The 57,671-nt window shown below is 36.2% G+C and carries 52 protein-coding genes (1 of these 52 running past the window's edge); 32 read left to right on the forward strand and 20 right to left on the reverse strand.

Annotated features, from left to right (window positions below; translation table 11 throughout):
• Positions 1-111: 111 nt before the first annotated feature.
• Entirely contained in the window at positions 112-879 is a 768-nt protein-coding gene (locus EKM68_RS09240; protein ID WP_125590030.1) for a TerC family protein, read from the reverse strand.
• Between the two features lie 340 nt (positions 880-1,219).
• On the opposite strand from EKM68_RS09240, the gene EKM68_RS09245 reads away from it, so the two are divergent.
• The 3 genes from EKM68_RS09245 to EKM68_RS09255 all read left to right on the forward strand — a co-directional run bounded on the left by EKM68_RS09245 (position 1,220) and on the right by EKM68_RS09255 (position 5,767).
• Positions 1,220-2,269, forward strand: a complete 1,050-nt coding sequence (locus EKM68_RS09245) for an ornithine cyclodeaminase family protein (protein ID WP_125590032.1) — start codon at positions 1,220-1,222, stop codon at positions 2,267-2,269.
• An 11-nt stretch (positions 2,270-2,280) separates the two neighbouring features.
• Positions 2,281-3,405 (forward strand): aminotransferase, encoded by a 1,125-nt coding sequence (locus EKM68_RS09250; protein WP_125590034.1) that lies wholly within the window; start codon positions 2,281-2,283, stop codon positions 3,403-3,405.
• A gap of 160 nt (positions 3,406-3,565) precedes the next feature.
• On the forward strand, positions 3,566-5,767 hold the full coding sequence (locus tag EKM68_RS09255) for a Tex family protein (protein ID WP_125590036.1): 2,202 nt from the start codon (positions 3,566-3,568) through the stop codon (positions 5,765-5,767).
• Positions 5,768-5,838: 71 nt separating this feature from the next.
• Here the strand turns inward: EKM68_RS09255 and EKM68_RS09260 are convergent, their stop codons facing one another.
• Positions 5,839-7,203, reverse strand: coding sequence for an Nramp family divalent metal transporter (locus EKM68_RS09260; protein WP_125590038.1), 1,365 nt, complete (start codon positions 7,201-7,203; stop codon positions 5,839-5,841).
• A 187-nt stretch (positions 7,204-7,390) separates the two neighbouring features.
• Here EKM68_RS09260 and EKM68_RS09265 point away from each other — a divergent pair, with 187 nt between their 5' ends.
• Entirely contained in the window at positions 7,391-7,858 is a 468-nt protein-coding gene (locus EKM68_RS09265) for a hypothetical protein (protein WP_125590040.1), read from the forward strand.
• Positions 7,859-7,904: 46 nt separating this feature from the next.
• Here the strand turns inward: EKM68_RS09265 and EKM68_RS09270 are convergent, their stop codons facing one another.
• On the reverse strand, positions 7,905-9,527 hold the full coding sequence (locus tag EKM68_RS09270; protein WP_125590042.1) for an ABC transporter permease: 1,623 nt from the start codon (positions 9,525-9,527) through the stop codon (positions 7,905-7,907).
• 5 nt (positions 9,528-9,532) lie between these two features.
• Complete coding sequence (locus EKM68_RS09275; protein ID WP_225422989.1) at positions 9,533-10,444, reverse strand: ABC transporter ATP-binding protein; 912 nt, start codon at positions 10,442-10,444, stop codon at positions 9,533-9,535.
• A gap of 234 nt (positions 10,445-10,678) precedes the next feature.
• Between EKM68_RS09275 and EKM68_RS09280 the strand changes: the two genes are divergently transcribed.
• Positions 10,679-11,281: a TetR/AcrR family transcriptional regulator gene (locus tag EKM68_RS09280; RefSeq protein WP_125590044.1), complete on the forward strand. Its 603-nt coding sequence runs from the start codon at positions 10,679-10,681 to the stop codon at positions 11,279-11,281.
• Here the strand turns inward: EKM68_RS09280 and EKM68_RS09285 are convergent.
• Both EKM68_RS09285 and EKM68_RS09290 read right to left on the reverse strand, forming a co-directional pair.
• Positions 11,243-11,902 (reverse strand): endonuclease III domain-containing protein, encoded by a 660-nt coding sequence (locus EKM68_RS09285; RefSeq protein ID WP_125590047.1) that lies wholly within the window; start codon positions 11,900-11,902, stop codon positions 11,243-11,245. The two genes, EKM68_RS09280 and EKM68_RS09285, sit on opposite strands and share 39 nt — an antisense overlap.
• Before the next feature lie 72 nt (positions 11,903-11,974).
• A complete protein-coding gene (locus tag EKM68_RS09290; RefSeq protein ID WP_125590049.1) occupies positions 11,975-12,547 on the reverse strand; it encodes a helix-turn-helix transcriptional regulator in 573 nt (190 codons plus the stop codon).
• Between the two features lie 125 nt (positions 12,548-12,672).
• Here EKM68_RS09290 and EKM68_RS09295 point away from each other — a divergent pair, with 125 nt between their 5' ends.
• Positions 12,673-13,008, forward strand: a complete 336-nt coding sequence (locus EKM68_RS09295) for a DUF6483 family protein (RefSeq protein WP_125590051.1) — start codon at positions 12,673-12,675, stop codon at positions 13,006-13,008.
• Positions 13,009-13,059: 51 nt separating this feature from the next.
• Here the strand turns inward: EKM68_RS09295 and EKM68_RS09300 are convergent, their stop codons facing one another.
• Entirely contained in the window at positions 13,060-15,396 is a 2,337-nt protein-coding gene (locus EKM68_RS09300) for an ABC transporter ATP-binding protein/permease (RefSeq protein ID WP_125590053.1), read from the reverse strand.
• A 191-nt stretch (positions 15,397-15,587) separates the two neighbouring features.
• Here EKM68_RS09300 and EKM68_RS09305 point away from each other — a divergent pair, with 191 nt between their 5' ends.
• The 3 genes from EKM68_RS09305 (at position 15,588) to EKM68_RS09315 (ending at position 17,189) form a co-directional block, all read left to right on the forward strand.
• Positions 15,588-16,136 (forward strand): TetR/AcrR family transcriptional regulator, encoded by a 549-nt coding sequence (locus EKM68_RS09305; RefSeq protein WP_125590154.1) that lies wholly within the window; start codon positions 15,588-15,590, stop codon positions 16,134-16,136.
• A 107-nt stretch (positions 16,137-16,243) separates the two neighbouring features.
• A complete protein-coding gene (locus EKM68_RS09310; RefSeq protein ID WP_125590055.1) occupies positions 16,244-16,549 on the forward strand; it encodes a hypothetical protein in 306 nt (101 codons plus the stop codon).
• A 259-nt stretch (positions 16,550-16,808) separates the two neighbouring features.
• On the forward strand, positions 16,809-17,189 hold the full coding sequence (locus EKM68_RS09315; RefSeq protein WP_125590057.1) for a VOC family protein: 381 nt from the start codon (positions 16,809-16,811) through the stop codon (positions 17,187-17,189).
• 189 nt (positions 17,190-17,378) lie between these two features.
• Here EKM68_RS09315 and yaaA read toward each other — a convergent pair whose 3' ends face one another.
• The 6 genes from yaaA to EKM68_RS09345 form a co-directional block, all read right to left on the reverse strand.
• Positions 17,379-18,125 (reverse strand): peroxide stress protein YaaA, encoded by a 747-nt coding sequence (gene yaaA, locus EKM68_RS09320; RefSeq protein WP_125590059.1) that lies wholly within the window; start codon positions 18,123-18,125, stop codon positions 17,379-17,381.
• Positions 18,126-18,183: 58 nt separating this feature from the next.
• A complete protein-coding gene (cls, locus tag EKM68_RS09325; protein ID WP_125590060.1) occupies positions 18,184-19,680 on the reverse strand; it encodes a cardiolipin synthase in 1,497 nt (498 codons plus the stop codon).
• Between the two features lie 162 nt (positions 19,681-19,842).
• On the reverse strand, positions 19,843-20,544 hold the full coding sequence (locus tag EKM68_RS09330; protein ID WP_125590062.1) for a zinc metallopeptidase: 702 nt from the start codon (positions 20,542-20,544) through the stop codon (positions 19,843-19,845).
• A 6-nt stretch (positions 20,545-20,550) separates the two neighbouring features.
• Complete coding sequence (locus tag EKM68_RS09335) at positions 20,551-20,988, reverse strand: hypothetical protein (RefSeq protein WP_164509410.1); 438 nt, start codon at positions 20,986-20,988, stop codon at positions 20,551-20,553.
• Positions 20,988-23,735: a YhgE/Pip domain-containing protein gene (locus tag EKM68_RS09340; protein ID WP_318530728.1), complete on the reverse strand. Its 2,748-nt coding sequence runs from the start codon at positions 23,733-23,735 to the stop codon at positions 20,988-20,990. The genes EKM68_RS09335 and EKM68_RS09340 overlap by 1 nt, the downstream gene beginning before the upstream one ends.
• A 66-nt stretch (positions 23,736-23,801) precedes the next feature.
• The gene (locus tag EKM68_RS09345; protein ID WP_125590068.1) at positions 23,802-24,551 is read right to left on the reverse strand and encodes an alpha/beta hydrolase; all 750 of its coding nucleotides are present in this window, start codon (positions 24,549-24,551) and stop codon (positions 23,802-23,804) included.
• Positions 24,552-24,619: 68 nt separating this feature from the next.
• Between EKM68_RS09345 and EKM68_RS09350 the strand changes: the two genes are divergently transcribed.
• The gene (locus EKM68_RS09350; protein ID WP_125590070.1) at positions 24,620-25,300 is read left to right on the forward strand and encodes a ribonuclease H family protein; all 681 of its coding nucleotides are present in this window, start codon (positions 24,620-24,622) and stop codon (positions 25,298-25,300) included.
• A gap of 69 nt (positions 25,301-25,369) precedes the next feature.
• Here the strand turns inward: EKM68_RS09350 and EKM68_RS09355 are convergent, their stop codons facing one another.
• The gene (locus EKM68_RS09355; protein WP_125590072.1) at positions 25,370-26,320 is read right to left on the reverse strand and encodes a DUF1002 domain-containing protein; all 951 of its coding nucleotides are present in this window, start codon (positions 26,318-26,320) and stop codon (positions 25,370-25,372) included.
• A gap of 175 nt (positions 26,321-26,495) precedes the next feature.
• On the opposite strand from EKM68_RS09355, the gene EKM68_RS09360 reads away from it, so the two are divergent.
• The gene (locus EKM68_RS09360) at positions 26,496-27,545 is read left to right on the forward strand and encodes a D-alanine--D-alanine ligase (protein ID WP_125590074.1); all 1,050 of its coding nucleotides are present in this window, start codon (positions 26,496-26,498) and stop codon (positions 27,543-27,545) included.
• Positions 27,546-27,643: 98 nt separating this feature from the next.
• Here the strand turns inward: EKM68_RS09360 and EKM68_RS09365 are convergent, their stop codons facing one another.
• The gene (locus EKM68_RS09365) at positions 27,644-28,429 is read right to left on the reverse strand and encodes a DeoR/GlpR family DNA-binding transcription regulator (RefSeq protein ID WP_125590076.1); all 786 of its coding nucleotides are present in this window, start codon (positions 28,427-28,429) and stop codon (positions 27,644-27,646) included.
• A 135-nt stretch (positions 28,430-28,564) separates the two neighbouring features.
• Between EKM68_RS09365 and EKM68_RS09370 the strand changes: the two genes are divergently transcribed.
• The 15 genes from EKM68_RS09370 to EKM68_RS09440 all read left to right on the forward strand — a co-directional run bounded on the left by EKM68_RS09370 (position 28,565) and on the right by EKM68_RS09440 (position 43,954).
• Positions 28,565-29,971 carry a sugar porter family MFS transporter gene (locus EKM68_RS09370; protein WP_164509411.1) on the forward strand — a complete coding sequence of 469 codons (1,407 nt, stop codon included), beginning with the start codon at positions 28,565-28,567 and terminating at the stop codon, positions 29,969-29,971.
• Complete coding sequence (gene iolG, locus EKM68_RS09375; RefSeq protein WP_125590080.1) at positions 29,968-30,975, forward strand: inositol 2-dehydrogenase; 1,008 nt, start codon at positions 29,968-29,970, stop codon at positions 30,973-30,975. Before EKM68_RS09370 ends, iolG begins: the two co-directional genes overlap by 4 nt.
• Before the next feature lie 15 nt (positions 30,976-30,990).
• A complete protein-coding gene (locus EKM68_RS09380; RefSeq protein ID WP_125590082.1) occupies positions 30,991-32,442 on the forward strand; it encodes a CoA-acylating methylmalonate-semialdehyde dehydrogenase in 1,452 nt (483 codons plus the stop codon).
• Between the two features lie 9 nt (positions 32,443-32,451).
• The gene (gene iolB, locus EKM68_RS09385) at positions 32,452-33,270 is read left to right on the forward strand and encodes a 5-deoxy-glucuronate isomerase (protein WP_125590084.1); all 819 of its coding nucleotides are present in this window, start codon (positions 32,452-32,454) and stop codon (positions 33,268-33,270) included.
• Positions 33,271-34,251: a 5-dehydro-2-deoxygluconokinase gene (gene iolC / locus EKM68_RS09390; RefSeq protein ID WP_125590086.1), complete on the forward strand. Its 981-nt coding sequence runs from the start codon at positions 33,271-33,273 to the stop codon at positions 34,249-34,251.
• Positions 34,244-36,151: a 3D-(3,5/4)-trihydroxycyclohexane-1,2-dione acylhydrolase (decyclizing) gene (gene iolD, locus EKM68_RS09395; protein ID WP_125590088.1), complete on the forward strand. Its 1,908-nt coding sequence runs from the start codon at positions 34,244-34,246 to the stop codon at positions 36,149-36,151. The genes iolC and iolD overlap by 8 nt, the downstream gene beginning before the upstream one ends.
• 25 nt (positions 36,152-36,176) lie before the next feature.
• Positions 36,177-37,211 carry a Gfo/Idh/MocA family oxidoreductase gene (locus tag EKM68_RS09400; protein ID WP_125590091.1) on the forward strand — a complete coding sequence of 345 codons (1,035 nt, stop codon included), beginning with the start codon at positions 36,177-36,179 and terminating at the stop codon, positions 37,209-37,211.
• A gap of 1 nt (position 37,212) precedes the next feature.
• Positions 37,213-38,097, forward strand: a complete 885-nt coding sequence (iolE, locus tag EKM68_RS09405; protein WP_125590092.1) for a myo-inosose-2 dehydratase — start codon at positions 37,213-37,215, stop codon at positions 38,095-38,097.
• 8 nt (positions 38,098-38,105) lie between these two features.
• Positions 38,106-38,495: a tautomerase family protein gene (locus tag EKM68_RS09410; protein ID WP_125590094.1), complete on the forward strand. Its 390-nt coding sequence runs from the start codon at positions 38,106-38,108 to the stop codon at positions 38,493-38,495.
• 172 nt (positions 38,496-38,667) lie between these two features.
• Positions 38,668-39,672 carry a LacI family DNA-binding transcriptional regulator gene (locus EKM68_RS09415; RefSeq protein WP_125590096.1) on the forward strand — a complete coding sequence of 335 codons (1,005 nt, stop codon included), beginning with the start codon at positions 38,668-38,670 and terminating at the stop codon, positions 39,670-39,672.
• A 75-nt stretch (positions 39,673-39,747) separates the two neighbouring features.
• On the forward strand, positions 39,748-40,215 hold the full coding sequence (locus tag EKM68_RS09420; RefSeq protein WP_125590098.1) for a PTS sugar transporter subunit IIB: 468 nt from the start codon (positions 39,748-39,750) through the stop codon (positions 40,213-40,215).
• Between the two features lie 12 nt (positions 40,216-40,227).
• Entirely contained in the window at positions 40,228-41,034 is an 807-nt protein-coding gene (locus EKM68_RS09425) for a PTS mannose/fructose/sorbose/N-acetylgalactosamine transporter subunit IIC (protein ID WP_125590100.1), read from the forward strand.
• Entirely contained in the window at positions 41,027-41,839 is an 813-nt protein-coding gene (locus tag EKM68_RS09430; RefSeq protein WP_125590156.1) for a PTS system mannose/fructose/sorbose family transporter subunit IID, read from the forward strand. The genes EKM68_RS09425 and EKM68_RS09430 overlap by 8 nt, the downstream gene beginning before the upstream one ends.
• Before the next feature lie 11 nt (positions 41,840-41,850).
• Positions 41,851-42,264, forward strand: coding sequence for a PTS sugar transporter subunit IIA (locus EKM68_RS09435; protein WP_125590102.1), 414 nt, complete (start codon positions 41,851-41,853; stop codon positions 42,262-42,264).
• Positions 42,257-43,954 (forward strand): glycoside hydrolase family 13 protein, encoded by a 1,698-nt coding sequence (locus EKM68_RS09440; protein WP_164509412.1) that lies wholly within the window; start codon positions 42,257-42,259, stop codon positions 43,952-43,954. Before EKM68_RS09435 ends, EKM68_RS09440 begins: the two co-directional genes overlap by 8 nt.
• 39 nt (positions 43,955-43,993) lie before the next feature.
• Here EKM68_RS09440 and EKM68_RS09445 read toward each other — a convergent pair whose 3' ends face one another.
• Entirely contained in the window at positions 43,994-44,836 is an 843-nt protein-coding gene (locus tag EKM68_RS09445) for an AraC family transcriptional regulator (protein WP_191987381.1), read from the reverse strand.
• A 136-nt stretch (positions 44,837-44,972) separates the two neighbouring features.
• Here EKM68_RS09445 and EKM68_RS09450 point away from each other — a divergent pair, with 136 nt between their 5' ends.
• Together EKM68_RS09450 and ebgA are read left to right on the forward strand one after the other, a co-directional pair.
• On the forward strand, positions 44,973-46,475 hold the full coding sequence (locus EKM68_RS09450; RefSeq protein WP_125590160.1) for an amino acid permease: 1,503 nt from the start codon (positions 44,973-44,975) through the stop codon (positions 46,473-46,475).
• 2 nt (positions 46,476-46,477) lie between these two features.
• Complete coding sequence (gene ebgA / locus EKM68_RS09455) at positions 46,478-49,543, forward strand: beta-galactosidase subunit alpha (RefSeq protein WP_125590106.1); 3,066 nt, start codon at positions 46,478-46,480, stop codon at positions 49,541-49,543.
• A gap of 158 nt (positions 49,544-49,701) precedes the next feature.
• Here the strand turns inward: ebgA and EKM68_RS09460 are convergent, their stop codons facing one another.
• The 4 genes from EKM68_RS09460 to EKM68_RS09475 all read right to left on the reverse strand — a co-directional run bounded on the left by EKM68_RS09460 (position 49,702) and on the right by EKM68_RS09475 (position 53,159).
• A complete protein-coding gene (locus EKM68_RS09460; protein ID WP_125590108.1) occupies positions 49,702-51,399 on the reverse strand; it encodes an SLAP domain-containing protein in 1,698 nt (565 codons plus the stop codon).
• A gap of 192 nt (positions 51,400-51,591) precedes the next feature.
• A complete protein-coding gene (locus EKM68_RS09465; protein ID WP_125590110.1) occupies positions 51,592-52,248 on the reverse strand; it encodes a TetR/AcrR family transcriptional regulator in 657 nt (218 codons plus the stop codon).
• A 113-nt stretch (positions 52,249-52,361) separates the two neighbouring features.
• Positions 52,362-52,631 carry a hypothetical protein gene (locus tag EKM68_RS09470; protein WP_125590112.1) on the reverse strand — a complete coding sequence of 90 codons (270 nt, stop codon included), beginning with the start codon at positions 52,629-52,631 and terminating at the stop codon, positions 52,362-52,364.
• Positions 52,632-52,799: 168 nt separating this feature from the next.
• A complete protein-coding gene (locus EKM68_RS09475) occupies positions 52,800-53,159 on the reverse strand; it encodes an ArsR/SmtB family transcription factor (protein ID WP_125590114.1) in 360 nt (119 codons plus the stop codon).
• Positions 53,160-53,406: 247 nt separating this feature from the next.
• Between EKM68_RS09475 and EKM68_RS09480 the strand changes: the two genes are divergently transcribed.
• The 4 genes from EKM68_RS09480 to EKM68_RS09495 all read left to right on the forward strand — a co-directional run.
• Entirely contained in the window at positions 53,407-55,191 is a 1,785-nt protein-coding gene (locus EKM68_RS09480) for a heavy metal translocating P-type ATPase (RefSeq protein WP_404810802.1), read from the forward strand.
• A 161-nt stretch (positions 55,192-55,352) separates the two neighbouring features.
• Positions 55,353-56,045 carry a GntR family transcriptional regulator gene (locus EKM68_RS09485; RefSeq protein WP_125590118.1) on the forward strand — a complete coding sequence of 231 codons (693 nt, stop codon included), beginning with the start codon at positions 55,353-55,355 and terminating at the stop codon, positions 56,043-56,045.
• Positions 56,046-56,300: 255 nt separating this feature from the next.
• Positions 56,301-57,392 (forward strand): DUF871 domain-containing protein, encoded by a 1,092-nt coding sequence (locus EKM68_RS09490; protein ID WP_125590120.1) that lies wholly within the window; start codon positions 56,301-56,303, stop codon positions 57,390-57,392.
• Positions 57,393-57,671 carry the 5' portion of an amidohydrolase/deacetylase family metallohydrolase gene (locus EKM68_RS09495; RefSeq protein ID WP_125590122.1) on the forward strand. It continues 840 nt past the right edge of the window, so only the first 279 of its 1,119 coding nucleotides appear in the window; it begins with the start codon at positions 57,393-57,395; its stop codon lies off the right edge, out of view. It abuts the gene before it with no gap.

A 57,671-nucleotide genomic window follows, 5' to 3' on the forward strand; every position in this document is an offset into this window, starting at 1 on the left:
TGTGCATAAAAATAGGCATCCTCAACGAGGATGCCCAAGGCTCAAAATCATTCATCAATACTATTTGACAAAGAACCAAAAAATTCCTGATCGTTATCGATCAGGAATTTTTTAATTGATACCTTTTTTCTTATTGTTAATTTGATGAATTATTAGTGTAACGATAATTGAAACAACTAGTACCGCTACGAATAGCAGGTTTGGTACTTCGATATCGATAGCAGGAATTGACAAGAACAGCTTAACTGAGATGAACAAAATCAAGAAGTAGGCCATCCCTTGCAATTCGGGAACACGATTCATTAGCCCCATGATCATCTCTGCAATACCACGCATAGCTAGAATACCAATCATACCACCGATTAAGACGATTACTGGATTGCTGGAGATAGCCAACGAAGCAAGGACCGAATCGATTGAGAAGACGATGTCCATCAGCTCAATCGAAATAACAACTTGCCAGAATTGGGAAATATGAATATGTTTTTTCCAACCTCTAGGTTCAGGCTTTTCAGTTGGAACTTCAACTTTGCCTTTTTTCCGTCTATCGATGAAGAAGTACTTCAAGAATAGATAGAATAAGTAGCCGGCACCAAGTACCTTGATCCACCAGAAGTTGATCAAGTAGACACCGATACCAATAACTAGGAATCGGAAGATGTAAGCTCCGAATAGTCCGTAGAATAATGATTTTTCTTGTTCTACTTTGTTAGGTAGTGATTGGGTTTGAGCAGCTAAAACCACTGCGTTGTCGACTGACAAGATACATTCCATAACTACCAAAGATAAAATTACTAACCAATCTTCACCAGATTCAATAACTGTTGCCCAGTTATGAAGGTCGAAGAATGGGCCGTACATGTTCACAAGTGCATTCAATCAGAATATGCTCCCTCAAATTATTTATTTCCCAAATGATACTGGATTTTGTACTTTTTGTATATCTTTATTTACTTTTTATTCTACTAGATATTTCAAAAAATGACTGGTTTTAGATGATTAAATTTAATAATATTTTTGAAAACGATTTCTAAATTAATGTTGACAAAGGTAAAATAATTGATTACTATAAACTCAATTATTCGAATATGTTTTGGAATTTTGTCACCGGATCGAATTCCAATGAAGGTATTTTCCAACAAACCGTAGGTACGACGCGCAAGCGTTATAAGGTTTGTCAGGGAAATACCTTTTTTATTTTTTCTAGGAGGTATTTTTGATGAGTAAACTGAAGGTATTGAATGCAGAGAGTATTAATAAATTATTGGATATGGGTAGTGTGATCGATGTCGTTGCACATGGCTATGGTTCTAAGGAAGATGGCTCAGGTGTTATTTGGCCCATGATCTATTATGAATTTGAAACTGACAAGGCTGATATGGATATTAGGTCAGGTTATTTGAAGAATCAAGGAGTCTATGGAGCGAAGTTGTTGTCATGGTTCTCAGGTAATAGTAATAATGGTCTGCCGGAATTATCAGGTACAACTATGATCTATGATGCCAAAACAGGTTCACCAAAGGGGCTAGTCAACGCGGCAGCCTTAACTGGTTTAAGAACAGGTGCTGCTGGAGCTGTTGGTAGCAAGTATTTGGCAAACCCTAAGTCGCACAAGTTATTGATCGTTGGCGCTGGTAATCAAGCCGCCTTTCAAGTTTTAGGTCAAATTAATGTATTACCGGAATTAACCGATGTAAGTATTTATGATCCTATCGACAGTGATAATGCTGTCAAATTTGCAGGCAACTTACCGGATATTTTGAATCAAAAAATAATGAATTCAGAAAAAGTAAGTAAAAATGTTGCTGAAATTAAAAATAGAATTTCAAAGATAAACTTTTCAGCTGTAAGTAATATTGAAGAGGCAACTAAAGGTGCCGATGTTATTGTTACAGTCACTCCATCGACCAAACCGATGCTAAAACTTGCTTGGATCACACCAGGTACACACTTGAATACAATTGGTGCTGATATGGAAGGTAAGCAAGAAGTGGATGAAAACATTTTTCCTCAAGCCAAAGTATTCGTTGATGATGTAACCCAAGCAACATCAGTTGGTGAAACACAGACTGCTATTAAAAAGAATCTCATTACCAAGTCTGATGTGACTGAGATTGGAAAATTGGTCAAAGCAAATAAGAAAAATACTGATTTTAGTGGAATTACTATTTTTGACAGTACTGGTATTGCACTGCAAGATATTTCAGCTGCTGGTCTAGCAGTTCAAAGAGCTGATCAATTAAATTTAGGTGAAAGTGTTGATCTATAAGGGGGAAAATCATGAAAATTAAAACTTTTGGCGTTGAACAATGGATGAATGAGTATGAGACTAGAGCTAAGTATAATTTAGGTGAAACTTGTGTTTCGCCAATGTCTATCAATGATCTTTTGAAGTTAGTTAATTCAAACGAAGCTGACAAGATCATGAATCAAATCCTAAATCTTCGCTTAACTTATGGTGATATTGTCGGAAACGATGATTTAAGAAAGAACATTTCCAAGTTATACAAAGAAATTGATTTTGAAAATATTGTAACAACGCATGGTGCAATTGGTGCAAATAGTTTGGTATTAACTTCAATTGTGGAACCTGAAGATGAAGTCGTTGTAGTTAAACCAACATATCAACAGCTTCAGTCAATTCCGGAAACTATTGGTGCAACCGTTAGAACTTTGGATTTGAAACTAGAAAATAATTATTTACCTGATATTAAACAATTGAAGTCATTAGTTAATAATAAGACCAAATTAATTATCTTGAATAACCCTGATAATCCTAGTGGTGCTTTGATCCCTAATGAATTATTGAAGGAGATCGTTGGTATTGCAAAAAGTGTCGATGCTTATGTCTTGTGTGATGAAGTATATCGTCACCTGAATCAGGTTGATGGATACTCAGATTCAATCGTAGATCTGTATGACAAAGGTATCTCAACAAGCAGTATGTCCAAAGTATTTTCAATGGCAGGATTACGACTGGGATGGATTGCTACGAGGGATGCTGAACTCATGAAGGTTATCTTAAATCAAAGAGATTACAACACTATCAGTAACGGTGTTATCAACGAATTAATCGCTAAATTAACTTTGGAAAATTCAAAATTGGTTATTGCTCGTAATCGTAAAATTGTTCAACAGAATTTACAAATTTTGGATGATTGGGTAAATTCTCAAGAACATATTTCCTGGGTCAAACCGCAGGCTGGTACGACCGCCTTGTTACATTATGATTTGGACGTTCCGAGTGAAGAATTTTGTGATAAGTTGATGAATGAAAAAGAGGTTTTGCTTGTTCCCGGTAAGTGTTTTGATATTGAACACTCATTGCGAATCGGCTATGCCTTCGAAAGTGAAGAATTACAACGTGGATTAGATCAAGTTAGTGAATTTATTAAGAGTCTATAAAAAGTTTGTAGTGATACCGTGATATAATTAATGACGTTATTTCAAAGAAAGACTTGGAGGTTTAAATCTAAGTCTTTTTTGATGCTATGTTAAGAACAAAATGATACTGGTCATTTTGCCCAACCATAAATAAGCAACTTGATTAAAACTGGAGGTCCACATGGTAATAAGTAAATCAGAAGATAATTTGGTTGACTTGACTCAATCAGTTCATAAACAAATGAGTAATTACAAAGTTCAACAAATCAAAGCAGTTTTAGAGTTGTTGGATGAAGGTAATACTGTGCCGTTTATTGCTCGTTATCGCAAGGAACGCACTGGTACTTTAGATGAAGTTGCCATTCGTGATATTGAAGATGAAGCACGTCGATTGATGAAGTTAAATCAACGTCGTAATGACGTCATTAATTTGATTCAAGAACAGGGCAAGTTAACGCCTGCGTTAAAAAAACAACTTGAAGAAGCAATGGTATTACAAAAGGTGGAAGATTTGTATCTTCCATATAAACAAAAAAAGCAGACTAAAGCTAGTATTGCTCGCGAAGCTGGATTAGAACCGTTAGCAAATTGGTTATTAAGTTTTCCATCTGATGGTTTAAATACCAAAGCAAGCTCTTTTATTAATGTCAGTAAAAACTTATCAGATTTAGAGTCGGTCTGGGCTGGAGTTAATGAAATTTTAGCCGAACTTTTCAGTGAAAAAGCTAGTTTCCGTGAATGGATAAGAGGATATACTTACCAAAATGGTGAATTGACCAGCAAGGTAAAACGAGGTGCTAAAGAAAAGGATGAGGGACAAACTTATGAAACATATTACGATTTTCAGCAATCGTTGAAACAAATCCCTCCATATCGAATCTTAGCTATTAACCGTGGAGAACGTGAAAAAATATTGACCGTTGGTATTTCCATCGATACTGATAAAATTTTAAATTTTGGATATTCTCGAATAATTGGTCGTCATCAAGGTCCAGCCGTAGAAAAAGTGAAGATTGCCTTTGTTGATGCTTACAAACGATTTTTGGGACCGGCTATTGCAAGAGAAATTCGTCGTAAGTTATCTGATCAAGCAAATGAACATGCAATTAAAATTTTTGGAAATAACTTGTATCATCTTTTGATGGCATCACCATTAAAGGGCAAAGTTGTTATGGGATTTGACCCAGCCTATCGGACCGGCTGTAAGTTAGCAATTGTTGACGCTAATGGACGATTTTTGACCAAACAAGTGATCTATCCCCACAAACCGGCAAATAAAGAAAAACAAGCTGCAGCTAGTACAGAATTTAAGAAGTTACTTGAAGATTATCAGGTTGAAATGATTGCTATTGGGAACGGAACCGCCAGTCGAGAATCAGAAGAGTTTGTTAGTGGAATCTTAAAAACTTTAAAACGTCCGATTTATTATGTGATTGTTAATGAAGCTGGTGCTTCAGTTTATTCAGCAAGCGCCAATGCTCGCTCAGAGTTTGGAAATCTTCATGTTGAAGAACGTTCAGCAATTAGTATTGGTCGTCGATTGCAGGATCCGTTGGCTGAACTGATAAAGGTTGACCCTAAAGCAATTGGTGTGGGGCAATATCAACATGATGTTCCTGAAAAAGATCTAGATGAGCAATTAGACCGAGTTGTAGAAACGGCCGTGAATCAAGTAGGAGTTAATGTTAATACAGCAAGCTCAGAATTGTTAACTCATATTTCTGGATTAACCTCAACAACTGCAAAAAATATCGTAAAGTTTCGAAATGAAAAGGGTGCTTTCGATAATCGTGAATCTTTAAAACAGGTTCCCCGATTAGGTCCTAAGGCTTACCAACAATCAGTTGGATTTTTAAGAATTATTTCTGGAGATGATCCGCTGGACAATACCGACATTCATCCGGAAAGTTATACGGCCACACGAAAATTATTAAAGGGAATTGAAATGTCTACCGATTTAATTGGTACTACTGAACTTCATCAAAGATTAGCAAAGTTAGATAAACATGAGTGGACTCAAAAGTTGAATATTGGAGAGGAAACTCTAACTGATATTATTGAAGGATTGAGTAAACCAGGGCGAGACCTTCGTGATAATATGCCGGCGCCATTGCTCCGACAAGACGTCTTAAGTATGGCTGATCTTAAGCCAGGAATGGAACTTCAAGGTACGGTTAGAAATGTGATTGATTTTGGTGTATTTGTTGATATTGGAGTTAAACAAGACGGATTAGTCCATATTTCACAGTTAGCTGACCGATATGTTAGTGATCCCAGTACAATAGTCACAATTGGCGACATTGTGACTGTTTGGGTACTGAGTGTCGATGAGACCCGTAATCGTATTCAATTGACGATGCGTGGAAATAGGGTTAATAATTAAATTTAGTCATAAGAAGAGAAAAAAGAGTTACTGTCGACTTGAATGATCAAGTGACAGTAACTCTTTTTGATTTAAATAGCTGGTACAAATGTAGTATAGATCAACCAAATGTTTAAAATAGTTAGGATTACAGCAATACCATAACCAATATACTTAACGTAGTTCTTATTGGCGAAATCACCCATAAGTTCTTTACTACTTGAAAAAGCAATCAATGGAAAAATCGAGAATGGTAATGCGACACTCAAGAACACTTGTGAGAATGTCAGTAATGATTCTATCTTGGCCTCATTGCCGTGATAAATAATAGCAAAGGCGATAACTGGAAGAATTGATAACAAACGTGTGATAACACGTCTGACCCAAAGCTTCATCTTCATGTGGACGAAACCTTCCATAACGATCTGACCAGATAGTGTACCAGTGATAGTTGAGTTTTGTCCTGATGCCAATAGGGCAACCGCAAAGAGTATACTCAAGACCGGACTAGCAACGGCACCGGCGATCTTTGGATCTTGCAAAGCGTTGTATAAGTCAACAAAACGACCAAGATCACTCTTTGTACCATAGAATAATGCCGCACCAAGAAGTAATAGCAAGGTGTTAACTACGAATGCTAAGGTCAATTGAATGTTTGAATCCCAAGTTGAAAAACGAACAGCTTGTTTAACACTCTTTTGGTCTTTACGATCGTATTTTCTAGCTTGCGCAATACTCGAATGCAGATATAAGTTATGCGGCATAACAGTCGCACCAACGATACCTAAGGAAATATAAAGCATACTTTGGTTTTGTAGAATAACTGGATCAGGTACAAAACCAATCACCATTTGACCCATATTAGGTTGAGCCAAGATAACTTCATACATAAATACTGCCAAAATAACTAAGATCAGTGCAGCAACAATGGCTTCGATCTTTCTGAATCCAAGCTTCATCAGAATCAATAATAACAGAACATCGAAGGCGGTAATTAGAACACCCCAGAGTATTGGTATATTGAAGAGAAGTTTTAAGGCGATGGCGGAACCAATGATTTCCGCAATATCCGTCGCCATGATAGCTAATTCCGTAACTATCCAGAGCATAAAGCCGACTTTTTTAGTCGTTCTATCTCTTGTTAATTGTGCCAAATCCCGACCAGTTACAATCCCTAGTTTAGCGGCCATATATTGTAATAACATGGCAATTAAACTAGATATCAAAATGACGGTCAAAAGTTTGTATTTGAACTGAGCACCACCAGCGATGGAAGTAACCCAGTTACCAGGATCCATATATCCAACGGCAACCAGTGCACCAGGACCACTATAAGCTAGTAAGGTCTTGAAGAATCCGGCATCCTTTGGAATTTCAACGGTATCATTAATTTCTTCTAGCGAAGGACCGTTTGCATAATGGATCAGGCTATCGTGTTTTTGTTTATTTTCACTCAAGCTTGTATCCCCCTTTTTAATCTCTCAACATAGTATCATGTTATGTCCTACTTTTAAACCCTAATAAAAAATAAATTTAGGCTAACTTAACTTATATCTATTTATGCAATACTTGATATAAATCAAAGTAAAAATTTGTAAAAACGGCTACACTAACCTACAATTACTTAAAAAGGAATGAGGCTATATGGACTTAATAATAATCATAGTAGACGTAGTATTTTTAGCCGGAGCTGTCTTCAACATCTACTGGCAATCACAAATCGAGATTCGTTCGGTTTATAAGATATCATCTTTAATCTTCGCTGCATTCATGGGCGGATGGTTAATGGTATCATCTTCAAGTGACTTGCCATATATCATAATGGTAGCTGCTTTTGTTACATTAACTATTATGAACGGTGTTGGTGGTATTGGTGAGAAGAAGGTTGTAATGAATGGATTCTATTCGGGCGTCTTAGATTACTCCCAAATCGTTCATGTAACGCTGATTCCCATTGAGATTCCACAACGTAAACCAAAGGTTGCCGTAATCTTTAATACAAAACGTACACAACAAATACAAATGAGTTTTAATACTTCATATAAGACAGTTCAAGATTATTTGAGCAATAAGTTGTCTTCTGGAGTACAAGTTGAAGTTGGTCAAATTTAATAGGTAAGAAAAAATGAACCTGGATTTTAAAATCCAGGTTCATTTTTTAATTAGCGCTCTTTAAATCACGAATGTGATAACCAATGTAGCCAACAATTATCAAAGCTAGTGCGATTCCCAGCTGCCACCACATTGTTCCCAGATCGATTTTACTTACAGGAACATTGGGTACATATCCAAATGGTGTAAATTTGGCGATCCATTTTGGTAGGTCGATCAATTTACCAAAGTAGCCGACGAATAATGCAAATCCGGTGTATAAGTAGCCGAAGACTGCAAATTTTGGCAACCAACCAACGGTACAGGCTGATAAAGCTAGGATAACTAGTACTGGTGAAATATAAGCGTAGAATCCATGCAAGAAGACTGATAAGGCAATGGGATGCTTCATAACGGAAGCTCCACCTAATTGCAGTCCTAACATACCAGCGAATAGTGCCGCTAGACTAGTTAGAATACCCAGTACCAGAACGCTGGTAAATAAATACTCACGACTCACAGGTTTGGAATGGATCAATTCTAAGTAACCTTTACTTTCACCAGATTTCAAGTAGTTGATGATCTGAATACCAGGGAACAACGCTAATACTCCGAAAACAATCATTAAGATAGCAACGAAATGCTTGATGATCAGTATATTAGCTTTGTGGACAGCAGTGGCACCAATCAATTTTTCCATAGCAGGATTGGTCTTTAGAATATCTCCAATAGTATTAAAGATTGATCCGTAAGTGAAGCCTAGAATTAATAGGCCGATCACCCAGACAATGATGGTTGTGCGATGTAATCTCCAGAAGAGACTGAGTGGACCACGTAGGAAGGCAGATGCCTTGGCACGGCCAGGTCTAGTAGCGATAATACCAGAACCAATATCACGGTGGTCATTGATCCATAACGCCGCCACACTCAGAATCAGTGACAGTGACATCATCAATAAGACTGGTAACCAATTATTTTTTTGATAGGTTGAAAATTTTTCTACCCAGCCAAAGGGGATGAACCATGTGGCCTTAGGGTTAGAAACATCGGTCGACATTCTGGCGATGTACATGATTCCAAAAACTATGTACGAAAGAATTGTTGCGGAACGTGAATTATCTACTAATTGTGCTAAGAAGGCCGCAATGGCCGCAAACATGAAGCCGGCAGCACCTAAGCCTAATCCTAATAGGAAATTACCATTAGTATCAGTTCCAGTTAAATTAGCAAATTGTAGTCCTAAGGCATAAAACAAACCAATCAATAGATTGATAACGAACAATTCAATCAGCGAGGATGCTAGATTGGACAGTTTACCAACGGAGTGTGATTGAATTATTTCTAATAATCCAGAATCTTCTTCGCCGCGGGTGTTCTTAATGATGATTGAAAAATTCATAATGGCCGCAATCATCGCCATAAAGACGGTCATTTCACCAGCAAAGACATCGGCAGTCGTATATGGTGTACTACCGGATAATTTACCGAAGAGTGAAATCATTGATGGTGATTTTAATGTTTTGACGATTTCGTCAATTGATGCCTGTGTATCATAAATAGTTGTGAATTTTGCCGCAACGGCTGCGAATAAAACGATTAGCGTAACTGACCAGAGAGTTAATTTCAACCAATCACGTTTTAAACTAAAGCGAGTCAAAAACCAAGTTTGATGAAAATTACGATTTTCCATAATTGTTATCTCCCTTCGTTTGAATTGTAGTATCTCATGAACAGATCTTCTAAGGTTGGAGGAGTCGATTGAAGTGAAACTATTTGTTTGGAAGCTAAATAACTCATAACATAGCTCATTTGGTCTGAATCAACCGAGAAGGTCGTTAGTCCATTAGTTCCTACGGTGACATTGTGTACTCCTTGGAGTGTCTGTAACTCGGGAGTTAGTTGCATAGTTTGGAACTCGATCACAGTTCTAGTTAAGTGGCGCATATCGGATAATGAACCTGTTTCAACTATTTCACCGCTACGAATAATTCCTATGCGGTCACACATTTTTTCTACCTCAGATAAAATGTGACTTGATAGTAGAACTGCTTTGCCCTCTTTTTTTAGTTCCATAACTGATTGTTGGAAGATTTCTTCGTTCAACGGATCGAGTCCGGAAGTTGGCTCGTCAAAAATATAAAAGTCAGCATCAGTGGAGAAGGCCGCAATCAAAGCGACCTTTTGGCGATTACCTTTAGAATATGTACGAGCCTTTTTGGTTGGGTCGAGTTTGAATCGATCTATCATCATATCAGTTTTACGATTATGTTTAGTATTACCAAGTTTTAAGAATAGATCGATGATCTCACCACCAGTTAGATTTGGCCAAAGGTAGACGTCACCAGGAACATAGGCTAGATGTTTGTGAATCGAAACGGAATCCTTATAGACATCTTTGCCAAAGAGTGTGGCGGTCCCACCACTTGCACGTAGAATACCTAGTAAGGTACGAATGGTGGTTGATTTACCAGCACCGTTAGGTCCAATGAATCCAAAAACTTCCCCAGGATAGACATCGAAAGTAACGTTCTTTAGTGCTTGAAGTTTGCCAAAGTTTTTTTGTAGATGATCGACATGTAAAATTGCACTATTATTTTGATTCATCATATTATCCCCTTTGTATGAATCCCAGTTTTGTGAGCAATAAACTTGAATTCTTGATAAGAAAATGAAATATTTTTGTTGAATAGTTCACTTATCAAAGAGTATATTAGTTGTGTAGACAGCTAGTGTCAACCTTAAAATATTGCAATATGAACTATTTGAAATTTCTAAAATAGCTACATTGATATAGCGCTACAAAAAGTGAAATATCGTTCAGAAGTATTTTTGGAGGGAATCATGGCAACTAATAAAAAACGTAAAGAACAAAAGAAAACAGACATTTTAAATGCGGCAACAAAAGCATTTGTTACCAATGGATACAAAAATACCTCTGTCGCAGATATTGCGAAAGAGGCACATTCGTCACAGGTTACAATGTATAAATATTTTCCAAGCAAAATTGAACTGGCACGAGAAGTTACCATTAAAATGATTGTGGACGGTTACGCTGGATATGATCAAAGGTTAAATCAACTTAATATGAGTTTTAAACAAAAGATAGAGAATATTCTAGACTTTGGCACTAATGAAGCTGAATCTCTGAATCAGGATTTTATGAACTTTATGATTGATGAGTTTCAAGCAGCTAACGGTGATGATCGAGTTATGATTGTTTATAACCAAGGTAAAGAGAGATTCTGGAGTAAAATTCTCAAGCAAGGTCGTGCAGAGGGGATGATCAGCGATGATATTCAGGATGAGGTTGTAATGTTATATGTTGATATGCTCATTACTTATTTTATGAATCCTTCAACTGCTCAGATGACTAAAAGTCTTGTTAAGAAGAAATATTCCAATGGTCTAGCGCGTATGTTTTTTTACGGAATTATGGGCAAGTGAGGATGGTAATCTTAGCTGATAGCCGTCAAAAAAATCACTTTTAAGTTTTCCAAATTCATCTATTAATGCATGGAATTCGCTAGCTTCGTCAGGTGTGAAATCAAAATCGGCCTCAACAGAGTTTTTTAGTTGCATATATGTTGGCTTCTCAGTGAAGGCGTGCAAGTTCATAAATAGACGCATACAGTAATTATCCGCTACAAAAGTCGACCGGTGAAAATAATATAATAGAAGAACATCCGCAGTTTCATTACCGATACCTTTGAGGCTTAGCAATTTTTTACGCAGAACGGGTGTAGAGTAACGTTCCCAGTCATCAAAGTCATCGCGATAGGCAGTTAATAAGGAGCGGACGTAAATAGATTTGTTCTTATAGAACCCACTAGGTTGAATCAAACCACGTAATTCATCTAATGGAAGAGCTAGTAATTTTGTTAAATTGAATCCTGTGGATTCCTGCAGATTTTTTAATGAACGGTCAACATTTTTCCAATTAGTATTTTGAATTAAGACCATTCCAATCAGCATTTCTTCAGTACTATGAGTAGGCCACCAATTTTGGCGACCAAGTTGTTTATTTAATAATTCAAATAGTTCTCTGATAGTTATTTCTTTGTACAAGATATTTCCCCCTTGGGATATCCATTATCTAACAAAACCGAGCAAATGTCCCAAATTGTTTCACGGGAAACGTTATAACGACCAGCCAAGAATTTTAACAGCGATAAGATATGTCAAAATAGTACCGAGAATTATGCCTACTACTGCTGAAATGATCAGAATATAACGGCGCTTTTTAGCATCGTAGTTTATTTCTTCAACTGTTTTGCCATTTAAAAAGGCAACAGTCTGCTTGAAAGTTTGAAGATGCAATCTGTTGTTGAGTTTGATTAGAGTTGCGGCAATCATTATACCTAGTGTGCTAAAAGTAGCCACTAACATCGCGGCAATTGGTAATGGGAGCCAATGGATACTGATGAATGATATGTATGTCGCTATCAGAGTTGTTAGTAGTCCGACTGATAATTCACGTAATTTGAATTTTGATAAGTTATTTTGCATAAGATCGATGTCATCTTTGACCAATTGATCAACGGTGGTCTGATAAATATCAGCCATGAGTATCAGGCTTTGAATGTCAGGATAAGTTTTTCCAGTTTCCCAATTGGAGATTGTTTGCCGTGACACATACATTTTCTTCGCGAGCGCTGTTTGAGATAAGTTATTTTGATTCCGGTAATAAATCAATTTTTCATTGATCTTCATTTGATTATCCTTTCAACGAATAGTCGTTATAACGATGTCAAAATACTTTTACATCAGGTATTTGTCGTACTTGAACTGCTATCTACATAGTACAATAGATTCAAGCAGAGATGGAGGTATTCGTCATGGATGATAATGATTTTGTAATGCACCAAGTTAAGTCATTCGCCGAAGGATTTGGGATTGTAATAAACAACAGAGATGGTAGCAAATCACAAGTCATCTTTGAACAGGAACAAGGGCAGTCGGGTACCATTAAGGATGAACTTAACAAGTTATTGTCTAAGAAAAAATATGATAGTGCAGTTAGGCTGGTTTTTGAACAAAAGTTTATTTTGGAACACGATGATTATTTGAAATTAGCTTATTGGTTACTGAGTGAACTAAATTCGCATGATGATGTGGATGAAAAATTGAAAAATGAATTGGCTCATTCAATTTATAAAGTTGCTAAGATGTGAAAATAACCCAGGGAAAATATTAATATTTTCCCTGGGTTATTCGTTTACTTTTTATTCAGAACGCAATGCCGTTGCAGCATCTTTCTTCGCAGCCATTCGAGCTGGAATATGTCCACCGATTACGGTTAGGACCGTACTTACAATTATTAGAATAATTGCATGGATCGGATTCAATTGTGCAACGTTAGATAGATCGGTCATGCTCTTCAAGATTGAATTGATGGGGAATGTTGCTAGATAGGCGATGACAACACCGAGAACACCGGAGGCCACACCTAAGATAGTTGTTTCCGCATCGAATACACGGGTAATATCTTTCTTTCTAGCACCGAGGGCTTTCAAGATACCAATTTCCTTAGTACGTTCAAGTACTGATGTGTAGGTAATGATTGAGATCATGATCATACTTGTTACTAATGAGATTCCGGCAAAGGCGACTAGGACATAAGTAATGGCGTCCATCAGTCCGCCGGTCAAGTTAGAGACTGAACCGGCCATATCTGTATATACGACTTTGTCAGATTTTTTCTTGCCACTATTGTACTTATCTAAGTACTTGAGAATCTTATCTTTGTTTTTGAAGTTATTAGGATAAATCATAATACTTGAAGGCGTAGTTGATCCACCAAGATAGCTGATCAAAGTAGCTTTGGTCGTAGCGTCATCAACACTGGCACCTGTTAGAACATTAGTTTTACTGTTCTTTTGAGCTGTCACAATATCAGAAGTCTTATTATTGTTGATGATATTCTTAGTTAGTTGATCACTATAGGCAATACCAGAAGCCAAGATGTTTTCAGATGACTTAGATTTAACACGCAAGATACCTGAAATCTTCAAAGTAGTGTTGGAGCTATTGTTATAGAGATCTTCGCTGGCAGAGTTAGGTAAAAAAGTACCAGTTTCTAACTTCTTGTAGTAATCATTGTTGTTAACAACTTTGACTTCTTTACCAACTAGTTTGTTGAAATCGAGTTTTTGACCATCTTTGACCGATAAGCCTAAGTTCTTCAAAGCGTTGACGTTAGTTGAATTGTCAGTATCAACGATCAAAACGATGTCATTAGCGGTAGTTGGCATTGATCCAGAGACAACTTTGTAATGTTTCTTTAAGAATGCTTGACCGTTTTTACCACCTGGATAAACTGAACCACCGATACCGGTTGAAGTTGCCATGGCATTTTGCATGGCACTAGCTGAACTAGCATTGCTGTTGTCAGTATTGGAGAAGGTGACAGTTTTAACTTTTCCATTGACGTTACTTAACAAGTTCATACCAGTTGAGTACGTGTAAGTTATGGTCTTACTCAAATTTGGATTGATGTTGCCGATGTAATTAAGGTATTTATTAGTGATTTTATTGACGTGAGTCGACTTGTCAGCCTGGCTCATTTTGGCAGTGACTTTTGTTTTCTTTGCCTTGGTCAGTTTACTATCTTTGGTCGATGGTGCTGTTTGGCTAGAAGCTACTTGTGAGATAGTTATGGGGAACTGCGCCAAGGTATTGGATTGTGTTTTATCGATCTGTTTTTGGAATCCTGATGACAGTGCCAACACAATAGCAATACTGATGATACCAATACTTGAAGCAAAAGCTGTTAAGAACGTTCGAGCCTTTTTGGTTTTTATATTGGTGAATGACAATTTCAGAGCAGTCCAAAATGTCATTTTAGTTTTCTTTAATTCAAATCGATCTTTGTTTTCATCTTCGACGTAGGGATTAGAGTCGTCTTGAATTTTACCATCTGCGAAGTTGATGATACGGTCAGCATATTGTTTAGCTAACTCAGGGTTGTGAGTAACCATGATAACTAATCGTTCTTTAGATAATTCTTTGATCAATTCCATGATTTGAACACTGGTTTCGGTATCCAAAGCACCAGTTGGCTCATCACAGAGTAAGATCTCAGGGTCATTAGCAATCGCACGGGCAATCGCTACACGTTGCATTTGGCCACCAGATAATTGATTAGGTTTCTTATTCATGTGTGGACCCAATCCCACACGTTCTAGAGCCTTGGTAGCTTTTTCTTTTTTCTCTTCAGTTGGAACACCACTCAGTGTCATTCCCATTTCAACATTATCAAGGATACTCAAGTGTCCAATAATATTGTAACTTTGGAAGATAAAACCAACGGAATTATTACGATAAGCATCCCAGTCTGATTCTGAGAAGTCCTTGGTTGATTTACCCTTAATGATCAAATCACCAGAATCGTAGATATCCAAACCACCAATACCATTAAGCATGGTAGTTTTACCAGAGCCACTAGGTCCCAGTATAGCGACGAATTCCTGAGGTCTGAATGATACAGATACATCATCAAGCGCCTTGGTTACAGAATCGCCGACATAGAAGTACTTTTTAATATGTTTAAGTTCCAGCATTTAATTAATCCTTTTTATTTAAATTTGTAATGTCCATCTGAAATTGTTAGAATTCCATTAGTGCAACACTATGTTTCATATAATAGAAACATTTTATTCAAAAAACAATCATCAATTATAAATAATTTGTTGTAAGTGTAACATAATGCCACATACTGTTGCATTAATAACGCTATATGGAGAAACCAACTATGGTAGGAATTAAGAATAATCGTCGGGCACAATATACTCGACAAGTCATTCAAGATGCTGTTTTGTCATTGTTAGAAAATAAAGCTATCGGAGATATAAAAGTGACAGAGGTTTGTAAATTGGCAGACATAAATCGCACAACTTTCTATCGATATTACGATGATGTTTTTAAATGTGTTGAAAGTATCGAGACAGAGTTTATTGAATCTATGGAGCCAAGTGAGAATATGAAGCCTGTTGAAGCATTTGAAAAATTACTGAGCGCTTTTTATAATCAGAAACGTTTGAGTAATTTAGTATTTGTCGAAGGGAAAACTAAACTGATCGATAGGATTCAACAAACCATTGAGAATGGTGGAGCTGGGAAACCGCAAATCAATGAATATGATAAATATCAAGAGGTCTATATGATGTCAGGGATGCTGGCTATTATGAAGAAATGGGTCAAGGAAGGGATGCCTGAAACACCTAAGGAATTGTCAAAAGTCATTATTCAAATAACATTTGCTGATAATATTCAGTCTTTAAGAGATCAAATAGATTGTTAATTTTTCTGGATACGTTTACGTAAGTCTTATCACTTATTTTCTGAAAATAACTGTGTTACCATTTTTAATGGTGTAAAAAAACACGTTACTTAGGGGAGGACGTATCTATGAGAGAAATTGTATTTGTTGTGGGATCTTTATTAGTTTTAATGCTTGAAAAATATGTCTTAGCCAATAATTCAATTGATTGGTTGGGAGCAATCGTGCCGATGGTATCAATAGTATTTATTATGTGGCTATTGGTTACCAAGCAGTTGAGTCTAGACCTATTAGATATTTTAGTTTCCATATTGTACGTATCAATGAGCTTTATCTTTTGGGGACAAGGCAATGATCTATATCATAGAAGAACAGTTAAAAAAATTGCCAAGCAGTTGTATGAGGGCACAGAGAGTATGACAAAACGTATTTAGTTTTTAAGCACGATTGTTTGTTATCGTAGATCAAAGGTTACATAATTAGGATGGATTTGGGGAGCGGTACCCTAGATCCATGCTTCGAAGTCAGCCATAATAGTTTGTTACTATTTGGAAGACTTCCTCCTTTGTATGCTTCACATTACTAAAAATGTTTCTTGTAAAGCTCATTTTGCAAGTAATGAAAAGATATAATTCCTTTCAAGAATAGGGTATACTTTCAATGTAGTGTACCTTATTTTTTTGGAGGGAAATCATGTTAAATAAGTTAGAAGTTATGTTGTATGTTAAGAATGTAGATCTGATTTCGAAATTTTTCCAAGATGCATTAGGTGCAAGATTGATCAAAGAAACTAAGATGATCGATGGTAGCTTCGAATTGAAGCTAAGTGTACTAGATCAGGTTAATATCAACTTGTATGATGTTGAATTTATTAAGGAATATTCTCCAGCGGTGTCGCTTGAGATGCCATCATTGATGTTTTTGACTAATGATATTCGAGATTTGCATGATCAAATCGAAATGTACGCAAATACAGTTAGCGAAATTTCTGCACAAGGTGATCAGTTATTGTTTAACTTTTCTGATCCAGAAGATCATTATTTTGCAGTTGGTTCTGTAGTTGAAAATGACTAGAAATTGTTAAAGAGAGCGTGACAAAACACGTTTAGATTCTAAGTATAATGTAAAAAAGCTCTGTATTTACATAGTAAATACAGAGCTTTTTGTAGTTAAACGGAGGAAGCCGTGTTTTTGCGCGTTTAAACTGCAAATTCGAGTAATTTTACAGTTATGTCACAGTCTCCTTTGTGTTCAGTAAATAAGTTAATTCGTATGGATAAATATCAATTGTTTATTGGTAGAGGCATCCTTAGAAAATTTCCAATTAGGATGATTGAATTTTTTTATATCGTTGGTTTGAGTAATATTATTCTCAGCCATGAATCGTACCATTTCACCACGGGCCATTTTGGCTAAGGTAGCTTTAATTTTTAATTTATCATTAACTAAGCTACCAAATACAACACTAATCATTTCTTGATCTGATTTTAAATAAGGCGTAATAGTTTTGGCATATTCTTGTGAAGCTAGATTGACTATTGGTTCTTTGGTGTTTGACAGCGCCTCATAAATTTGAGAATTCCAGAAGTCGTACAGGTTATTGTATCCTGGAATTTTTAGTTTTGATTGCATTTCTAAGCGATAGGGGACCACTCCATCAAATGGGCGAAGGATTCCGTAAAAACCCGATAGTATCCGTAGATTTTGCCGGACATAGTCCAGTGCTGGTTCGGTGAATAGATCTGGTGCCATGTATTGATATTGAATACCGCTGAAAGCAAGTAGGGCTGGGGTTAAATTATGTTTCAAATTAATTTTTTGTAACCATTGATAGTTTGGTTCAGCAAGTTTGTCGCTACAGTTCCATAATTCTCTTGCTTCATGATAGGTAAGTTTACGCATGTCATGCAGGATTTGTTTGGTCTGGTCGAGATATTGAGGTAAATTTTCATATTCAAAAGTATCATTATCAATGATCATTTTTTTGGCAGGAGCAATGATTATTTTCATGAATATTTCTTTCTAAAAGAGCTGATACCATTCACGTCACGGTATCAGCTCTATATTTTTATAATATTGGTGATAGCAATCTAGAGAAACGTTGCTTAAAGTGTAACCAGTGTCCTTGGCTCTTAATAACTTCAGGCGTTATAAGTAGACTGTCTTTCATATCTTTTTCGAAGGCACGAGAGATCTTATGGGAAATCTTTGAATCATAGATGAAGGCATTAGCTTCAAAATTCAATGAATAACTTCTGAAGTCCTGATTCATTGAACCGACGGTACAGATCTTATCATCGAAGACACTAGCCTTGGCGTGCAAGAAGCCTTTTTGATAACTATAAATTTTGATTCCGTAACTAGTTAGCAGGTTGGCATAATACTGGGTTGCACGATAGATGAAAGGATGATCAGGCATACAAGGAATCATAATTCTGACGTCGACACCGGATCTAGCAGCAATGGTCAAAGCAGTGAACATTGGATCGTCTGGTACCAGATATGGTGATTGAATCCAAACACTCTTCTTAGCACTGACGATCATGTCGATGAATCCATCCTTCAGAACTTCTTCACGTCTGTCAGGGCCATCGGTCACGATTTGGATAGGTAAGTTAGACTCGGTATCAAATCGATCAGAAGGGAAGTATTTCTCTTGAAATGATAATGCTTCTTCACGTCGTTCAATCGAAGCATTCCAATCTTGGAAGAAACGTTCCTGTAGAAGTAAGGTGGCGACACCTTTGATACGAACATGGGTATCACGCCAATAACCAAATTTATCAGTTACGTTGACATATTGGTCACCAACATTGAATCCACCCGTCCAACCGACACATCCGTCGATAACAACGATTTTTCTGTGCAAGTGATAGTTTAATCGAGTCTTAGCAATAACGTTCTTAGAAGTGATGAATTGCAGAACCTCGCCACCTGCGGCAACAAAGTCCCTGAACCAACTCTTACGGGTTCCATTTGATCCCCATGGATCATATAGTAGACGAACTTCCAGTCCTTCTTTGGCTTTTTGTGTGAGTAGCTCGAGGAATTGATCACCGATGTCACTCTTTATGAAGGCATAGTATTCGACGTGAACAGTTTCTTTAGCATTTCTAACGTCTTCAAACATTTTTTGAAATTTTTCTTTGCCATCAAAAACCAAATCCACTTCGTTATGACGGGTCAAAGGAGTTTCTTCAGTTTCATTGAAGAACTTAATAATGTGGTCAGCATAGTGTGTCTGATCCGAACGATTACTGGAATCCTTTTCGTTATTCTGACGATCAATAGCTTTTCTTTTAGCATCATCAGCGAGTTCCATTAATTTTAGCTGATCCAAACCAACGTGTTTTTGGTTACTAATACTAAAAATCTTTTCTTGAGCAATACCGCGTCCAAAAAACGCATAAATTAAAAATCCTAGGATCGGTAGCAATGTCAAAACTAGGATCCAAGCCCATGTTGTAACGATATTTCTAGGTCTGTGAAAAACAGTTATTAGTGCCGAAATTGTGTTAAGTAATAAGATAATTAATATTAGCCAAATAATCCAGACATCAATCATTATATAAATTCCCCTCTATTTCATATTAAAGAGTTTATCTCACTTTCTAAATAAAATCTATTTTCTCGAGTGATGATATTTTGTTTTACAGTGTAATTTAATAGGTATACGAAAATAGCCATCCAGAACAATGTTCCGAATGGCTATCTATATGATATATGATTAATCTCGGTTGTTTCCAAATATCAAAATCAAACGTAGTAGCTGCAATGCTGTAGAGATTGCGGCAGCAACATAAGTTAAGGCAGCGGCCCCGAGAACTTTTTTTACCATAGGGACTTCGTCGCTTTCAAGCAGATCACCTGAACTGAGAATTTTAATGGCACGTCCAGAGGCGTTGAATTCAACTGGCAAAGTTACCACTTGAAACAATACTACTAGTGCGAACAGCCAAATTCCGACAGTGATCAAAGTATGATTCATACCTAGAATCATACCAACGAAGATCAAAGGGATCGATGCCTTTGATCCTAGATTGACAGCAGGGACTAATGCGGCTCTTAAGCGCATTGGTGCGTAACTCTTTTGATCTTGGATCGCATGTCCGCATTCATGGGCAGCAACACCGATAGCTGCGACTGAAGTTGATTCATAAGTTGAATCAGACAGATTTAATGTCTTGTCCCCAGGATTGTAGTTATCAGTTAAATTACCACTTACACGATTTATCTGAATATTTTGTAATCCAGATCGATCAAGAATATATCGAGCAGCTTCGGCACCAGTGGTCCCACGGCGACTGTCATATTGATCGTATTTGTTAAAGTTATGTTTGACGAACCATGACGCCCACAAACTTATAACTAAACCAATGATAATTAAGATGAAAGTGGGGTCAAGGCCATATCCGTAATATCCGTACATTTATTGTTAACTCCTCTTTAATTCTTTGTTGCTTATATTATATCCATTCTTTGTGAAGTTTTCTTGAATAACGCAGTCCAAAGTAACAAATTTTACTGTATCAAGCTTGATTTGATCTTTAACGAACATGATCAAGCGCTGTGCAATTTCAGCTTTGTCTTCATCATTCAAGTCATCGGATAATTGAACTGAGAGCTTTCCCGATGCATCATCAATATTTTCAATAGCAATAACTGAAATAATTTTTTTAGTTCTCTTATCACGAATGAACCAATAGATACTAGTATCGCGCATCGTACTTTTGGCAGTATGACTAATGAAATCTGTAGTATTGGCGATACTCATCTTCAAAAATTCACTAGCTTCTTTTAATTTGAAGTGTGAAGGAAATTCCCACAAAAAATTTTCTGTTATAAATGGTCTGTAAGATTTTAGTTTTGTCATTATTCGATAATCATACTCTTCTTGGCGCTCTTGTGAAGTTTGTTGATCCATGGCTTCAAGCGTTCAGTTGTAAGTAATCCTAGTAGATAGAATCCAATACCGAATGCTGCAAGGATGATGATATCCTTTGTTGCATTTGGCCAATATATTCCACCCACCGCTTCACGTAGCAGATTGACCGCATACGTAAATGGTAAGTACGGGTTGATAAATCTGAAGAATCCACCTGATAGAACAACTGGGAAGTTACCACCGGCACCAGAAATCGATAGCACCAGTATGATAATACCAATACCTTTACCAACTGTTCCAAACATCTGAACCAGTGAGTACAGAATTGATATGAAACAGAAACTTACCAGCATCATGAATAGTATCAAGAAGACTTTTTGTTTAACATACGTGTGGATCAAGAAGATGTTACCTAAGGTAGCGGCCACAGCTTGCAATAAGTTCAATGATGCGAAGGTTAAATAACGGCCATTGAATCGTTGCATGAAGTTATAACGATATTTTTGTCTATCATTTAACTTGAAGTGAACCGTGAAGACACTTGATAGTAGCAAGGCACCAACCCAAACACAGAGTGCTAAATAGAATGGGGCACTAGCAGAACCATAGTTTGGAACGTCATAGAGATTGTTTTGTTTCAATTTAACAGGATTAGAGAAGAAGTCAGATTCAGTATTAGCATCAGCTTTCATTAACTTGATGATTGCTGATAGATCGACTTCTTTTTCTCCAGCCTTTAGGATCTTGGCTGAATGATGAACGTCCTTCTTCAATTGTGGCCAATCATTGACAGCAAAGTCATTGGCAGCTGATAGTGATTGTTCTAGTTCTGGAGTCTTCGAGTTAACTAAGTTCAGAGCGGTCGACAATTGATTCTCGATCTCTGGTAATTGATATTGAACGAAGAAAGTAGCCTTAGATAACTTAGTCTTCAGATTAGGATAATCGTTATTGTAGAAGTCATTTGCGAGGTTAATACCCGTAACGATGTTACCCATATTTCCATTCAACAATGTATTAGCATCGTGAATCTCGTTTCCAACAGCAGGTAGTTGCTTTTGATATTTCTGTAAGTATGTCAAAGCAGTCTGTAAAATTCCCTTTGTATTGCTTAGGAGTCCAGGAATAGCTGGGATAACGTTGGTGTTAACTTCTCCAAGAGTATTGCTTGCATCAGTTAAGAAATTCTTGATGTCAGCAATACTGCTAGATACAGAATCTAATATCTTCAAGTTCTTGATATCATTAACTTTGTCAGCAATCGTATCAGATTGAGTTGATAGGTCAGATAACTTGGATTGTAATTGATCAGTGCTCAAGTTGTCGAAGTCATCGATGATGGCATTGGCACGATCAGCAAGGGTATCATTCAGAGCCGCTAGATCATTAAGATGCTTGATCGGTGTATTCATAGCAGTTGTTTGATTATTCCCAAATTGATCGGCAAGTTTGTTGTAAAGGTTTTGTAAGTCAGTCAAAGTTGAAGCAACTTGACGGGAGACAGTGGCTAATTGTGTAGCATTGTCAGCCATATTTTGAATGACAGTCTTCAATTGTTCTTTAAGTTCAGTATTTTTGGGATCATCCTTGATCTTATCGATCAAAGTATTGATATTACTTGCCGAAGTACTGATTTGTTTGGCCAGGTTATAAATCATTGATAAGCCAGTATCAATAGTTGATTTAATAACTGGTAGAGCATTTTGAATCTTGGGTATCAAGTTAGTATTAGCATTATTAATTGCGGTCTCAGCATCGTTACCAAGTTTTGTAACGTCAGGCATGACATTTTCTACTTGCGTGATAACCTTGATACCATTATCAACTTGCGTAATGCTACTATCCATTAAGTTAGAGATTTGACTGAAGTCGTTATCAATCGTATTGATCTGTGAACCGGCACTCTTTATCTCGGGGATCTTAGTTTGTAGTTGTTTGACGGCTGTGCCACCTTCATCAACTAGTGGTAGAAAGTTATTCAGATTAACAAGTTTTTGGGCATCAGCGTTCAGTTCAGGAATGTATCCGTACATATCGTTGACTTCATTAAGTTTGTTATTAAGATCTGGAATCAGAGTATTAGCCACTTTAACTTTGTCCATGATACTTTGCAATTCACCACGGTTTTGGTCGGTCAATTCTAGCAAGCTAGATAGACGACGTATCATTGGCAAGTTGTTTTCAATTTCAACACCTGACTTGTTCAGAACAGTCGCAATAGTTTTACTGATTGTACCGATGAACTCATCAGAAATCGTATTTTGTAGAGTCGTCGCACCCGATTCAGTTAACTTCGGCGCGACGGCGTTGATCTTTTGGTTAACTGAGTAGACTAGGGTAGGTTTCTTGATTTCTCCTGAAGCAAAACTCATGATATCCTTGGAGAAACTCTTTGGGATGTAGATTCCGGCATAGTACTTACCAGATTTGACACCTTGATCTAATTGTTTCTTTGAATCCGTGAAGACCCAACCAAGTTTTTTATTCTTTTTTAAGTTAGCGATTAAATCTTTACCAATTTCAATGTTTTCACCTTTGAGTTTGACCGCTTGGTCATCTGAGTAAACGGCCACTTTTAGGTCACCAGTGTTTGAATATGGATCCCATAACGCCCATACGTTGAACCAACAATATAAACATGGCAAAATAATCAAAGCCATCATTAATAACGTCGCTGGTTTTGATTTAAGAGTTCGTTGTATATCTATTCTGAATAATTCCCAAGATTTGATGATGTGCCCTCCTCAACGGTTCGGTTCCTAACAAAGTAATTTAACATAAATTAACTATGAAATAAACCATTATGTTAATGGATTAGAATAAATGAAATTATTAACGCGTTTTAAAATTTCAGAATCATCGTGCATTAGTGAGTGTTCCGCCTTGGAACCATTGACCGGATAATCGATATATTCTTTTACGCGTGGTTTGAGAATATAAGAAATCGATTGAACCGATGTTACGGAAATATATTTGTCACTGTTTGAATAATCTTCGACGTTGCCGTAAATATTCAAGACCCTTAGGTCGTTAGAAATACTGTTTCGCCCCATGAAAATCCTAAAATAAGTTGGGCTCATGAAGGCGGGATGACCGTCAGACTTGATGCGGTTAAGATTTGGAAGATCACCAAGTCCGAGAATACCATTGAAGGGACCGGCGATAAGGACTAATTTTTTTAAGCGTGGCATGTAGGGATGTAATTTTTCTTTTAAATTGACTAGGACCAGAGCTACGGCACCTAATGAATGTCCAACGGCATCGTAGGTGTCAAATTCATATTTGGTTCTCAAATTAAATAAAAGTTTGGATAACCAGTAAGATATCAGATTACTCCCAACGTATTTATTTTGAAAAACAACTTGGATTATCGGATGTGCATCATCGGTCCAAGTACCCTCATATGTGATTTTTCCATTCCAATTTATCATGGCCTTTAGGTATTCTGTTTTGTGATTGAACCTTAGTGCCGATTCAATCATTTTTTCAGTCGTGTAGTCCCCACCACGAAAGCCGTGAATATAAAGTATCGGCCACTGTTTTTTTTTCATAAATTCACCCCAACACTAACCTATTATATAATGAAAAGTAACAAAATATAACTAATCGAGGTAAGACATTGCAAAAATATTATGCGGTACGACACGGGAAGACTCCCGGAATCTATCGAACTTGGGCGGAATGCAAGGCTCAAGTTGATGGATTTACTAATGCACGGTATAAAAGTTTCACTACTGAAGCAGAAGCAAAAAAGTTTTTAACCGACAAAGATAATTATGCACCCAAGAAGACAACATCAAAAAAAACTAGTGATTTAAAAGATTTTGATGTTGTCGTTTATACCGATGGCGGTTCGCGTAACCATGGGAATGTCAAAGGTGGACATGTCAGAAGCGATGATCGTGCTGCTTGGGCATATCATATCAACGCTGGTGGTGAAATATTCGAAGGAACTGATGGCGAATTTGGTGCGACTAATAATCGGATGGAGATTATGGCACTGATTGAAAGTTTTAAACGTTTGAATGATTTGAAGCTTAATAATAGGAAGATTATATTTGTTTTGGACTCACAATACGTTCTTAATGCCATATCTAAGGGATGGTTAAATGGCTGGAAACGTCGAGGATTTAAGAAGGCAGATGGGCAAGTTCCGATTAATGTTGAACTTTGGCGTGAATTAGACAAACTACTACCAACGATTGATGATAAGACTTTTGAATGGACTAAGGGTCATGCCACTAATGTTGGTAACAATCGAGTTGATGAGTTGTTGAATGAGACGATGGATAGAATGTGATCTAAAGATAAATGAATAATGGAACAAAAAAAACAGGCATGGACAATCCGTCCATACCTGTTTTGCTATCTAATTAAATAATCCTTGGAAAAATGAAACAATACTATCCCAAATTCGTTGTGCAAAATTGCGATTTTCTTGAGTATTCAAGTTGTTAAAAATATTCTTGGCTTTACTCATGATGTCGCTACTTAACTTCGAAGCTTGTTCCTTGAAGTTTGAGTTTTTCAAAGCACCTGAATCTCTGATTTCTACCATCAAGTTAATGATCTTTTGTTTTTGATTATCTGTAATGATGTTTTGTAGATTGTTTTTTTGTAAGTTGTTGTTAACAATTGTTGTGATTTGGTTAACAGTAATGGTATCGCCTTTTTGAGCAATATCTGATTTCATACCGGCAACGGCGTTGTTTAATTGTTTATCAGAATAACCATCTGTTCCTTTGTTAGCATCAGTGATTCCACTTAGAACACCCATTTCATTTTGGGCCGCATTGACTTGGCTTTGATTCAATGAATTACCAGTACTTGCATAAGCAGCATAGATGCCTGCCAAAGCGCCAGAACCATCAATTGGTGTGGCCGATGTTACGTAGATATTGGCATCGCTGATTCCGGCTGTAACAGCAGCGTTTCGATATTGATCAGCTGTAATAGTGGTTATATTGTTGCTGCCATTGTAGTCAACGATTTTAACGTTGATGCCTGAACCAGATGAAGTTTTTTGAATCAAGGCTGAGGACCAGACTCCAGAACTACTAGTAAATGAACTACCACTTGGGTTCAAATACTTGACCAAAGTATCACCAGTTACGGTAACGGTCGTGTAGTTACTACTGTTGCCACTGATCTGTGAAGATAGGGCATCAATTGTACCTTGCTTTTGAGTGTCCGTAAGGGACGTACCCAGCGTCATCACTGGTTGATCACTCAAACTATCAGCTTTAACACTTTGAGTAGTAAAAATACCCAAGGTGATCAAAGATACTAAACTAAGTAAAACAATATTTAACTTTTTCAAGGCAAAATCCTCCTTAGCTACATTAAACCAAATAATTATGAATAATTCGAGAACTATGCAAAAGAAATTTTTGTGCAAACGCTTAAAATAGCCATTGAATAATGATTGTGGTATCCTATAGTTTCTAGGAAATCGCTTTGATTTACAAAAAAAGAAAGAATAGGTGAAACGAACAATGAAAATCGTTGTCCTCTCAGGTGGAAGAAGTACCGAAAGAAACGTTTCTTTATCTTCAGGTGTGAAGATTACAAACGCATTAAGAAGTAAGGGTTATGAAGTCGCATATGTGGATTCATTTCTTGGAGTAGATGTAGCTGAAGATGCAATTGATGATCTATTCACTACAGAACCACAAGATGAATCTAACTTGATCATCAGTGATGAAGTTTTGACTGATGAAAAGATCAATGCCTTACGTACTGACGATACTATTGGATTACTTGGAAAGAACGTATTGAATATTTGCCAACACGCCGATATTGTCTACATGGGACTTCACGGTGAAGATGGTGAAAATGGTAAGATGCAAGCTGTGTTCGATGTTTTCGATATTAGATATACCGGAAGCGGATCGTTGGCTTCAGGTATCGCAATGGATAAAAAGTTTTCTAAAGAAGTTTTTGTCCAAAACAATATTCAAACAGCTGATTACACCACAACAACTACAAGTAAAATCTCAGCCGAGGATATACCATTCGGTTTCCCAATGGTAGTTAAACCATCAAATGGTGGTTCAAGTGTTGGGACACATATTATTAATAATGAAGCAGAACTTGAAGAGAATATCGCTGATGCCTTGAGATTCGACAAAGAGGTTTTGATCGAAGAATACATCAAAGGTAGAGAATTCTCAGTTGCGATGGTTGATGATCACGCTTTGCCAGCCGTTGAGATTGCGGTTGATACAGGTTGGTATGACTTCCAACACAAGTTTGTTGAGAATAACGTAACTCACTTCATCACTCCTCCAGATTTGGATGACGAAACACATGCGCGTATGCAAGCAATGACCAAAGATACTTTTGATGCTTTAGGCATGACTAATTATGGTCGGGTTGATTTCTTGTTACGCGATAGTGAATTGTACGTTATGGAGGCTAACACTTTGCCAGGTATGACACCATTATCATTGATGCCTCGTGAAGCAAAGGCCGCTGGTATTTCGTATGCTGATTTATGTGAAAGCATCATTAAAAGTAAAGTACGTATATATGACGAAAAATAATTGATTGTTGCTCCCTGTCCGGTTGGATAGGGAGCTTTTTTTAGTTTTAGATAAATAAAAAATGCCTGATTGAGTTCAGACATTTTTTTAAAAATAAATCATATTTGATCTACGACATCGTAATTTATTTTATTTTGATCAAAATATTCTTTGTATTTTTCAGGAAGTTCTTCATCAGTGATCAATAGTGATATATCGCTCAAACTAGCATATGTCATCAAAGTACTCTGGCCAATTTTAGTGTGATCAGCGAGAACAACTATTTCTTGAGAACTGTTAACTATTTGCTTTTTTGCTTTGTATTTGTCAGACGAGTAATTTGTTAGACCATTTTTGATAGAGAGGCCAGTTGTAGCCATGAAGGCAGTATTTATATTCAGGTCTTGTAAACTCTCACTTGAAATACCGACACGTTCTACCATCGACATGGTTTCTCGATCGAGAACATTGCCAATGACGATTAAAGTTATATTTGTAAACTTTTCCATTTGTGAAATTATTCTAAAGTTGTCAGTAATTATCACATATTTAATATCTTTTGGTAAAAAGTTGAGTAACTGTTCGGTGGTTGTTCCGGAGTCGATATAAATAATATCATTTTCTTTAATTAATTTGCCAGCATTTCGAGCAATAGATTTTTTTATAGAAATATTTTTTGTTTGTCGAGAATTAAATAATTGTAGTTCATCCATTGGAGATTGATTTTTTGAAACTAATTCAACACCACCATAAACTTTCTTGATGTCACCGGTTTTTTCAAGATCTGATATATCACGTCTAATAGTATTCATGGAGACATTAAAATAGCTTTGTAATTCTTTTAAACTAACAATTTTTTGCTGAACGATGTAGTCATATATGTGTTCTACTCTTTTATTCTTCATAAGATACTCCTTTTTCACTAATAAACGCTATCATATACACAAATTATAATCAAGTTGCTAATAAGTTGACAATAACTTAACCATAAGTTACCATTCACTTGTGAAATTCTATTTGGTATGTGAGGAGGTTTTATATTGAATTCAAAAGAAAAGAAAGTCAATCGAAAAGTAACACTGATATCGATCATATCCACATTTGGTGGATTGTTGTTTGGATATGATACCGGTGTTATCAACGGTGCTCTTCCGTTCATGATTCAAAAGGATGAGCTAAATGTTCCCGCATCTGCCGAGGGAATAATTGCTGGAGCTTTAACTTTGGGTGCAGCTGTGGGTGCTGTGACTGGAGGAAAATTATCGGACAAGTACGGTCGTAAAAAGATCATTACTAATCTAGCCTTGATTTTTATTGTTACAACAATTGGATGCGCCGTGTCTCCAACCTTGGGCGTTCTAATTTTTTTCAGATTTCTTTTAGGTTTAGCAGTTGGTGCTGCATCAGTCGTTGTTCCGACCTTTTTAGCAGAAATGGCGCCGACTCATAAACGTGGTAGAATCGTTGCGCAAAATGAAGTGATGATCACTGGGGGACAATTTTTAGCATTTACAATGAACGCTATTTTAGGAACAACTATGGGCCATGTTCCAGGAGTTTGGCGTTGGATGTTAGTACTTGCAACGTTACCAGCGGTGGTCCTTTGGTTTGGTATGTTAATCGTTCCAGATTCACCAAGATGGTTGGCAGCAAATGATAGTGAAGCTAAAGCTTTTGATGTTTTGAAAACTATTAGAACACCAGAAGAAGCCGAAGATGATATGGAGAAAATTAAAATTTCTCTTAAGTCCGAAAAGGAATTAGATGCAGCTTCGTACAAAGATCTAAAGATACCGTGGGTTAGAAAGATTCTGATTATTGGTATTGGATTAGGAATTGTTCAGCAAATCGTTGGTATCAATATCATGATGTATTATGGAACAACGATTCTTGAGAGTTCAGGTTTTTCAAGAAATGCGGCTTTAGTTGCCAACATCGCTAATGGTTTGACTTCGACAGTTGCGGCATTCTTCGGAATGTTTATCGTAAATAAGTTCAAACGCCGATCAGTATTTTTAACTACATTAGCGGGAACGACGACAACAATGTTCTTGATCACACTTGTTAATGCATTTATGAAGGGTAATCCCTTAATGCCATACGCTACGATTCTCTTAACAATTACATTTTTGGCATTTTTCCAAGGAGGTATTTCTCCAATCACATGGACCCTTTTATCTGAAATATTCCCGGTCCGTCTAAGAGGATTAGGAATGGGAATGGCGACATTCTTCCTATGGATTGGTAACTTCTTCGTTGCCATCATTTTCCCATGGCTGGTCGCCAATGTTGGTATGACATATAGTTTCCTACTGTTTGTTATTTTTAACATAATTTCTATAATCTTTGTTATTTTCTTCGTTCCTGAAACACAAGGTAAGTCGTTAGAAGAAATAGAACTTGATTTCAAATTCGACGATAGCTTTAAGAAAGAGGACAGAATATGAAAAAAGTAAAAATTGGTATTATCGGTGCCGGACGAATAGGCAGGTTTCATATTGAAAATATCTCACAATTAGATGAAATGTTTGAAATTGTTGCAGTCGCAGATGCTTTTTCGACGGATTTAGAGAGTCTTAAAGCGCGTTATCACATTAAAAATATTTATAAAGATTATCAAGAAATAATAAATGATACAGATATTGATGCTGTTTTGATTTGTAGTCCGACAGATACACATGCACAAATTGCAATTGAAGCAGCCAACGCAAAAAAACAAATTTTTTTGGAAAAACCAATTGATCATGATATTGACCGAATCAAAGAGGTTATTAAAGCAGTTGAACAAAACAACGTCAAATTACAAGTTGGATTCAATCGTCGATTTGATCATAATTTTAAGACGATTCAACATCAAATTGCGGATAACAAAATTGGGAAACTGCAAATCGTTAAAGTGACTTCCAGAGATCCAGAGCCACCTTCAGCCGATTATATCAAGAGTTCAGGTGGGTTATTCATGGACATGAGCATTCATGATTTCGATATGGTTAGATATCTTGCGCAGAGTGAGGTTGTCTCAGTTGAAGTATTTGGTGGCAATCTCGTAAATGATGAGATCAAGGAAGCCGAAGATATTGATACAGCGGTAATTAATTTACGCTTTGAGAGTGGTGCTTTAGGTCAGATCGACAATTGCCGTGCAGCAGTTTATGGATATGACCAGCGAGCCGAGGTTCTTGGCAGTAAAGGACAAGTGATTGCTTACAATGACCAAAAAAGTAATACAGAACTTTATACTGCAAAAGGAGTAGAGAAAGAAGTATTACCTCATTTCTTTTTAGATCGATACAAAGATGCATATCGTGATGAATTCAAAGAATTCCACCAAGCCATTTTGGAAGATAGAAAACCAAGTGTTAACGAAGTAGATGGACTAAGAGCAGTTGAAATTGCTAAAGCTTGTCAAATATCATTTAAAGAACATAAAGAAGTGAAAATAAAAAACTAATTCAGGAGAACCTAAATGAAGACACTTAAAAATTTTATTAATGGCGAATGGGTTGAATCTAAGTCAAAAGAAACAATGGAGTTACTTAATCCAGCGACTAAAGAGGTGATTGCTTTGGTTCCAGTATCAACTAAGGAAGATGTTGATATGGCGACTAAGGCAGCAAGTGATGCTTTTGAGATTTGGAAAAATGTTGCAGTACCGCGTCGTGCTCGGATATTTTTCAAATTTCATCAATTACTTGTAGAGCATACAGAAGAACTCGGCAGAATAATTACGATCGAAAATGGTAAGAGTATCAATGAAGCGATAGCTGAAGTAAAAAGAGGTATTGAAAACGTTGAGTTTGCTACAGGCGCTCCCACACTAACGATGGGTTATTCATTATCTTCAATAGCGACTGATGTGGAAGCAACTAATTATCGTTATCCTATCGGTGTTGTTGGGGGAATTACACCATTTAATTTTCCGATGATGGTTCCTTGTTGGATGTTCCCGATGGCAATTACTGTTGGTAATACTTTTGTTTTGAAGCCATCCGAAAAAGCCCCATTACTAACAGAAAAGTTAGCTGAATTACTTCAAGAAGCTGGACTTCCCAAGGGTGTCTTCAATGTTGTAAATGGTGCCAAAGATGTTGTGAATGGAATATTGGATCATCCTGATATTAAGGCAATTTCATTCGTTGGCTCTAAGGCAGTTGGTGAATATATTTATAAGCGTGGTAGTGAAAACCTCAAACGTGTTCAAGCGTTGACGGGTGCGAAGAATCATACAACAGTATTGAATGATGCTAACGTCAAAGATGCAGTTAAAGCAATTGTGGCTTCTTCATTTGGAAGTGCCGGAGAACGTTGTATGGCAACTAGTGTTTTGGCGGTTGAAGAAGGTATCTATGATGAATTTATGTCAAAATTCGTTGAAGCTGTTAAAGATATCAAGATGGGTAATGGCCTAGATGAGAGTGTTGTGCTTGGTCCAGTAATCAGAGCAGAGAACCAAGAACGGACATATGGATATATCGAAAAGGGTGTCGCCGAAGGAGCCAATATCTTGTTAGACGGACGTGAACGGACTAATGACGAAGGATACTTTGTGGGACCGACTATTTTTGAAAATGTCACAACGGATATGACTATTTGGAAAGAAGAAATGTTTGCACCTGTTCTAAGTGTAATGAAAGTTGAAAATATTCAAGATGCAGTTATAACAGCTAATAAATCAGAATTTGCCAATGGCGCATGCCTATTCACTAATAATGCCAGTGCAATTAGATACTTTAGAGAGAATATCGATGCCGGTATGTTAGGTATTAATCTTGGTGTACCAGCGCCAATGGCATTCTTCCCATTCAGTGGTTGGAAGTCTTCGTTTTATGGAACGTTACATGCAAATGGAAAAGACAGCGTTGATTTTTATACTAGAAAGAAAGTTGTCACAGCTCGTTATTCACGAGCCGACATTTAGGTGGAAAACATGTTATTAAAACAAAGAATATCTAAACAAGTGCAAGATGGTGTAACGATGTTACAGGATCTACCTTTGAAGAGTGTTGAAGGACTGCAGTATACCGGCATGCGCGTACTCGAAATACATGAAGGTGCTAGTTATGGTGAAAAAACCACCAACTTCGAAGTTTGTGTGGTAGCTCTAACTGGAAAAATTTCTGTGGCAGATATTGAAAGTGATTTGGGAATTTTAGGAAAGAGAAACGATATTTTTGAGAAAATTCCTACAGATAGTGTGTACATCGGTATCAACAATCGCTTTGATATAACAGCTCAAAGTAATGCCAAAGTACTGATTGCATATGCACCTGCAAAAAAAGAATTACCCACAAAGGTAATTCTTTCTGAAGATAATTTGGTTGAACATCGTGGTAAATATAATAACAAACGATTGGTGCATAATATTTTGGATGATCAGTCAACAATTGCTGAGAGCTTGTTAGTGGTTGAAGTTTTTACTGATGAAGCTAACTGGTCAAGTTATCCACCTCATAAGCATGATAAAGATAATTTACCAGAAGAATCCTTACTTGAAGAAATTTACTATCACGAAATGAATCCTAAACAAGGTTTTGTTTTTCAACGTGTTTATACTGACAAATTAGATATTGATGAAACGATGACTGTGAAAAATGGCGATGCAGTTGTAGTACCTAGAGGTTACCATCCTGTCGGAGTTCCTGATGGATACGATAGCTTTTATCTGAATGTTATGGCTGGGCCCACAAAAATATGGAAGTTCAATAATGATAAGGATCACGAGTGGATCCTTGATAGGAGCGAATAAATGACAAACTTAGATTTGATTACCTTAGGAAGAGCTTGTATTGATCTAAACGCTGTAGAAATTAATAGACCGATGGAAGAAACAAAAACTTTTTCAAAATATGTTGGTGGTTCACCCATTAATATAGCTATTGGTAGTTCAAAGTTGGGTTTAAAAGTTGGATTCATCGGGAAAATTGCGGATGATCAACATGGTCGCTACATCGCAAAATATATTAATGATATTGGGATTGATACTAAAGGTATGATTGTTGATCACGAAAAACATAAAACTGGTCTGACCTTCACGGAAATAAAAAGTCCGACTGAAAGTAATATTCTTATGTATCGTGATGAAACAGCAGATTTATATTTAGATCCTAGTGAAATTGATGAAGAATACATCAAATCTGCAGCCTCACTGTTGATTTCAGGAACAGCTCTGGCTCAGAGCCCATCGCGTGAGGCAACGATAAAGGCAGCAAGATTAGCGGTTAAAAATAACGTTAAACTTATCTTCGAATTGGATTACCGTCCTTATACTTGGAAGTCGATGGAAGAAGTGTCGGAATATTATCTATTGATCGCCAAAATGGCTGACGTAGTTATTGGTACCAGGGATGAATATGATGTGATGGAGAATATTCAAAATGGCACAGAGCTGGATAATCAAAGAACGGTTACAGAATTATTTAAATATAGTCCCAACTTGATTCTCATTAAGCACGGTAAAGATGGTTCCTTTGTCTATACACGAGATGGGAATACTTATGAAGGAGGTATTTTTAAGACCAAAGTCTTGAAGAGCTTTGGCGCAGGAGATTCCTATGCTTCAGGATTTATATTTGCACTACACAATGATTTACCAATAGATACAGCTTTGAAATATGGAGCTGCAGCATCGTCAATCGTTATAAGTAAGCATTCATCGTCTGAAGCAATGCCGACTGAAGAAGAAATCCAGACAGTTATTGCGGATGGCGAGGTGAAGTTTGATGACTGAGACGATCAAACTGACGGTCGCACAAGCAATAGTAAAATTTTTAAATCAGCAATATTATTCTATTGATGGTAAAGAAGAACCATTTGTGGAAGGTGTTTTTGGAATCTTTGGACACGGTAATGTATTAGGATTAGCCCAAGCTCTGCAAGAAAATCCTGGTCATTTGAATGTGTACCAAGGCAAAAATGAACAAGGGATGTCTCACGCTGCTAGTGCCTTTGCAAGACAGAATTTACGACAAAAAATATTTGCGGTGACTGCTTCAGCTGGACCTGGTTCGGCTAATATTGTGACCGCAGCCGGAACTGCAGCAGCCAATAATATTCCGTTGTTAATTTTCCCAGCTGACGTCTTTGCTACTAGACAACCTGATCCAGTATTGCAACAAATCGAAGTGGATTATAGTCCGACAATTACGACTAACGATGCTTTTAAGCCGGTATCTAAATTTTGGGATCGAATTGAACGTCCTGAACAATTGATGAGTAGTTTGATCAAAGGATTTGAGGTGCTAACTAATCCTGCTACAACTGGACCTGTTACAATCTGCCTTCCTCAAGATGTTGAAGGGATGAGTTATGACTATCCAGTAGAATTTTTTAATAAGCGAATTCATTATTTAAAGAGAGTCGCACCGGATGAGCAGGAATTACAACGAGCTAGCCAACTGATTGCCAAAAGCAAGAATCCTATTCTAGTTGTTGGAGGTGGGGCCAAGTATTCCGAAGCACAAGAGGTTATTAAGCGGTTTGCAATGAAGTTCAATGTTCCCATCGTTGAAACTCACGCAGGTAAGTCTACGATTGCAAGTGACTTTGAGTATAATCTGGGCGGATTAGGAATTTTGGGAACCTCAGCAGCAAATATCGCCATGAAACGATCAGACTTGGTAATCGGCTTGGGTACTCGATATACAGATTTCACAACTAGTTCTAAGACGATTTTTAACAGTCAAGCGCAATTCATAAATATAAATCTTAACAGAGTTCAAACATATAAATTTGATGCTGTCCAAATGGTGTCGGATGTTAGAAAAACTTTAGAACTGCTGATGGATTCAATTGGTGATTATCATTCAGATATCAATGATTTGGATATTTTGAAGAATGATTGGACTAAGGAAAGAAATCGTTTAGCAAATATTAAATTTACTAAACAAGACTTTGAACCAGAAATAAAGAATCAATTTGACCAAGAATTACTAAATAAATATTCTGAACAACTTGGTACTGAATATACACAGACTACAGCATTACTTAAGCTGAATAGTCTCATACAAGATTCAACTGTAGTCGCTGCTGCGGGGTCATTACCTGGTGATATTCAACGTGTCTGGGAAACTAATAAGTTCAATACATATCACATGGAATATGGATATTCTACGATGGGATACGAAGTCAGTGGGGCTCTAGGAGTCAGATTAGCTGATCCAAGTGAAGAAGTATACGCATTAGTCGGCGATGGTAGTTTTGTTATGCTTCACAGTGAATTACTGACGGCATTGCAGTACAACAAAAAAATCAACATAATTTTATTCGATAATTCAGGTTTCGGAAGTATCAATAACTTGCAGATGGGGCATGGCAGTGATTCTTACGGGACAGAATTTAGAGATTACAAAGATGATGTTATCAATGTTGATTACGCAAAAATTGCCGAAGGATACGGAGCAGTATCATACAGGGTTAATAATGAGACAGATTTAATTGAGGCGATAAGCGATTCTAAAAAGCAAAGCAAGTCAACTCTGATTGAGATCAAGGTGTTACCGAAGACGATGACTGAAGGGTATGACAACAGTTGGTGGCGTGTAGGTCTCTCGGAGGTTTCTAATAAAAAACAAATAGATCGATTGGTTTCTGAACAAAATGAGATGTTAAAAAAAGCAAAACAATATTAAATGTCAATTTACTTAGGAGAAAATCATGGTCGTAAAAGTAGGAATTGTAGGATTAGGTCGGTTGGGAAAAATTCATGTGGAGAATCTTTCTAAGAAAGTTTACAACTGCGAATTAGTAGCCGCCACTAGTATTGTGGATGAGGAATTAGAATGGGCCAAGGACGAATTGGGAGTGCAATATTTATATCACGATTTTGATGAAATGATTGCTAATGATGAGATTGATGCGATATTTATTGTTTCTCCATCATCATTCCACCCTGATCAAGTTGTCAAAGCACTGAATAAGAATAAACATGTTTTCAGTGAGAAACCATTAGGTCTTAGTGTTGAAGATATTCAAGCAATTTTACCAGTTATTAATAGTAGTTCTAAAAAATTCATGCTTGGATTCATGCGCCGTTTTGATGATTCATATCGATATGCCAAGGAAAAAATTGATGCCGGTGAAATCGGTGATGTTACATTGATTCGTTGTTATAGTATTGATCCGAGCGACGGGATGAAGAGTTTCGTAAACTTCGCTAAGAATAGCAATAGTGGCGGAATTTTCTCAGATATGTCGATTCATGATATTGATGTGATCAGATGGTTCTTAAACTCAGATGATGCCGGTGTTGATAGAGTTTGGTCATTAGGTAACAACGTTGCATATCCAGAATTAAATGACTTGAACGAATTGGAAACTGGTGCAGCGATGATGCAATTAGCTGATGATAAGATTGGTATGTTAGTTGCTGGTAGAAACGCAGCGCATGGCTATCATGTTGAAACTGAAATCATTGGGACAAAGGGTACATTAAGAATTGCCGCAACTCCGGAGAAGAACCTAGTTCAAGTAATGAATTCCAGTGGTGTAGTTAGACCAACATCTCAGAACTTTCCAGAGAGATTTCAACAAGCCTTTTTATCTGAAGAACAATATTTTATTGATGCCGTAGACAATAATACTGATATTGCCATTAAGGCTGAGGATGGTTTATATGCAACTCAAGTTGCGATTGCCCTTCAGGAATCATATGACAATAAAAAAATCATTGATATTAAGGGAGACCACTAATATGACGATCAAACTGGGAATTGCGCCAATAGCTTGGACTAATGATGACATGCCACAATTAGGGGCAAACAATACTTTTGAACAGTCAATTTCGGAGATGGCATTGGCGGGATTCAAAGGTACAGAAGTAGGAAGTAAGTTTCCAAAAGACGTCACAATTTTGAAACACGCTTTAGAAGTCCGCAATATGAGTATCGCCAGTGCTTGGTTTAGTTCATTTTTGCTTTCAAAAGATTGGGAAGAAAACGAAAAAGCTTTTAAGGCACATCGAAATTTTCTTCAGTCATTGGGTGCCAAAGTGATTGTTGTTTCGGAACAGGGAAATAGTATTCAAGGTCAAATTGATACACCGTTGTTTATGGATAAACCTATCTATACAGAGGAACAATGGGAAGCGGTCATCAATGGACTCGAGAAGTATGGTGATCTTGCTCATGAAAAAGGCATGGAAATCGTCTATCACCACCATATGGGAACTGGTATACAGACTACTGAAGAGATTGAATATTTGATGGATCATACAGATCCAAGCAAGGTAAGCTTGCTGTTTGATACCGGTCATTTAGTATTTTCCGGGGAAGATCCAATTTATATCTATGAGAAATATAAAAATAGAATCAAACATATTCATTTCAAAGACGTTAGAAAATCTGAAATGGAAAAAGCCAAAAACGATAATCGCAGTTTTTTAAATAGTGTTAAAGCTGGAACCTTCACCGTTCCTGGTGATGGGATGATTGATTTCGAACCAATATGGGAAAAAATCAAAGACAGCGGTTATGATGGCTGGATAGTGGTAGAAGCCGAACAAGATCCTGATAAAGCTAATCCGTATGAGTATGCTAAGAACACAAGAGCGTATATAAAGAAAGTCACAGGTTTGTAGGAGGAATTATGCCTTTAGTAAAAGTAGATTTACTACAAGACAGTTGGACTGAAGCTGATACCAAGAAGTTACTTGATGTTATTCATGAATCCTTGCTTGAGACATGGGATATTCCTGTCCGTGATCGTTATCAAATAGTTAACTATCATAAGAAAAATGAAATGATAGTTGAAGATACAGGCTTGAATATATCCAGAAGTGAACGTGTTATTATTATATCTGTTACAAGTTTTACCCGGACAATTGAGCAAAAGAAGAATCTCTATCGAGTGTTAGCTGATAAGTTGAGCAATTCGAATCTGGAACTTTCAAGTACTGATTTGATGGTTAATATTACAAATAATAATTTAGAAGATTGGTCATTTGGACTGGGTGAAGCTCAATTGCTGGATGAATGATTGAAATTTAATACAAGAAGTTGGAATCTATTGAAAGATAGAGACTGACTTTTTTTTCTGTTCTGAAATATTTATATAATTTATGAAATCGATACCAAATATATTGACAATTGTGTAAGCAGTTGCTACTATATTGTTGTGATAACGATTTCAACAAAGGAGGCCCATACAATTGGCAACTATATCAGATGTGGCGAAGTTGGCTGGATTATCTGTATCCACTGTTTCAAGAGTAATAAATGACAGTCCCCATGTTTCCCCCAAGAAGAGAGCATTGGCGAAAGAAGCTATGGATCAACTTGGTTATGTTCCTTTACCTGCTGCTAGACAATTAAGAGGCTCAAGCTCAAAATCGCTTGCGGTAGTAGTGCCAAGGATTGTTAATCCATTTTTCTCGTACTTGATTGACTCAATAGAAAGAACACTGATCAGTGCAGATTTTAACACGATAATTGTTCAGACCTTTGGGAACAAAGATCAAGAATTGGGTGCGTTGGAACTTCTAAAAAAACAACAAGTTGATGGAGTAATTCTTTGTTCAATAGAAAATCAGTGGTCAGTGATCAAAGAATATTTGAAATATGGCAAGATTGTACTCGCCAATGAATATTTGAAGGACTTACCGATTCCGATGATATATGCTAATCAGTATGAAGGTCTAAAGTCAGGAACGGAATATTTACTAAAGCAAGGCTTTAGCAAAATTGCATACGCAACTGGTCGAAAGAAGTTATCAATTGCACCACTTGGAAGTGACTTTGATTCAGACAGATTCAATGGCTTTCAAGATGCGTTACAAGAAGCTAAGCTGAGTTTTAATTCTAATTGGTTATTCTATGACGCACATACCGAAGAAGACGGAAACAAAATTTTGATGGAAATTTTAAAGATGACTGATAAACCTGATGCAATTATTGCTGGTAGTGATGAAGTCGCAGCTGGAATAGTTGAATCTGCCAGAAACAATGGAGTTTCAGTTCCGTCGCAACTAGGTGTACTTGGAATTGATGATCAACCAATGGCTTCGAAGTTAAATATACCGTTGTCGACAATTAAACAACCGGTAAATGAAATGGGAATAAAAGCTGCACAGTTGATGATAGCTGAATTAAATGGTGAAGGTGAAAGAAATACCACACCATTAGAATTAAAAGTTATATCACGACAGTCAGCCTAAAAAATTGAATATAAATTTATATTCTTTTTTTAAAAGAATAAATGGTATCGATACCAAAAATGGAGGAATTATATTATGACAGTAGTTTTAGCAAGAGTGGATCAACGTTTGGTACATGGATTGATTGTTAACCAATGGGCACAATCATTAAAAGTAAAAAGATTTATGGTTGTTGATGATGCAATAAGTAAAAATGAGGATATCAAGGCAAGTATGAGAATGTCAAAGCCTGCTGGAACAGGGATGTCAATTATTGATGCTGAAAAAGCAATTACTAATTTTAATAGTGGTAAATATGACGCCCAAAGAGTTTTTGTTTTGGTGAAAGAACCAGAAACACTGATCAAACTAATTGAAGGTGGAGTCGATATCCCTAAAGTTGATTTAGGAATTGTGTTCAATGAAGACGGTCGTGAACCTATTACGAAGTTTGTTGCATTAAATGATGAAGAGCGTGCAGATCTAAAGACTATTCAAGATAAGAATGTACCAATTGTGATTCAATACGTACCAACTGATACGGAAGAACCATACAAAGCATAGGGGGAGTTTATCATGTCAGGTATTCAAATATTACAAGATATATTGATTATTATATTGGCTGGTTATATGACTATTGATCAAAATGGTCTTGTCATTATGTCTTGGTTCCCGGTTATCGTCGGAACTATTGCCGGAATCATCATGGGAGATTTAACAACAGCATTAACAATTGCTGGTACTTTCCAATTAATGATGCTTGGAGTGGCTGCTTTGGGTGGTGCTTCAGCTCCTAATTATGGATTAGCTACAATCATTGGTGTATTCATTGCAACACGTACAGGCACGGGTATCAAATCAGCGATTGCCGTCGGTTTACCAGTTGGTTTATTGGCCATTCAGTTGGAAGTTGTTGCTCGTATTATAGCGAACTTTTTAGCACACAAAATGCAATCTGATAATAATAAAAGTTCATGGAAAAAGATGAACCTGGAAGCATGGTTGGGACCGATTCTGTTTAGTTTACAAACAGCTTTGCCGGCTGCTTTGATCGTATTCTTTGGTCCAGAAGTTGTAACGTTTATTTTGAAAGTTGTTCCAAAATGGGTAACAGATGGCTTAACAGTTGCTGGTGGAATGTTGCCAGTTGTAGGTATCGGAATGTTATTACATTACATGCCAGTTAAGAAATTCTTACCATATATCATAGTGGGATTTGTCTTTGCAGCATATTTGAATATAGGAGTATTAGGAATTGCGTTGATCGGTTTTGCCGCAGCATATTGGTACTTTTTCAGTGAGTCTAAAAAAGCAACTGAAGTTGAAACAGCTTCAGCATCAGGTGTTCAAGATGATGACGAGGGAGACGATTATGATGAATGATACCGAAAAATATAAAGTAACAAAAAAAGATAGGCGTAAAGCAGCTATCCGTTATAACTTTATGGCTTGTAATCTATTTAATTATGAATCTCAAATGGGTCCAGCTGTAGCTTGGTCTATGGCTCCAGTACTACGCAAAATATATAAAAATGATGATGATTATAAGGCAGCTTTGAATAATCATTTTAACTATTATAATTCTACAACTGTAATGTCTTCAATGATTCTAGGTGCAACGTTGGCCATGGAAGAACGTGATGGAATTCAGGCTAAAGATGCTGTGCAATCACTAAAGACCAGTTTGATGGGTCCACTTGCCGGTGTCGGAGATACGTTAGTTTGGGTTTTATGGCCAACAATTATGGGATCGATATCAGGATATATGGCACTTCAAGGTAATCCACTTGGAGCAATAATCTGGCTTGTTGCGAATATTGTTTTTTGGTTCGTCAAATTAAAATTGTTCGATGTTGGTTATACTTCAGGGACTAAGTTAATTACTTCATTGGGAAATAAATTAACTATCTTTACCGAAGCGGCTTCAATTATGGGCTTGAGTGTCGTTGGTGGATTGATTGCAACAGTTGTTAAAATATCAGCACCTGTTAAATTTCAATTTGGTAAAGTCGCATTGAATCTTCAAACAGGTGTGTTTGACAAAATCATGCCAGCATTATTACCTGCATTATTAACATTTTTGATTTTCAAACTACTGGGAAATAAAAAGTGGACACCAACTAGAGTTATTTTGTTAGTAATCGCAATTTCACTTGTAGGAACATTTTTAGGAATTTTTAAAGCATAGGGGCAGATAAAATGAAACGTAAAATAATATTAGCGTCACATCATAAGTTGGCTGATGGTATGGCGGACACATTAAACTTTATTACTGGTGGAACGGCTGAAGTAAATGTTTTATCAGCTTACATGAACAATGACTCGATTGAAGATAAAATAAAAACCTTGATGGATGAACCTTCTGATACTGAAATAGTCGTTTTAACTGATATGACAGCGGGAAGTGTTAATCAAAAGTTCTTTAGTTATCGTACTCGCCCACATACTCAGATTATTAGTGGAATGAATTTGCCATTAGCATTGTCAATTTCAATGGAACCAGCTGATAAATATTTAACTCAAGAAAGGGTTGAATCACTTATTGCTCAGTCCAAAGATGCAATCGTATATGTAAATACTATGCAAGTTGAGGTTGATGATGACGATGAGTGATATTAAATGGTGGAAGAACAGTGTAGTCTATCAAGTTTATCCTAAGAGTTTTAATGATTCTAACAATGATGGCGTTGGAGATATTCCTGGTATCACTCAAAAGTTGGATTATTTGAAAAAGTTGGGCATTGATGTGATCTGGTTAAATCCGATTTATGTATCTCCACAAATAGATAATGGATACGATATAAGTAATTACAAAAAAATTGATTCTAGTCTGGGTACTGAAGAAGAATTTACTACGCTTTTAGACAGTGCTCATAAAAAAGGAATCAGAATTATTTTGGATCTAGTGGTTAACCATACTTCTAGTCAACATCCGTGGTTTAAAGATGCAATCAAAAGCAAAGCTAGCAAATACCATGATTATTACATTTGGAAAGATGGACAAAAAGGTGAATTACCGAATAACTGGGGATCATCTTTTGGCGGAACGACTTGGGAATATGTTGATAAACTAGGACAATACTATTTGCATTTGTTTGCTAAAGAACAACCTGATCTGAATTGGGAAAATCCCGATGTTCGAAAAGATGTTTATGATATTATGAAATTTTGGTTAGATAAGGGTATCGATGGATTTAGAATGGATGTAATTTCGTTGATTTCTAAGGATCCTAAGTATCCAGATGGACCATTAATACAAAATAGAAAACTAGGCAGTTATTATGCTGGTGCAGCCAATGGTCCCAAAGTTCATGAGTACTTGAAAGAAATGAATCGTGAAGTTTTGAGTAAATATGATGTGATGACCGTTGGAGAAACTCCACATACGTCTTCGAAAGAAGGTGTGCTATACGCTGATGCATCTAGGAATGAATTAAATATGGTATTTCAATTTGATCATATGCATTTGGACTATGGCAAGTATGGTAAATATTCAGATAAAAGATTTAAGTTAGTTGATTTAAAGCGAGTTCTTACCGAATGGCAAAATGCAATGTATGCACATGACGGCTGGAATAGTTTGTATTGGAGTAATCATGATCAGGCACGTCCTGTTACAAGGTTTGGTGATGATGATGGCAAATATCGAGTCCAATCCGCCAAAATGCTGGGAACAATTTTGCATATGCAACAAGGTACGCCCTTTGTTTTTGAAGGTGAAGAACTTGGCATGACAAATACTAAATATAAATCTATTGAAGATTATACTGACTTGGAAACATTTAATACTTATCATAGATTCATTGATCAGTATAAATTGCCCAAAGATTTTACTATGAAAAGTGTATATTTGAAATCACGTGATAACGCGCGTACGCCCATGCAATGGGATGATAGTAAGAATGCAGGATTTTCTAATGCTACACCTTGGATAAAAATGAATCCTAATTATCACGATATCAATGTAAAAAATGCATTAAATGATAAAGATTCCGTCTTCTATTTTTATCAAAAATTAATCAAGTTACGACATGATTTGCCCATTGTAACAACAGGTAAGTATGAATTGCTCGATAAGGATAACCCTGATACTTATTGTTACTTAAGAACAAGTAAAAATGAAACTTTATTTGTAGCAGGTAATTTTACTACTAATAGTAAGAACGTTCAGATACCTAAGTTGGATGGCGTGGGTAGTAAGATGATTAGTAACTATTCAGCTCCAGAAACAATTAAAAGTGGAGAATTAAATTTGCCACCTTATGGTACAGTTGTGTATTTATTTGGTACTGAAGCTGAATAACAAAAAGCCGGTAACTGTTTGAAGACAGCTACTGGCTTTTTAATTACCACTTTTTAAAATAAATCTATTGCGATATTTCAAAGGCGTCATACCGATGTTATTAACAAAGAATTTGGAAAAGTAAGAAGGAGAAGCAAAACCACATTCATAACTTATATCAGTAACTGATAAAGAGCTTTTTCTCAGTAGTAAACAAGCTTTTTGTAGTTTCAAATTCTGAATGTAATGACTAGGCGTAGTCTTCTTGTACTTTTGAAATAATTTGAATAAGTAGGATCTATCAATATTATGAATTTTAGCAACTTCATCAACTGAAATATTTTCTGAATAATGCTTTTTTATATAATTGGTTATTTGTAATAGTAGATGTTCCTTAATGCCTAATTCCTCAGGTAAATTCTCTTTAGAAGAAAGATAATCAAATAGTGAAAATGTTGCACTCAGAGAACTAAAAAGATTATTTTGTTTGAAGCTTTGGTATACATCGTCAAACATTTTATCGATATTATCATCAAATGCATCATGAATTACATAATCATTATTGGAAAGATTACATTTCTTAAGTAATGCTTCTACTTTATTTCCAGATAATCCAATCCATCTATACGTCCAAGGGTTATTTTGCTTTGGATAATATTTATTACCACAATGCGCCGGTATCATAAAAATATCACCAGCTCTGATATGTTCATTCGGCGAATTAGCCAATGAAAAGTAACCTTCACCATCTATACAATAGTGGATAACCCAATAATTGATTGGGATATATTCTACAGGTTTGGATGGACGGCATTTTTCAAATCCGGCCTCACAAATACTGAAATCATCACTTAACGGTTCATTATTAATTACTACATCCGCTTGTTCTAATTTTTTTATCATGATATTCCTCTGATCAGATTATATTGGTATAAATTGTCGATAGTCAACATAATTACAATAATATGGAATCATCTTGTATTTTTAAAATTATCAATAGCGATTATATTTAGAGTATCAAATGAATCAATACGAAAGGATGATAACCTTGGAGGAATCTAATAAGAGAGAACGTTTAGGATCGGTTGCGTTAATGCTAATGACATTCTCAGCTGTATTCGCATTTCCCAGTATTGTTAATAATAGTATTCAAATTGGTCTAGCTACAATACCAGGTTATATTTTTGGCTCAGTATTTTATTTTTTGCCATTTATTTTGATGATTGCGGAATTCGCATCAGCTAATTCGGACAAAGAGTCAGGAGTTCACAGTTGGCTTGAAAGTGTCCTCGGTCCCAAATGGGCATTTTTAGGCGCATGGTCTTATTTCTTTGTTAATCTATTTTTCTTCTGTTCATTATTACCAAACACATTGATTTATGGATCATATGCGTTCTTAGGAAAAAATGTCTTTGGTGGTAAAAACGGAACTGTAATTATTGCAATTATTTCAATAGCATTATTTTGGGTTATGACATGGGTATGTATCAAAGGAGTTTCATGGATTTCCACCGTTACAAGTCTGGCCGGAAGTGCTCGTTTATTTATGGGCATTATCTTTGTTATTCTGGCCTTCGTCGTCGTTTTCGGCTTTGGAAAAGCTCCAGCACAAGATTTTTCGATGAAAAGTGTTGCTCCGACTTTTAATTGGACGTTCTTCATGACAATGGCATGGATATTACAGGCCGTTGGCGGTGGAGAAAGTATTGGAGTTTATATTAAGGATGTTAAAGGTGGCAACAAGACTTTCGTTAAAACTATGATCAGTGCCACGATATTTGTTGGTATCATGTATATTCTTGGAGCTGTGGCCGTTGGGTTTATCGTTCCAACGTCAGTTCTTAAAGGTAATTTTTCAAATGGTATATTCGACATTTTTAAAATTTTAGGAACTCATTTCAATATTCCAGGTGGAGTAATGGTTCGTTTAGTTGGTGTGATTTTGTTCTTAGGAAGTCTAGGATCACTAGCCCTTTGGACAGCTGCACCAGTAAAAGTATTTTTCTCTGAAATACCTGAAAAAGTATTTGGTAAATGGTTAGTTCGTACAAATGATGAAGGTAATCCAACTAATGCTTTGATAGTACAAGGAATCATAGTTACAATTTTACTGATTATACCTGCACTTGGTATTGGTGATATGGATAGTTTCCTAGAAACCTTAATTAATATGACGGCTTCTACATCCTTACTGCCAGTGTTGTTTATTCTCATCGCATATATAGGATTGAGACTTAAAAAGGATGATATGCCAAGGGACTTCAAATTTGGTAATCGTACGTTTGGCTTAACAGCCGGAATATTCTTGTTAATTGTATTTATTTTTATCTTCTTTATGTCTACCGTTCCAGATCCATCACTTATAACCCAAGAATTGAATGGTGAATTACCAAAGGGTACTGCTAGTCCGATCGGAACATTAATTTATAACTTATTAGGATTAATTATCTTTATGGGATTTGCTTGGATCTTCTGGGCAAGATATGAAAAAAAGAATAAAAAAGCATTGGAAAATGACAATATTGAAGAGGTGGCTAAATAATTATGAAAATGTGGGAGAACTACCAAGTTGATGAGATAAATCGTGAGCCAGCTAGAGCACATTTTTTAACCTTTCCAACTAAGGAACGTGCCTTATTAAATGAAAATAAATATACACATGCATTCAAAAATTTGAATGGTACTTGGAAATTTATGTTTTTAGATGCTCCAGAATATAGTCCAGATGGATTTTATAAAGAAAATTTTGATACCGATTCAATGGATGATATAACTGTGCCTGGATGTTGGCAGATGCAAGGATATGGAAAGATGCATTATTCTGATTTATGGTATAACTTTCCGATTGATCCGCCGTATGTTCCAACGGAGAATCCAACAGGTATCTACAAACGTACATTTACTATCGATGATAGTTATTTAAATAAAAAGGTTATTCTCCGTTTTGGTGGAGTAGATTCTGCTTATAATGTTTGGGTAAATGGTCAGGAAGTGGGATATAGCAAAGGTGCACGTAATGAAGCTGAGTTTGATATAACTGATATTGTTAGGATAAATAAAGCAAATGACTTAACTGTTAGAGTGTATCAATGGTCAGATGGAACTTATCTTGAAGATCAGGATATGTGGTGGCTTAGCGGGATTGATCGTGACGTTGAATTATTAGGTGTTCCCAAAGATGGAGTACAAGATTTTACCGTGGTTGCCAACTTAGATGATGAATATGTTAATGGATTTTTAGATATAAAAGTCCAATTACGTGAAGATGATGGACAAAAGGTGTTCGCTAATCTGTTGGATAGTAAAGGCAAATCGATATTTGAAGATTCTGCAATAGTTAATGATGGAAAAGTTGAAATCACAGCAGAAATTAAAAATGTACAAAAATGGTCTGCAGAAATACCTGATTTGTACAAACTATTACTAACGGTTAAAAAAAATGACAATTTAGTAGAGGTCATTCCGCAAAATGTGGGATTTAGGAACATTCATGTTGAAGGAGATACGTTCCTAGTTAATGGAGTTGCAATTAAGATCAAGGGCGTTAACAGACATGATTACAATCCTCGTAATGGACGTGTTGTCGCAAAAGAAGAAATTGAATCAGATATAAAATTGATGAAACAGTATAATATCAATGCTATTCGTACAAGTCATTATCCAAATTCCTATTATCTGTATGATCTGTGTGATGAGTACGGAATGTATTTGATTGCTGAAACTGACCTTGAATGCCATGGATTTGAATTAACCAAAAAATATGATTGGATTACCAATGATCCAGACTGGGAAACAGCCTACGTTACAAGAATGACTAGAATGATTTCAAGAGAAAAAAATCATCCGTCAATTCTGTTCTGGTCATTAGGGAATGAATCTGACTTTGGATGTAATTTTAGAAAAATGGCTGAAGTCGCAAAAGAAATGGATCCAACAAGATTGATTCATTATGAAGGTGATTTCGATGCTGAAGTTGTAGATGTATATTCGACCATGTATACCTGGCTTGAACATCCAACAAAGAAATTGTTGATGAAAAATATCATTGCTGATTCAAAGAAACCGCATATTCTATGCGAGTACGGGCATGCTATGGGTAATGGCCCAGGTAATTTAAAAGAATATCAAGATTTGTTTTATGCAAATGATAAATTACAAGGTGGATTCATCTGGGAGTGGTTTGATCACGGAATTGAGTCATACACTAAAGACGGTGAAAAATATTACCGTTATGGTGGTGATTTCGGAGATGATCCAAGCAATAAAGACTTCTGTATTGATGGACTACTAATGCCAGATCGTACGCCGTCACCTGGATTATATGAATATAAAAAAGTTATTGAACCAATTGAAACCTCTGAAGTTGATATTATGCAAGGTAAGATAGAATTACTGAGTCACTATGACTTTGCTGATTTAAATAGATTTAGATTGGTTTATACAATCATGGAAGATGATGTCGTATTACAAAGTGGCTCAATGGATTTGCCATCTATTCCTGCTAGACAAAAGAAAGAGGTAACTATTCCTTATGATTCAGATATAACCCCTAAACCTGGATCAGAATATTTGTTAAATATTTCTTATCAATTAAAAAAAGATACAGCGTACGCAGCATCTGGATATGAATTAGCAACCGCTCAATTTGAACTTCCAATTCATACTGCAGGTATCAAGGTAATTCCGAATGGAAAAGTATCAGTGAGTGAAAGTGCTGCGTGCTTAACCGCCACCGGTGATAATTTTCAGATAAAATTTGATACCGTCAGAGGTATCATTACTAGTTTGATTCGTGATGGAATTGAATTGATGAACAGGGGACCCAAGTTTACTTTCTGGAGAGCACCAATAAGCAATGACATGGAAATAATTGATGAAATGAAGAAAGTTCAATTTCTTCATTTGGAACATGATGTGGTTAAGTCATTTGATTACGATATAAAAGATGATCACTTGAATGTAGTTGTCAAAACGTTACATGGGACAACCAACAGTTCATGGCACTTTGATTGTGAGTATGACTACACAATTTATGCCACCGGTGATATTTTGGTAGATGTCAAAGGTATTCCAGGTGGAAAATTGGATATGGCACCAGACATGTTGCCCAAGCTAGGTGTTACTATGAATTTAAATCAATCATTAGAAAAAGTTAGATATTTTGGCCGTGGTCCGGGTGAAAATTATGCGGATTCCAAAGAGGCAGGCATGCTAGGCGTATATGAAAATAACGTTGATGGAATGTTTACTAATTATGTGGTTCCTCAAGCCAATGGAAATCATATGGATAGTAAATGGGTGTCGTTAACTGATGATAGAGGACAGGGAATAGTGTTTACAGCTTTGAAGTCCTTTAACTTCAGTACCTCATATTATGATGAAAAAACACTGGATGAGGCTATGCATACATGTGATTTGAAGAGAGCAGATCATGTTGTTTTGAATATTGATTACAAACAAAATGCTCTTGGAACGTATTCATGTGGACAGTGGCAGTTAGAGAAGTACAGAACAAAAGTCGAACCGTTTGAAATTCAGTTTAGAATTACACCGTTTAACAATAAAGAAATAAGTGATAAGGCCATTGCACATGAAAATATAGAAAACTAATGTAGTTATTTATAAAAAGTCACTCCCCCTAGAATCGTAAGTACATTAGATTATACAAAAAAATCCAGTAGCCGTTGGAGGACAGCTACTGGATTTTTTGCGTTGAGTGGTTTTGTTAATAGGATGAGAAGGAGTTTGAGGAGAGAAGTTATGAAGTTTTAAACTAAGTCGTTTGCGTTAACCCATTCATTAGTGGCAACACGATATAGCGTTTGTCCGTTTGTAGTAAGGGCAGTGTCTGAGAACCAAGGAGTATTGGGAGCTAGAGCACGATTACCAATTAATTGACCTTTTGCTGTATAAAGGCGTTTAGGTGAGTTTCCAGATGTGGTGATTGTTTTATTAAATATGTCTACTTTTATAAGTGAATCTTTTGTGATTTCTGTAACTTCCGTACCATCTGTAACTTTAACCCATTCATTGGTAGCAACACGATAATATGTTGTGCCACTTAATACCATTTTTTTATCGACTGCCCAATCAGTATTGGCCATCAAAGCACGGTTTCTTACAGCCTTACCATTGATGTTGAATAGTTGAGTCGTCTTATTTGTTCTGAAAGTAGTTTTATGAGTCGTTACCTCTGGTTTTGCGGCTGTTGCCGTTTTTTTGACAACTTGAACATGATAGGCCTTTTGAGATTTATCTACTTTAACTTCGGAAGATTCATTTTTGACTAATGCATATCCTTCTGGGATTACTAATTTGTGCTTTGAACCATGAAGCCCAGATACTTTCATTGATCCAATTTCTTTATTTGTGGCTTGATCAATAAATTGGACTTTGTTTGTGTATGTTGTTGCATCTGTAGACGAGTGACCTGGTTTTTTGTTTGGTTTTACTGGCTTGACGGTCATTGATTGATTTGATGTAGGAATTACATGTACTTTAATTATTCCATAACTTACCGTTAAGTTTTGATCAGGAATTAATTTGTATCCATATGGAACTGGAATACGTGATTTATCAACGGAGGTTGCATTATCTTCTAAATCTTTTATAACTCCATTTGGAATTGTTTCATTTGGTTTGTCATCGTTTATATATTTAACTTTAACATCAGATTTACTCATCTCATGACCATTGTTTGAATTGATTGGTTTAATGTGTACTAAAATTTGATTATCATTGTTAATAGCAATTAATTCTCGTCCAGTAACAGAATATCCTTCAGGTGCTGTTATAGTAGAACCTTTGATTTTTTTAGTTCCATTGGGTACTTCTATTGTTGTTTGTTCAAATTTTTTAGAGTTATCTGTTGAATCTAAAAATTTGATTTTGACAGTTGTTGTTGTTTTTACAATACGCTGAACAGTTACCTTGATTTCATTATTTTCTATTTTAATGAGCTCCCGAAAAGGAATAGTGTATCCAGTGGGGGCTTCAATTGAGTCACTGTTAATTTTTTCAATGTTTTTATTGACATCAATAGTAGTGGAACTTAATTTATTATTTTTGTTTTTTGAATCAATAAAAAATACTGTTATTTTTTTAGTTTCTTTATTTTGTGAATTTGCATTATTAATTTTTGATACATGAATAGTTACTGTTCTACCAGTTTGAATACTAAAATCTTGTGTACTTGAAAGTGTGTACCCATCTGGTACAGGTATTGAATCTTTTTCGACTGTTTTTGCATTATTGGGAATATCTCGAATGGCACTTGCGGGAATAAATGTGGAATTATTTGTATCATCTATATACTTAACAATAACGGCAGATTTTGTTTTATCTAATTGAGCAGCACCATCGGCGGGGGTAGCTGCATTAACCACAACTGCATTAATCATACTTGGATTTAAAATCATAGTACTAAATAATAAACTCGTAATTACAAGGGACTTAGTTTTTTTCATAAAATCTCTCCTTAGGGTCTAATAATTTAAGAACTAGATAATAATAACTAACTGGTGTAAATATCCAGTTAAGTTAATGTAAAATTCATGTAAAGTTTCAGAAAATGATAATTGTGAGTCAAGAAAAAAATACATAAAAAAATCTCATTGGCTAAAAAGCCAATGAGATCAACGATTTATAAAAAACAAATATTATTCTGCAGTGTTTTTAGGTGTCAGACCACTAACTAAGAATGTAACTAAGTGAGATATTTCTTCTTTTTCATCCCAGTTTGGAGATTGAAATAAGAAATAATGTTGAGCGACATAGCCAAATATTGTTGAGAATATGAATCTAAAAATCTCAACATTGTTCCAATCGACCAACAAACCACGGCTCTTCAATTTGTCGAAGGAGTCGTTGATATTCTTCATATATTCATAAGGTATTTCTGCAATCATTTCGGCTCTGATATTCTCATCATAGATAAATTCATCAACGAATATTCGAATTACATCCATATTATCTTTGAAGAACTCCAGTCTGTTCCTGAGAATAATATTAATGAAATCATAGAGAGTGGGATAGTCGGATTTCAAAGTGGATTCAGAAAATTCCGTGATGATTTCCGGTAAGATCACTCTGGATAATGGTTTGAGAATCGATAACAGTAATTCTTCTTTATTATTGAATCGTTTGAACAAACTTCCCTCGGAAACTCCAGCTACTTGAGCAATTTCTTTTGTACTAGTGTCCTTATATCCTTTTTGTGCAAACAGCGTTATAGCGGCTTGAAATATTTTTAATTGTTTATCGGTAAAGCCTGATGTTTCAGGTGATTCTTTATATATATCAATTAGACTTTTCATGTTTTTTCCTCAAAATTATTATTAAGTTAATTGTAATTCAATGGCAGCGAAAAAGCTGGAACAAAATCGCTTTTGTCCCAGCTTCATCAGGGGTGAATCTTAAATATTAGAAATTAAGCGTGTTTTACGCTGTGACCATTGCGGTAACCTAAATATAGTTGTGTTGCCGCAAGGACAATGTTTACGTAGTTCAAAATATTGAACCATGTGTCAATACCAGCTACTTGACTTGCACCAAAGTAAGTCCAGAATCCGGCAATGACAGCAACAACGTTGACCCATCCAAGAGCCTTTTGAAGTTGTTGATCATCTCTCTTAACGTACATCCAAATTGCGTTGATTACGAACCAAATTGCTAAAATCCAAAACATTGTTGTAAACATAATATCAGCTCCTCTAAAAATCTTTTTTGCTTCTATCAGAAAGTGAGCACTCACTTTCTTGATTACAAGGATCATTATAGTTCCACTAAATTTAAAGTCAACAGTTTAAATACATTTTTTTGCAATAAAAAAACTTCTGAGTTAATTACTATTCAGAAGCCTTTGATATCAGTCGTTTTCGTCTTCAATAATATGATCTTTTGTTTGTCCAAAAATTGTAATTATGTGTTGATCACTTAGTCGATAGTGAATATTTCGACCGTGTCGCACGCTTGTAACTAGATTCAATTGACGTAATAAGCTCAATTGATGGGAAATTGATGATTGACTCATGTCTAAAGTATCGGCAATCTCACCAACACTCAAAGGTGTTTTTGACAATGCCAGAATAATTTTTACACGGGTCATATCGCCAAAAGCCTTAAAAATGTTGACCATTGATTCTAATTCTTCATTGGTAGGAATACTTTCCTTCAAATGATTCAGAGCAGCTTGATGTTCTTGTTCTGAAAAATCTTTTTCTACCATATTAATTCACCTTTTTCCTATAAATCATTGAATTTCCCTGTAGGATATATTATATTATAGATGAAATATGAATGAATGCTCATATATTCATGTAAACACTTACATAATTGTAGGGAGGATGTTTCTAATGAAATCGTACAATGTCCAATCCGAATATCAAGTAAAAAGCAAGCAAACGAAATCAAAACATAAATTAGATCATGAATCCACTGTCAGACTATGGAAACTAGTCATTTCAGCAGCTTTTATGATTACTGGATTCATAGGAATATTCGATGAATCAGTTAATATCATACTTTACTTCATTGGTTACTTCGTTATTGGTGGAAGTATTGTTTTAAGAGCGGTCAAAAATATTTTTCACGGTGAAATTTTTGACGAAAATTTTCTAATGACGATTGCGACTGTCGGTGCTCTGATTCTAGGAGAGTATCCAGAAGCTGTCGCTGTTATGTTCTTTTATGAAGTAGGTAACTTATTTGAAGATATTGCGACAAATAATTCCAAGAAGTCAATTTCGGCTTTATTAGAAGTTAAGCCAGTTTTTGCGACTATAAAAATGGTTTCAGGTACCAAGAAGGTAGATCCATCCAAAGTTCAAGTTGGTCAGATTATTATTGTTAGACCTGGTGAGAAGATCCCACTAGATGGAACGGTCGTATCTGGCCAATCAATGGTTGATACATCTGCTCTAACGGGTGAATCAATGCCACGTAGTATTGGTCAAAATGATACTGCTATGAGTGGTTCTATCAATCAGAATGGTACTCTAGAAATAAAGGTTACGAAGATTTATAGTGATTCTACAGTTGCTAAAATATTGGATATGGTTCAAAATGCCAGTAATAAAAAGGCTCCTGCAGAAAAATTCATTACACGATTTGCCAAAATTTATACGCCGATCGTTGTAGCTCTGGCGGTTGCTCTGGCAATAATCCCACCATTATTTACTGGTAACTGGAGTGAATGGATTTCACGTTCCTTAGTATTCTTGGTTATCTCATGTCCTTGTGCCTTAGTTATTTCAGTTCCATTGAGCTTCTTCGGTGGTATCGGGGCAGCATCTAAGCAAGGTGTATTAGTTAAAGGTAGCAGTTACTTAGAGGCCTTGAATAGTGTTGACACGGTTGCCTTCGATAAGACTGGGACTTTGACTAAGGGGCAATTTGAAGTTGTCAAAATTGAACCTGTTTCTGGAATTACTAGACAAGAATTATTAGGCATTGCGGCTGCGGCTGAACAGAATTCCACGCATCCAATTGCACAGTCGATCATCAAGGCTTATAACGGTGATATGAGTCAATTTGAAGTTACTGATGCTAATGAACATGCTGGACATGGTTTAAAGACTACTGTCAACGGTAAAAAAGTTGTAGTAGGTAATGATAAGGCAATGTCTGGTATCAATTTTATCAGGGACAATGGTATTGGAACTGTTGTTTATGTCAGTGCCGATGAAAAGTTCATGGGTAGTATCGTAATTGCCGATGAACCTAAGTCTGATGCTCAAGAGGCGATTGAATTATTACATCAACGCGGGATTAAGAGCGCTATGTTGACTGGTGATAATGCCATAGTTGGTAGATCGATTGCGGATAAACTCAAATTGGATCATGTCTATACTGACTTGTTACCAGAAGATAAAGTTAATATTGTTGAAAAATTACTTGAAACATCTAAGAAAAATAATAAAAAAGTTGCCTTCGTTGGTGATGGTATCAATGACACACCAGTGTTGACCACTGCTGATATTGGTTTCGCAATGGGTGGACTTGGCAGTGATGCAGCCGTTGAAGCTGCTGACATTGTCATTATGGGTGATGAACCTTCCAAGGTTTCTAAGACGATTAAGATTGCACAAGTTACTAGAAAAATTGTTATGGAGAACATTACTTTTGCAATTGGTATCAAAATCCTTTTCTTGATTCTGGGAGCCTTTGGTTTCGTAGGTATGTGGCAAGCGGTATTCGCAGATGTTGGTGTTACCGTTATAGCGGTGATAAATGCTGTTAGATTACAATTTTTGAAATAGTTAAGGGGGAGTAGAAAATTCTACTCCTCTTTTTTATATATTCTAATCAATGTTTATAAAAAGCTTCATTAATAACTTATACTATTATTTAGTTACATTTACATATATTATAATCTGTGAATAATATAATAATAATTTAAGTGAATTATGGAGATAATAAAATGATAGCAGGAAGTTTATATCAGAGAATTGCCAGTGATATCAAAAAAAATATTTTATCCGGTAAATACGAAGTCGGAACGCTTATTCCAACGGAGAATGAATTAGAAAAAATGTACAAGGTTAGTAAAATAACTATTCGTAAAGCTGTTGAATTGCTGGTTGCTGAAGGTTACTTGGTTAAAAAGAGTGGTATCGGAACGACTGTTATTAGTAATAATTTATTTAACAAGTTGTCAAAGGCCAGATCATTCTCGTCGATTGTTGATGAACATGGGGATCTTACTAAGAAAATCCTACAGATTAAATTGGTTTCACCGAACGGAACTCCGTTTGAAGAAATTGGTAAACAACAAGTGTTGTATATCAAGCGTCTTTACTCATTAGACACTAAGCCATTTATAATTTTTGAACACTATTTGCCAAATGTTTCTATTCAAAATGAATTGAAGGATTTACGTCATAAGTCGCTCTATAAAATACTACAGGAAAGTGGTCAAGAGATTGCCAGCTTTAAAGATCAATTCAAAGCGGTGAATCTAAAAAGTATTGATAAGGAGTTGTTAAACAAGTCTGATACATTGGCCTTGAATCGTATCAGAAGAGGCTATGACCGATTTGATAATTTAATAGAATACTCTGTAGCAATGTATGATACTAATAAATTCCCTTATGAAATCGAATACGAAGTTTAGACTTTGTATAAGCGTTTACATCATAATATTATAATGTTATAATCTTTTTGAATTTTGAGGAGGCCTTTAATGAGAATGTTGTGCAGAAAGTTAAATGCTGGATATTAACAAAATCACTCTTGATTTTGTTTGGTATTACAGTGATTTGTTTCTTGTTAAAAATACCACAGTTGATAATATTAGTTACGATTTAGCTATTAATTATTACTTTAAATAAATATAAGTGTTCACAGACTTGGAAGGCGGTAAGCAGATATGACAAAACGAGTTTTAGGTGTTTCGGTGTATCCTGACCACAGCGAGATCGAAGTGGATAAGGAGTATTTAGCAAAAGCGGCGTTACAAGGATTCAGTCGAGTTTTTATGAGCATGTTAGAGGTTGGTGAAGGTCAAGAAAGAGTGATGAAGAAGTATCATGATTTGATATCATATGCCAAGATACTCGGGTACACCGTTACATTAGACGTGGCACCTGATATTTTTGATCAGCTGGGTATTTCTTATTATGATTTAAGCTTTTTTTCACGGTTAGGCGCTGATACGATTCGCTTAGATACTGGATTTGATGGCAAAACTGAGGCAATGATCTCTTATAATCCTGAACAACTTAATATAGAGCTTAACATGAGTAACGACGTGGATTATCTAAATAATATTTTGTCATTCGCTGCGAATCGACCATTTATCTGGGGATGTCATAATTTTTACCCTCAACGTGGTACGGGATTGCCACTGGATTTCTTCAATTCTTGTTCCGAACGTTTTAGGGAACAAAATATCGAAACGGCTGCTTTTGTAACATCACAGTCTGGGAATATTGGCCCTTGGGATATTAATGATGGTTTGCCAACTCTAGAAATGCACCGTGACTTGCCAATATTGACCCAGGCAAAACATTTATTCGCGACTGGTTTAATTGACTGTGTCATCGTTGGAAATGCTTATGCTTCAGATGAAGAATTGGAAGAATTGGGAAAAATGGATCGATATCAATTGTCGTTTGACATCAAACTAGTATCCGATATCAATCAAATTGAACGTGAGATATTATTCGACAATCAACATGTTCGACGTGGTGATATTACAGATCTAGTGATACGTTCGACAGAAGTTCGTTTGAAATATGGTCCTGCTGATAATCCTAAGAGCAGTGGACCCCATGAATTTCGACGTGGTGATGTAGTTATTGGTAATGATGAGTTCGGTAAGTATAAGAACGAATTGCAAATTGTACTAGAAGCACACAGTGATCCGCGGAAAAATCTAGTTGCACAAATACCAGAAAACGAATTGTTCTTATTGGACTATGCAACACCGTGGGCCAAATTTAAATTGGAGGCGATTTGAATGGCTAATCTATATATTAAAAATGGTTTAAATGAACATTCTGAACCAATTGAGATATTAATTAAAAATGGGAAAATAGAGCGTGTTGGGGAACGGTTGGTAGATGTGGTTGCCGATAAAACGATTGATTTGGAGAAAAAATCATTTGTAACTGCTGGTTGGATCGATGATCACACTCATTGTTATGAAAAACTAGACATGTATTACGATGATCCGGATGAAGATGGTTACAAGACAGGCGTTACAACTGTGATTGATGCTGGATCCACTGGTGCCAAC

The sequence above is a fragment of the Companilactobacillus jidongensis genome (assembly GCF_003946575.1).
Taxonomy (GTDB): Bacteria; Bacillota; Bacilli; order Lactobacillales; family Lactobacillaceae; genus Companilactobacillus; species Companilactobacillus jidongensis.

Bases quoted from the DNA above. Each gene is read 5' to 3' on its own strand.
- iolB (WP_125590084.1), top strand. From the start codon at position 32,452: ATGTTATTAAAACAAAGAATATCTAAACAAGTGCAAGATGGTGTAACG.
- iolG (WP_125590080.1), top strand. From the start codon at position 29,968: ATGAAAAAAGTAAAAATTGGTATTATCGGTGCCGGACGAATAGGCAGG.
- EKM68_RS09365 (WP_125590076.1), bottom strand. From the start codon at position 28,429: ATGAAGAATAAAAGAGTAGAACACATATATGACTACATCGTTCAGCAA.
- EKM68_RS09480 (WP_404810802.1), top strand. From the start codon at position 53,407: ATGATTACTGGATTCATAGGAATATTCGATGAATCAGTTAATATCATA.
- EKM68_RS09315 (WP_125590057.1), top strand. From the start codon at position 16,809: ATGTTAAATAAGTTAGAAGTTATGTTGTATGTTAAGAATGTAGATCTG.
- EKM68_RS09475 (WP_125590114.1), bottom strand. From the start codon at position 53,159: ATGGTAGAAAAAGATTTTTCAGAACAAGAACATCAAGCTGCTCTGAAT.
- EKM68_RS09490 (WP_125590120.1), top strand. From the start codon at position 56,301: ATGACAAAACGAGTTTTAGGTGTTTCGGTGTATCCTGACCACAGCGAG.
- yaaA (WP_125590059.1), bottom strand. From the start codon at position 18,125: ATGAAAATAATCATTGCTCCTGCCAAAAAAATGATCATTGATAATGAT.
- EKM68_RS09305 (WP_125590154.1), top strand. From the start codon at position 15,588: ATGGTAGGAATTAAGAATAATCGTCGGGCACAATATACTCGACAAGTC.
- EKM68_RS09275 (WP_225422989.1), bottom strand. From the start codon at position 10,444: ATGATGAATCAAAATAATAGTGCAATTTTACATGTCGATCATCTACAA.
- EKM68_RS09440 (WP_164509412.1), top strand. From the start codon at position 42,257: ATGAGTGATATTAAATGGTGGAAGAACAGTGTAGTCTATCAAGTTTAT.
- EKM68_RS09445 (WP_191987381.1), bottom strand. From the start codon at position 44,836: ATGATAAAAAAATTAGAACAAGCGGATGTAGTAATTAATAATGAACCG.
- EKM68_RS09310 (WP_125590055.1), top strand. From the start codon at position 16,244: ATGAGAGAAATTGTATTTGTTGTGGGATCTTTATTAGTTTTAATGCTT.
- iolD (WP_125590088.1), top strand. From the start codon at position 34,244: ATGACTGAGACGATCAAACTGACGGTCGCACAAGCAATAGTAAAATTT.
- EKM68_RS09410 (WP_125590094.1), top strand. From the start codon at position 38,106: ATGCCTTTAGTAAAAGTAGATTTACTACAAGACAGTTGGACTGAAGCT.
- EKM68_RS09485 (WP_125590118.1), top strand. From the start codon at position 55,353: ATGATAGCAGGAAGTTTATATCAGAGAATTGCCAGTGATATCAAAAAA.
- iolE (WP_125590092.1), top strand. From the start codon at position 37,213: ATGACGATCAAACTGGGAATTGCGCCAATAGCTTGGACTAATGATGAC.
- EKM68_RS09380 (WP_125590082.1), top strand. From the start codon at position 30,991: ATGAAGACACTTAAAAATTTTATTAATGGCGAATGGGTTGAATCTAAG.
- EKM68_RS09335 (WP_164509410.1), bottom strand. From the start codon at position 20,988: ATGACAAAACTAAAATCTTACAGACCATTTATAACAGAAAATTTTTTG.
- EKM68_RS09460 (WP_125590108.1), bottom strand. From the start codon at position 51,399: ATGAAAAAAACTAAGTCCCTTGTAATTACGAGTTTATTATTTAGTACT.
- EKM68_RS09470 (WP_125590112.1), bottom strand. From the start codon at position 52,631: ATGTTTACAACAATGTTTTGGATTTTAGCAATTTGGTTCGTAATCAAC.
- ebgA (WP_125590106.1), top strand. From the start codon at position 46,478: ATGAAAATGTGGGAGAACTACCAAGTTGATGAGATAAATCGTGAGCCA.
- EKM68_RS09420 (WP_125590098.1), top strand. From the start codon at position 39,748: ATGACAGTAGTTTTAGCAAGAGTGGATCAACGTTTGGTACATGGATTG.
- EKM68_RS09255 (WP_125590036.1), top strand. From the start codon at position 3,566: ATGGTAATAAGTAAATCAGAAGATAATTTGGTTGACTTGACTCAATCA.
- EKM68_RS09330 (WP_125590062.1), bottom strand. From the start codon at position 20,544: ATGTACGGATATTACGGATATGGCCTTGACCCCACTTTCATCTTAATT.
- EKM68_RS09245 (WP_125590032.1), top strand. From the start codon at position 1,220: ATGAGTAAACTGAAGGTATTGAATGCAGAGAGTATTAATAAATTATTG.
- EKM68_RS09425 (WP_125590100.1), top strand. From the start codon at position 40,228: ATGTCAGGTATTCAAATATTACAAGATATATTGATTATTATATTGGCT.
- EKM68_RS09295 (WP_125590051.1), top strand. From the start codon at position 12,673: ATGGATGATAATGATTTTGTAATGCACCAAGTTAAGTCATTCGCCGAA.
- EKM68_RS09465 (WP_125590110.1), bottom strand. From the start codon at position 52,248: ATGAAAAGTCTAATTGATATATATAAAGAATCACCTGAAACATCAGGC.
- EKM68_RS09250 (WP_125590034.1), top strand. From the start codon at position 2,281: ATGAAAATTAAAACTTTTGGCGTTGAACAATGGATGAATGAGTATGAG.
- EKM68_RS09265 (WP_125590040.1), top strand. From the start codon at position 7,391: ATGGACTTAATAATAATCATAGTAGACGTAGTATTTTTAGCCGGAGCT.
- EKM68_RS09360 (WP_125590074.1), top strand. From the start codon at position 26,496: ATGAAAATCGTTGTCCTCTCAGGTGGAAGAAGTACCGAAAGAAACGTT.
- EKM68_RS09280 (WP_125590044.1), top strand. From the start codon at position 10,679: ATGGCAACTAATAAAAAACGTAAAGAACAAAAGAAAACAGACATTTTA.
- EKM68_RS09435 (WP_125590102.1), top strand. From the start codon at position 41,851: ATGAAACGTAAAATAATATTAGCGTCACATCATAAGTTGGCTGATGGT.
- EKM68_RS09400 (WP_125590091.1), top strand. From the start codon at position 36,177: ATGGTCGTAAAAGTAGGAATTGTAGGATTAGGTCGGTTGGGAAAAATT.
- EKM68_RS09290 (WP_125590049.1), bottom strand. From the start codon at position 12,547: ATGAAGATCAATGAAAAATTGATTTATTACCGGAATCAAAATAACTTA.
- EKM68_RS09450 (WP_125590160.1), top strand. From the start codon at position 44,973: ATGATAACCTTGGAGGAATCTAATAAGAGAGAACGTTTAGGATCGGTT.
- EKM68_RS09345 (WP_125590068.1), bottom strand. From the start codon at position 24,551: ATGAAAAAAAAACAGTGGCCGATACTTTATATTCACGGCTTTCGTGGT.
- EKM68_RS09270 (WP_125590042.1), bottom strand. From the start codon at position 9,527: ATGGAAAATCGTAATTTTCATCAAACTTGGTTTTTGACTCGCTTTAGT.
- EKM68_RS09430 (WP_125590156.1), top strand. From the start codon at position 41,027: ATGAATGATACCGAAAAATATAAAGTAACAAAAAAAGATAGGCGTAAA.
- iolC (WP_125590086.1), top strand. From the start codon at position 33,271: ATGACAAACTTAGATTTGATTACCTTAGGAAGAGCTTGTATTGATCTA.
- EKM68_RS09300 (WP_125590053.1), bottom strand. From the start codon at position 15,396: ATGCTGGAACTTAAACATATTAAAAAGTACTTCTATGTCGGCGATTCT.
- cls (WP_125590060.1), bottom strand. From the start codon at position 19,680: ATGATTGATGTCTGGATTATTTGGCTAATATTAATTATCTTATTACTT.